Below are 56,305 nucleotides of genomic sequence, written 5' to 3'. Positions count from 1 at the left end.
GATGTCACCTCGCGGCCGTGAGCCCGTGACCAGGTTTCATTCACGTCGTTCAACCGAAGACGTCGATACGATCTGTGAACACATGCGGACTCTCGGTGGTGGAAATGGACAGCGGACTCGACACGCGACGGATCGTGCACCCGACGGAACGAATCGTCACCGGGCGGCTGATCCGCCTGCTCGACGGCTACACCCGTGAGGTACGCGTCGGTCAGCCGGTGCTGGTGGCGGTGCTCGCCGCGGCGGCCTTCGCCCGGCTGCCCGCGCTGCTGCTGCGCTCGCTCTTCTCGTTCGGCGGTGGTGGCACCCGTCGTCGCTGGAAGGAGCTGAAGCAGGGCCCGGAATACCTGGTCACGCCGGTGCGGCTCCGCAACACCGCCGGCCAGCTCTGCGAGGTGGAGCTGCACGGGCACCTGCCGCAGAGCGCCCTGCACCCGGCCGACCAGGTGCAGCTCACCCTGCGCCCGCAACGCGACCCGGAGTTGCCGCCCCGGATCGAGCGGATCGTCAACCTCACCACCGGGCAGTTGCTGACCCCGCGTACGGCGACGCTCTGGTCGCATCTCGGGCCGCCACTGCTGTTGCAGGCGTTCCTGGGCACACTGCTGCTGGCCGGCATAGCGGCCTGCTCCGCGCTGACCTGACCGGCCCCCGGCGGGTCGGCGGGTCGGCGGGGCAGTTCAGCGGGGTGCGCGGGCGGTTCGGCGGCTCAGCCGACCGGGGCGGGCTCGCGGGCCGGTTGCCGGTCGACGCCGAGCATGCCCCGGCGGCGGGCCCAGCGCTCGAAGACCAGGGTGGCGAACGGCGGCACCGCGCTGGCCAGGGCCACCGCCGTGGCCAGCAGGCTCCACCGGTGCAGCCGGGCCACTGCCAGCACCAGCAGGACGTACGCGACGAACAGGCCGCCGTGGATCGGACCAAAGATCTTGACGCCCAGCTCGTTGTCCGGCGGACCGTACTTGACCAGCATGCCGACCAGCAGGGCCAGCCAGGAGCAGGCCTCGGCGATCGCCGCCGCGACGAACAGCCGGGTCACCTTCTCGCGCATCCGCACGCCACCACCTCTCGGGGCGCAATGCTATCGGTCCGCTCTGGCTGGGCTAACAGGGCTGGCAGTTGGGTAGGAAAGGGTCCTCGGGTCTTCCCCCGCCCGCCGACAACGTGCGAGGTTAGGGGGACCAGCGGTGACAGGGTGGTGACCATGGGCGAGGACGTCGGCGTACGAACCTTCAGTCGAGAGGACCGAGCCCGATACCGCGACAAGGTCCGCCGCTGCCTGGATGTCTTCGCCGAGATGCTGCGCGAGTCGCGCTTCGACCTCGACCGGCCGATGACCGGCGTGGAGATCGAGCTGAACCTGGTCGACGAGACGTCGAATCCGACGATGCGCAACGCCGACGTGCTGGCGGCCATCGCCGACGAGAGCTTCCAGACCGAGCTGGGCCAGTTCAACGTCGAGATCAACGTGCCGCCGCGCCGGCTGACCGGCACCGGCACCGCCGACTTCGAGGAGTACGTGCGGGCCAGCCTCAACGCCGCCGAGGTGAAGGCCCGGGCGATCGGCGCGCACATGGTCATGATCGGCATCCTGCCGACGCTGCGCCCCGAGCACCTGACCGCCGAGACGCTGTCGGCCAACCCCCGCTACAAGTTGCTCAACGAGCAGATCTTCGCGGCTCGCGGTGAGGATCTGCCGATCGCCATCAGCGGGGTGGAACGGTTGGCGGTCACCGCCGACACAATCACCCCGGAGGCGGCCTGCACCAGCACCCAGTTCCATCTCCAGGTCAGCCCGGCCCAGTTCGCCGACTACTGGAACGCCGCCCAGGCAGTGGCCGGCATCCAGGTCGCGGTCGGCGCGAACTCGCCGCTGTTCTTCGGCCGGGAGCTGTGGCGCGAGACCCGCATCCCGCTGTTCCAGCAGGCCACCGACACCCGGTCGGAGGAGATCAAAGCCCAGGGGGTACGCCCCCGGGTCTGGTTCGGCGAACGCTGGATCACCAGCGTGTTCGACCTGTTCGAGGAGAACGTGCGCTACTTCCCGGCGCTACTGCCGGTCTGCGACCCGGAGGACCCGGCGCAGGCCCTCGCGGCCGGCGAGGTGCCCAAGCTGGCCGAGCTGCGCCTGCACAACGGCACCGTGTACCGGTGGAACCGCCCGGTGTACGACGTGTCGCGGGGCCGGCCGCACCTGCGGGTGGAGAATCGGGTGCTTCCCGCCGGCCCGACCGTGCTGGACACCATCGCCAACGGCGCCTTCTACTTCGGTTTGGTGCGCGCCCTCGCCGAGTCGGACCGGCCACTGTGGTCGCAGATGTCGTTCAGCGCCGCCGAGGAGAACTTCACCAGCTGCGCCCGGCACGGCATCGACGCGCAGGTCTTCTGGCCCGGTCTCGGTTACCTGCCCGTCAGCGAGTTGGTGTTGCGCCGGTTGCTGCCGATGGCGCATCACGGTCTGGACCGGTGGGGCCTCGACCCGGCCGAGCGTGACCGGTTGCTCGGCGTCATCGAGCAGCGCTGCCTGACTGGCCGCAACGGCGCGACCTGGCAGGTGGAGACGCTGCACCGGTTGGAGTCGACCGACCACCTGGACCGGCCGGAGGCGCTGCGCGAGGTGGTCAGACACTACGTCGACCTGATGCACAGCAACCGGCCGGTGCACGAGTGGCCGATCCCGTGAGCACATCGGACGGACGGCCCGATCAGCGCGGGGCTCAGCCTCGCGGGGTGGGCACACCGAAGAGGTCGATGATGCCGCCGGGAAGCTGGGCGAGCAGGTCGTGTCGCTCGTCGTCGTTGAGCGCCTCGGCGACGGTACGCAGCACCGCCTGGGCGTGTTGACGCACCTGGTCCGCGTTCGCGACCTGCTCGCGATCCCCGACGTTCTTGAGGAACTCGCCGACGTCCCACCGGCGGCCCTGCGGGTTGCGGGTGACGGACCCGTTCAGCCGGTCCGGTAGCTGCGCCGCCAGGTTGTCCGCCTCCTGTCCGGCGAGCCGTTCACCGAGCACCGACAGGACGGCCTGTATGGACCGCACGGCCTCGTTCTCACCGAGGCCCGCGCGCTGTCGTACCGTGGCGATCATCTGCTCGTACTCCATGCCCCGCTCCTTCGGTCTCGTCGGCATGCCGTCAGGCGTGCCTGTTGACGAACGGGGCGAGTTCCCAGGCTCCCCGGCGGCAAACGGGGTCACGGGCGGATTCGGACTCCCCGCCATCGGCGGGCGGAGCCTCACAAAACATCCCAGTCACGGTCCCTTGTGGACCCCCACACCGATCGACGGCTGTCGTAGGCTGTGGCAGCTCGCACACATCGTCTGATCACGATGAGGGGACGCCGGTGGCCACTTCTGAAACAGACCCAGCCACGATCGAGGGGCCCGCGCGAGTGCCCCTGTCCCGTCGGAACATGCTGCGGATGGGAGCGGCGGCGGCCGGTGGCGCGGTGCTCGTCGGCTCGGCGCAGGCCGCGTCCGCGCAGGCCGCGCCGGTCGGTCCGAAGCGCGTCGTGCGGGCACCGGCGCTGGCACCCGGTGACCGGGTCCGGGTGGTCTCGCCCGGCAGCACGCCCGACCCCACGAACATGGCTCGCGGCATCGAGATCCTGCGGAGCTGGGGCCTTGAGGTCGAGCTGGGCAAGCACGTCTTCACCAAGTACGGCTATCTGGCCGGCACCGACGCGCAGCGGCTGGCCGACCTGAACGCCGCGCTCACCGACCCGGGCATCCGGGCCGTGTTCGCCGCGCGGGGTGGTTACGGCACGCAGCGGATCGTCGACCAGATCGACGTGTCCGTTCTGCGCCGCGACCCTCGGGTGGTCGTCGGTTTCAGCGACATCACCAGCATCCACGGCAAGCTCTGGCGCGAGACGGGCCTGGTCACCTTCTACGGCCCCATGGTCAACTGGAGTGACGCCCGCACCGGCCCCGAGTCGGCCGAGGCGCTCCGCAGGGCGGTGATGACCACCGCACCGGTCACCATCTCTCGGGACCCGGCCGAGACAGCCGCTTCCGTCGTGGTGCCGGGGCGGGCATCGGGGCCGCTGCTCGGCGGTTGCCTGACGCTGATCTCCACCTCGCTCGGCGCGGAGGACTCTCCGAAATTCGACGGCGCGATCCTCTTCTTCGAGGACGTGGACGAGGCTCCGTACAGCATCGACAGCATGCTGACCGAGCTGCGCCGGGTGGGCGTGCTGCGCAGGGTCGCCGGCGTGGTCATCGGCCAGATCACCAACAGTGTCGCCGAACCGGGCGAGTGGGATGCGGCAGCGGTGCTCAAGGACCGCCTGTACGACCTCGGCGTGCCGGTCCTGGGCGGGCTACGGCTGGGGCACGGCAACGGGCAGCTCACCGTTCCGCTGGGCTCGCGCGCCACGATCGACGCCGCGGCAGGGACCCTGACGGTGGAGCCGGGGGTCCGTCCGCGCCAGGCCTAGGGCTCAGACCTGCGGCGTCTGGTTCCAAGGGGACGGGTCGTCGCGCAACCGGCTGTACAGATAGCCGTCGCGCCACTGGCCGGCCCGAAACTCGCTGGCCCGCACGACACCCTCGAGCTGGAAGCCGGCCTTCTCCAACGCTCGTTGCTCGGCGACGTTCTCCGGGTGCGTACCGGCCTGGATGCGCTGGGCCGGGCTGTGGTGGAAGAGGTAGTCGCAAAGCAACGCCTGGGCGCGCCAGCCGATGCCTCTCCCCCGCCACTGCGGCAGCAGGACGATGCCGATCTCCCAGTACGACGCCCGTCCGGCGTAACGCCCGGCGGTGTAGCTGACGATGCCGGCGGCAGCCTGCTCCTGCTCCTGCTCGACCTCCACGACGAGCCGTCCGTCGTCCTCGCCGAGGTAGCCGTCGACGGCGAACCGCCGTGCCGGCGCCCCGGCGTCGCTGAAGCCGGCCCAGTCCAGACCGATCAGGCCCGGCTCGGTGCGGAGCCGGCGGAAGATCGCCAGGTCGGGCTCGGCAACCGGCCGTAGCCGGACAGTGAGATCGGCCGAGACAGACATCGACATATCGCCACTTTCCATGGCGACACGCTAGCTCACGCGGGGCCGAGTGCGGGTTCTGCGCCGTGCCCGCGCAGAGCGACCGGCGTTGATAGCCGAGGCCATGGTCGGCTCCTTTGGAGCTGAATCGTTGACGACATCAGCTCCAAAGGCAGCGCGAGGAACTCCCCCGCCCGGCGGACCTGGCCGCCGGGTCAGACCTTGAGCAGCACCTTCGTGCAGTCGTCCTGTTTCTTCTGGAAGATCTTGTAGCCCTTCGGTGCGTCACGCAGCGGCATCCGGTGGCTGACGATGAAGCTCGGGTCGATCTCGCCGCGCTGGATGCGCTCCAGGAGCGGCCGGGTGTAGCGCTGGACGTGGCACTGACCGGTCCGCATGATCAGCGAGCGGTTCATGAACGCGCCCATCGGGAACTTGTCGACGAAACCGCCGTACGCGCCGACGACCGAGACCACCCCGCCGGAGCGGCAGGCGAGGATCGCCTGCCGGAGCGCGAACGGTCGTTCCGTCTCGACACGCGCGGCCTGTTTGGCCCGGTCGTACGCGTACATGGCGGCGTTGCCGTGGTGGCCCTCCAGGCCCACCGCGTCGATGCACGCGTCGGGGCCCCGGCCGGCGGTCATCTCGTTGAGGGTGTCCAGGACGTCGACTTCCTCGTAGTTGATCGTCTCCGCGTCGATGTGCTCCTCGGCCAGCCGCAGCCGGTACGGGAACCGGTCGATGACGATCACCCGCTCCGCGCCGAGCAGTCGGGCGCTGGCCGCGGCGAGCAGCCCGACCGGCCCGGCGCCCCAGACGGCGATGACCTGCCCGGGTTTGATGTCGCACATCTCGGCGCCCATGTAGCCGGTCGGGAACACGTCGGCCAGCATGACCGCCTGGTCGTCGCTGATCTCGTCGGGCACCTTGACCGGGCCGACGTCGGCGAACGGCACCCGGGCGTACTCGGCCTGGCCACCGGCGTAGCCGCCGAGCAGGTGCGAGTAGCCGAAGATGCCGGCCGGCGAGTGCCCCATGATCTTCTCGGCGATGCCGGCGTTCGGGTTGGAGTTCTCGCAGACCGAGTAGAGGCCGCGCTGGCAGGACGAGCAGTGCCCGCAGGCGATCGGGAAGGGCACCACCACCCGGTCGCCGGGGGCGAGGTTGCGGACCTGGGGGCCCACCTCCACCACCTCGCCCATGAACTCGTGGCCGAGGATGTCGCCCTTGCGCATCGCGGGGATGTAGCCGTGGTAGAGGTGCAGGTCGGAGCCGCAGATCGCGGTGGTGCTGATCCGGACGATCGCGTCCCGGGCGTTCATGATCTTCGGGTCGGGTACGTCGATGACCTTGACGCTGTCGGTGCCCATCCAGGCGGTGGCCTTCATCAGCGGTCCCTTTCGGAGAGCTCGGGCGGTCAGCGGCGGGACGCGGGCAGCGGCTGGGCGGGTCGCTGCATGGCCTGTTGGCGTACGGAGATGCCGTTGGGGCTGCCCTCGGAGCGGACGACCTCGCCGGTCTCCAGCACCTGCTTGAACCGGCGCAGGTCGTCGCGGACCTGCTGCTCGGGTTCCTCGCCGAAGAGCTTCGCCACCGCTCGGCCGAGCGCGCCGGCCGGTGGCGCGTAGCGCAGCTCCACCCGCACCTCGGTCCCCCGGTCGCCGGGCGCGGGCACGAACCTGACCCGGCCGGCGTTGGGCACCCGGGTTCCTGGCAGCGACCGCCAGGTGATCGACTTGTTCGGCTGGTCGTCGATGATCTCGGCGTCCCACTCGACGCGGTGCCCGGCCGGACCACGGGCGATCCAGTGCGAACGGCGCAAATCGTCGGCGCGGACGGACTCCAGGTGTGCCATGAACCGGGGCAGGTTCTCCATGTCCCGCCAGAACCGGTACGCCTCGGCGGGCGACCGGTTCACCGTCACCGCGATCTCCATCCGGATCACCCGCGCGCGGGCCCGTCGCGCCTGGCCGATGCGGATGGCGGCGAGCGCATCGACGGTGGTGATGCCGGCGATGGCGAGGGTGGTCAGCGCGACCCGGCGGCGGCGTTCACCGCCACGGTCGGCGAGGGCCCGCCCGAGCAGGGTGAGGTCCATGGCATCGCCGGCCACCCGGCTCCAGGCCCAGCCGGCCGGCCGGCGACCGCTGAGCAGGCCGGCGGCGCTGCCCAACTCCCGCAGACCGATGGCCGGGAGCACGGACCGCGCGGCCGGGGAGTCGTCCACCCCGGTCAGTCGCGCGACGGGTCCGGGGGCGACGAGGGCGCCTACCCCCAGGGCCAGGCTCAGCAGGCCGAGCGCGCTCGGCAGCGTCGCCGGCACCGGCCCGTCCAGCTCCGGCAGGAGCACAGTGTCGACACGACTCATGTCCGGTTCCTTCCGGTGGGCGTCGCCGCCGGTCCGCTGGCGGGAGCGGCGGGGGTCCCGCCCCCGTGACGCTATGCGGTACCCGTGACCTCTGCGCCACATTCGGGCATATCGCGGCATTCGCGGCGCACGGGCGAGTTGCGCGCCTCGCCCAGTCAGCATCACGACATTGACCGAAATGGATTAGACACTGACCGTTACCGTCTGCTCACCGTCGCCGCGACACCGGAGGGACCACGCCAGTGAGCCGCACACTCCTGCGCCACCTGACCGCCACCATCGCCGTCGCCCTGCTCGTCGTCGAAGCCGCCGCGCCGGCCGCCGCGCGTACCCCCGGGTCGTCCGCGCCCGGCGCCGTCCGCACCGTCGTGCGCGACGCGGCGACCGGCGCGCCGGTCCCCCGGGCCTGCGCCGCGCTGGTCCCGGTGGACGCCGCGGCGTTGGCGGCGGTCACCCTCGGCGAGGACCAACTCGGACGGTACGGGGGGTGCGCCGACGAGCAGGGTGTGCTGGTGACCGGGGACGTCGCCCCGGGGAGGTACCGGCTGCTGGTGCGCCCCTACGACACGACGATGCACGGCTGGCAGTGGGTGGGCCGGCACGGCGGCACCGGCGACCGTGAGCGGGCACAGGTGGTCCAGGTCCGGGCCGGCGCGGTGACCGACGCGCCGACCATCCGGCTCGACCCGCCGGGCACCATCGTCGGAGTGGTGACCAACGCGGCGACCGGCGCACCGGTCAACCGCGCACTGGTCATGGTCGTGCCATACGTGCCGCATCCCAAGTACGACGACCACGGCCCGACCACCGACGAGGACGGCCGCTACACGATCACCGGCCTCGGGCCGTACCACTGGCCCGTGCAGTTCGCCGCCGCCGGGCTGGCGACAGTGTGGTCCGGTGGGGTGGGCGGTCGGCAGCAGGCACGGCCGGTGCGGGTCCGCGCGCACCAGACGGCGAACCTGAACCAGGCGCTGCCCGCCGGCATAGCGCTGGGCGGAGCGGTAGTGGTCGACGAGCTGGCCACCTACGCCCAGGTGATCGCGTTCGACGCGGCGACCGGGGACCTGGCCGGCGTGGCGGACGCGGGCAGCGGTTACGCCCTGCGCCTGCTCCCCGGGCAGCGGGTGAAGCTGCGCTGCGACTGCGCGTACGCCCCGCCGGTGTGGCACCGCGACGCCGCCGGCTTCGACGCCGCGACCCCCGTGCGGGTCCGCCGGACGCCGGTCGTGGTGGACTTCAACCTCGACTGACCCGGATTCTGGCCGGCTGCCGGAACCTTCTCCCGGGCCCGTGGGTGGGAGTGGTGGAGAAGGGGGGTGACGGTGTCCGACGGCGATCCGATCTCCGAGCTCTACGCCAGCTGTTTCCGACGCCTCGTCGTTCAGCTGTACGCGGTGACCGGTGACCTGACCGAGGCGCAGGAGGCGGTCCAGGAGGCGTTCACGCGAGCACTGATGGCGCCAGGGCGGTTCGCCGAGCTGGAGAACCCGGAGGCCTGGTTGCGTCGCGTCGCGGTGAACTGGGCCCGCAGCCGGTACCGCCGCCGTCGGGTGCTCGACGGGCTGCTGCGCCGCATCGGTCCACCGCCGGCCGTCGCCGACCACTCCCCGGAGCACCTCGCCCTGCTCTCCGCGCTGCGAGTGCTGCCCGAGGGGCAGCGACATGCGCTGGCCCTGCACTACCTCGTCGACCTGCCGGTGGACGAGGTCGCCGCGACGCTGGGCGTGTCGTCGGGGACGGTGAAGTCCCGGTTGTCGCGGGGCCGGGTCGCTCTGGCGGCGTTGCTCGCCGACACTGACGCCACGGAAACCGGGAGGATCGATGTCCGGTCGTGAGTTCTCCGGGTTCGACGTCGACACCGTCACCGAGGCCGTGTCGCAGCCACCCCTCGACGAGCTGCGCACCACTGCCCGATCCCGTCGGCGCCGGTCGGTCGCGACGGTGACCACCGCACTGGTCGTCCTGGCCGGGCTGACGGTCGTACCGCTGGTGGTCGAGCCGGACCGGGGCACGCCGGCCGACCCGCCGACACCGTCAGGTGCGCAGTTCAGCGAATTCACGCTGACCGGGCCCGACTCCGGGGTCGACGTGCGGCAGGACGGCTGTGTCGTGCGCTTCTCGTACACCGGCGACGACGGCCGCAGTTGGTCGGACTGGGACGCGGCGCGCTTCGAGGGCACCCGGTGTGCGGCCGACACCGCCGCAGCGACGCCGAGCAGCAGCATGGACTTCTCCGTGCTCGGTGAGCGGTCGTACCTGGTCACCGACTACGGCCTGGCCCACCTCTCCACCGACTACGGCCGCACCTGGCGGGACGCGGATTCCGCGATCGTCGCCGTGCCCACCTTCCCGGCGACGGCCCGACCTGTCTCCTGCGGATTCGGCTGTGATGCGGTGTCGGAGCCGCTGGCGGTGGACCCGTCGAGCGGAACGGTGTACCGCCTCACCACCCCGGCGCCCACGGTACTTTCGCTGTTCAGCCTCTACCCGGCAGCGGACGGCAGCATCTGGGCCACGTACCAGACAGGCGGCTCCCAGGGGGCGACCGTCGCCCGTAGCGCCGACCGAGGGGCGACCTGGACCACCTGGAAGGTGGGCGCCGACGCGGTGATCATCACGGCGGTCGGGCTCGACGATCGGGAAGGGTACGCGCTGATTCAGTCGACGACGACGGCTGGCGGGGTGCGGCTGCTGCGTACCACCGACGGTGCGAAGACCTGGACGGACACCGGCGCCGAGTTGCCGGCGCAGCTGCACTACGACCTCACTGTGGGGTCGGACGGCTCCCTGCTGGCCATCATTCCCGGGGAAGGCGTCGAACCCAACCGCCGTGCGCAGCTGCTGGTCAGCCGGGACGATGGACGAAACTTCACTGTTTCCCGGGAGTACGGCCGGGTCGTCGGTTCGGTCAGTGTCGCGCCTGGCTACGCCTGGCTCTTCGGGCGTGACGACGGGTCGACGGGCGAGCCGGACCACGTCCTCGTCACCACCGACGCGACCACCTGGACCCGCTTCTCGCTCGCACCCTAACAAGGGGCACCACCGGCGTTAGGAGTGCGCGGCAGCGGGTAGCCGGCATTCGCTCTGACCAGCGTCCGGGGAGGTGGGATGTCGGAGACCAGCGCCTTCTTCGAGCGGTTGACGGTCGCTGGCCAGGATCCGCGGTTCAGCAAGGTCTGTGGCAGGGTGCGATTCGACATCGGCGACGACGGCAACCTGGAGCAGTGGCTGCTGGACATCGATCATGGCCGGATGCGGGTGACCCGAAGCGGTGCCCCCGCCACCACTGTGATCCGGGTGTCCGCGCAGCTCGCGGACGCGATGGCGCGGGGCGAGGTGAACGGGCTCGCGGCGATCACCCGGGGCGAGATCATGGTCGACGGCGATCTCGCCCTGGCGTTGCGCCTCGGGCGACTGTTTCCGCGAGAGCCCGGGCGGCTTCAGCGCGAGGATCCCGACAGTGGGACGTGACCGATGAGGGACATCGCGGGCACCGTGGCGTGCATCGACGGGAACACCTTCATGGTGTCCGACGCCAGCGGCGACGTGCAGTCGTCCCCGAGCACCCCGGTCGGCCTCTTCGCCGCTGACACACGCTTCCTGTCCCGCTGGAGGCTCACCGTCAACGGCGAGTGCTTGACAGCGCTGTCGGTGGACGACAGCCAGTACTTCGAGGTCACGTTCTTCGCGGTGCCGGGCGCGGCGGTGGACTACGTGGAGGCCGACGTGTCGGCCATTCGTCGCAGGCGCATCGGCCCGGACCTCACCGAGTCGCTGACGATCTTCAATTACGGCGAGCGGGACATGACGCTCGACGTGCGTCTGGAGGTGGCCGCCGACTTCGCCGACATCTTCGAGATCAAGTTCGACTCCGGCGCCAAGAGCGGCGCGTATTACACGCACGTCGGCCCGAACGAGTTGCGCCTGGGCTACCGGCGCGGCACCTACCGCCGTGAGGTCGTCGTGTCGGCGAGTGAGCCCGCGGAGTTCGATCCGGGCGGCCTCCGGTTCACGGTCCGGCTGCGCCCCGAGCAGCAGTGGTCGACCCGGTTGCAGGCCGTCATGCTGGCGTTGCGTCCGGACGGCGTCGACCTGCGCGCCGCCCTGCGCGCCCAACGGCCGGACGAATCCACCCTGCCTGCCAGCGTGCGGGCCTGGGTCGCGGCGGCCCCGACCCTGGACACCGAAAGCGTCGGCCTCCAGCAGGTCTACCACCGCAGCCTGGTGGACCTGGCGGCGGTGCGCTTCGCCCCGCTCTCGCTCGGCGGCGCGAGCGTACCCGCGGCCGGGTTGCCCTGGTTCATGACCCTGTTCGGCCGCGACAGCCTGTTGACCTGCCTGCAGACCCTGCCCGTCACCCCGTCGCTGACCCCACCGACGCTGCGCATCCTCGCGTCGCTGCAGGGCGTCCGGACCGACGATGTCCTGGAGGAGGACCCGGGCCGGATCCTGCACGAGCTGCGCTACGGGGAGTCGGCCGCGTTCGAGGAACAGCCGCACTCGCCCTACTACGGCACGGTGGACGCCACACCGCTGTTCGTGGTGCTGCTCGACGAGTACGAGCGGTGGAGCGGCGACACCGCGCTGGTGATGGAGCTGGAGCAGGAAGCCCGCGCGGCCCTGGCCTGGATCGATTTGTACGCGGACCTCACCTCCACCGGCTACGTCTGGTACCAGCGACGCAACCGCGTCACCGGCCTGGACAACCAGTGCTGGAAGGACTCCTGGGACAGCATCTCCTATGCCGACGGTCGACTGCCGGGCTTCCCGAGGGCCACCTGCGAAACCCAGGGGTACGCCTACGACGCGAAGATCCGGGGGGCACGACTGGCCCGCACCTTCTGGGGCGACACTGCCTACGCCGAGCGGCTGGAGAGCGAGGCGGCGGCCCTGTACGACCGGTTCAACCGGGACTTCTGGCTTGAGGACCGCGGCTTCTACGCCCTCGCGCTCGACCACGACGGCACCCCCGTGGACGGCCTGTCGTCCAACATCGGGCACCTGTTGTGGAGCGGCATCGTGCCACCGGAGCGGGCTGCCCGGGTGGTCGAGCACCTGATGAGTCCCGCGCTCTTCTCCGGTTGGGGTGTGCGGACGTTCGCCGAGGGGCAACGCCGCTACAACCCGCTCGGCTACCACAACGGCACGGTCTGGCCGTTCGACAACTCGTTCATCGCCTGGGGTCTGCGCCGTTACGGGTTCGGCAACGAGGCGGCCCGCATCGCCGAGGGCATCCTCTCCGCCGCCACCTACTTCGAGGGTCGTCTGCCCGAGGCGTTCGGCGGGTTCGACCGGGACACCACCCGGTTCCCGATCCGGTATCCGACCGCGGGCAGCCCGCAGGCGTGGTCCAGTGGGGCCTGCATGCTGCTGCTCCGCACCATGCTCGGGATCAACCCGCACGACGACCACCTGGCCGTGGACCCGGCGCTGCCGTCCGCGTTCGGGCGGATCGCGCTGCTGGACATCCCCGGCCGTTGGGGCGAGCGCGACGCGTTCGCCCGCCAACGCCCGGACAGCGGCAGCGGCAGCGGCAGCGGCAGCGGCAGCGGCAGCGGCAGCGGCACGGTCAGCTGACGTACTCGCGGCTGTAGCCCATCGGAACCCCCGACCGTCGGCGGAGCCGGAGCTTGGCATTCTGCCCGACGCCGAGGAGCGACGGCGTCCGCGCGCACCCCCTTCAGGATTCAGCCGTCGGCGGCCCGGCGGCCCGAAAGGTGCGCCGGTACGCGTCCGGGGGCACGCCGACGGTGCGGTGGAAGTGTCGACGCAGTGTCGCGGCGGTGCCCATGCCGGCTGCCTCGGCGACGGCGTCGATGCTGTCGTCGGTGTTCTCCAGCAGCTCCTGGGCACGGCGGATCCGCTGCGTCGACAGCCACAGCAGTGGGGTGGTGCCGGTGGCCGCCCGGAAGTGGCGGGCCAGGTTGCGTGAGCTCATGTTCGCCTGCCGGGCCAGGTCCTCGACGGTCAGCGGCCGGTCCAGGCGGGCCAGGGCCCAGGGCAACAGGGTGGCCAGCGGGTGGTCGTCACGGGCGGGCACCGGGGTGGTGACGTACTGGGCCTGACCACCGGCGCGGTGCGGCGGCACGACCAGGCGGCGGGCCACGGCGTTGGCGACGATCGAGCCGTGGTCGCGGCGGATCAGGTGCAGGCACAGGTCGATCGCGGCGGCCTTGCCGGCGGAGGCGAGCACGGTGCCGTTGTCGACGTAGAGCACGTCCGGGTCGACGCGGACCCGGGGATAGCGGGCGGCCAGCGCCTCGGTGTGGGCCCAGTGGGTGGTGGCCCGCTGCCCGTCGAGCACCCCGGCGGCGGCCAGCATGAACGCGCCGGTGCACAGCGAGACCATCCGGGCGCCCGCCAAGTGGGCCGCGCGGACCGCGTCGAGCAGGTCGGGGGGTACGTCCGCGTCGACGTCCTCGACCGACGGGATGATCACGGTGTCGGCGCGGGCGAGGCGGTCCAGCCCGTCGTCGGGCTCCAGCAGGAAGCGGCCGACCCGGACCGGGCGGGGGCCGCAGATCGCCACGTCGTACCAGGGGTCGGCCAGGCCGGAAGGGTCGTGGGCGAAGACCTCGCAGGCAAGGGCCAGCTCGAAGTGCAGCATCCCGTCGGTGGCGGCGATCGCGACAAGGGTCATGTCCGAAACTGTACGGGGGTTGGCGTTCCCGACACTGGCTGGTCGCCGCCCGCTGCGCGAGGCTGGACCCAGACGATCTTCCGAGGGGGCAGCGATGGGTTACAACGTGGCGGTGTTCGGGGCGTACGGGCACACCGGACGGTTCGTGATGGCGGAGCTGCGTGAGCGCGGATTCGGGGCCCTGCCGGTGGGCCGTGACCCGCGCCGGCTGGCGGCGTTCGGGCCCGGCTACCGGGTGGCGTCGGCCGACGATCCGGCCTCGCTCGACGCGGCGCTGGCCGGTGTGGACGCGGTCATCAACTGCGCGGGTCCGTTCGCGTCGACCGCCGCCGGTGTGATCGAGGCCGCGCTGCGCGCCGGGATCCCGTACGTGGACGTGGCGGCCGAGATCGAGGCCAACCTCGACACGTTCACCCACTTCACTGAGCGCGCCCGGGCCGCCGGTGTCGCGGTGGTCCCGGCGATGGCCTTCTTCGGCGGGCTCGGTGACCTGCTCGCGACGACGGCGATGGGCGACTGGACGTCGGCCGACGAGGCGCACGTCGCGTACGGACTGAGTAGCTGGCACCCGACGGCCGGGACGGTCGCCGCGGGCGTCGTCTCCCGCGAGCGCCGCGCCGGCCGCCGGGTCCGCTACACCGGCAGCCGGTTGGAGTACCACTCCGGTGGGGAGCTGCCGAGGGTGAACTGGGACTTCCCCGCGCCGCTGGGTCGCCGCAGCGTCCTCGGGGAGTTCAGCATGGCCGACGTCGTCACCATCCCCCGTCATCTGGTCATCCCCGAGGTCCGCACCTACATGACCGTCGACGCCGCCAGCGACCTGACCGCCGCGGCGGCACCGGTCGCGGTCGACGGGCGGGGCCGGTCCGCGCAGACGTTCACTGTCGACGTCATAGTGCGTCGCGGCGACGAGCGCCGCCGTGTCGTGGCCAGTGGCCGGGACATCTACGCCGTCAGCGCGCCTCTGGCCGTGGAAGCGGTCGGGCGCGTCCTCGATGGTCGGACGAGGACCAGCGGCGTCGCCTCCGCCGGCGAGATGTTCGACGCGCCCGACTTCCTGCGCGCGCTGTCGCCGGCCATCCGCGTCGAACCGGTCAGCGGCTGAGATCGAGAATTGGCCCACAATTTGTTACTCAAAATTCGTAATCATCGCACCATAACCCGGCGGCAGGACTTAAAGGAAAATTAAGGCTGCACGAGCGAAAAATTGTCATCCGGAGCCGTCGCGCCGGCTGCCAGGGCGCTTGTCAACCGGCCTCCTTAATTCTTTTCCCGCGAGTTGATGCAGGCCCCTGACGTGCACATACTCCTTCCAACAGAGCTTCACCGTCGACTCGAAGGAAACCACTGGTAATGCGGACTCCCCCCGCGCACGTCGCACCGCCGGATCGGGCACGAAAGCGTCGTCGCCTCACTCGCATCACGCTCGCCTCCGCGGTGGCCGCCGCGCTGGCCGGCAGCGGCATCTACATCGCCGGCGCCCAGGCCGAAGAGGTCGCCGTGCCCGGCCGGGTGCAGGCAGAGGCCTTCGCAGCGCAGTCCGGGGCGCAGACCGAGGGCACCGGCGACGCCGACGGCGGCCGTAACGTTGGCTGGCTGGCCAGCGGCGACTGGCTGCGCTTCGACGGCGTGTCGGTGACGGGCGTCGACCTGACGGCCCGGGTCGCCTCGCACAACGCCGCCGGCGGCACCGTCGAGTTGCGCCTCGGCGCGCAGGACGGTCCACTGCTGGCCGGCTTCCCGATCGCGCAGACCGGCGGTTGGCAGAAGTGGACGACCGTCACCGCGAAGGCGTCAGCTGTGCCGTCCGGTGCGCAGACCGTCTTCGCGGTCATGAAGAGCGCCTCGAAGTCGGACTTCGTGAACCTGAACTGGTTCACGTTCGGCCCCGCGAAGGGCACGTCGCCCAGCGCGTCGGCCACGCCGAGCACATCGGCCGCCCCTTCGGCCACGCCGAGTTCCACCGCGTCAGCGTCCGCGTCCCCGTCGACGTCCGTCCCGCCGAGCCCGCCGGCCGGCGGCTGGGTGCCCGTCGACCAGGCACAGTGGAGCAAGGAACTGGCCGCCTTCAACGCCATGGAGCCGAAGGCGGTGCCGCCGGGCACCACCCGGGTGCCGGAATTCCACACCGACTGCGGTGTCGCGAACTCGGCCTCGGACGATCCGATCGTCCTGCCTGGTCTCGCTGGCGCCTCGCACATGCACACCTTCTTCGGCCCGAAGATCGACGCCTTCACCACGACGGACAAATTGTTCGACGCGGCGAACACCTGCAACGCCCCCGGGGACAAGAGCGCCTACTGGACCCCGGAGCTGCGCAAGGACGGCAAGGCGGTGCCGATCAAGAGCATGCGCATCTACTACGGCTCGCGGGTCAAGGACCCGTCGACCGTCAAGCCCTTCCCGCCGGGACTGAGGGTGGTCGAAGGTGACGCCAAGCGGCAGGTGGACACCCCGAAGAACGCCGGTAGCAACCAGTTCTGGTGCGCGGGTAGCGCCGAGATCGGCCGCAGCGCCGACGGCAACTGGCCGAAGTGCGCCCCCGGCGGCAACCTGATCTTCCAGCTCGTGTTCAAGGACTGCTGGGACGGCAAGAACATCGACTCACCCGATCACAAGTCGCACATGGGCGACCCGGTGAACGGCGTCTGCACCGGCAAGTACCCGGTTGCCGTTCCGGATCTCTCCTTCATGGTCAACTACGAGTCGCTGGGCGGTGACGGCCTCAGCCTCTCCTCCGGCAAGCCGTCATCCATGCACGGCGACTTCATGAACGCCTGGGAACCGGAGCGTCTCGGCGACCTGGTGAAGTCCTGCCTCAACCAGAACGCCAAGTGCGGGGTCGACACGACGTTCGCCGGCGGCTGACCACCGCCCGCATTGCGACGGCCCCCACGCTGCGGCGTGGGGGCCGTCCGTCACCGCACCCGGTGCGACCCGGTCACGAGGGTCAGATGACCAGCGTGAATCCCGCCGCCTTGCACGCGGCGGAGATGTCCTTGCCGGCCTTCTCGAAGGCCGGGTTGTCAGCGGCGGTCGCCGGGTCCGCCGCAGCCGCGGCCTTGGCCGCCTCCGCGCCGAACGCCCGCAGAGCCGTGGCCACCTTGCCGTCGCCGGTCGAGGCGACCGCGGCGATCTTCTTGTCCAGGTCGTTCAGGATCTTCTGGTAGTCCGCCGGGGAGTCCTGGCCGGTCGTGGCGACCTTCACCAGCTCGGCCTTCATCTCGTCGCTGACCTTCTTCGCCGCCTCGCAGAGTTCCTTGTCGCTCGCGGCGCCCGCCGCGGCTGACGGGGCCGCCGTGGCGGCCGCGGAGGTGGCCACCGCGGACGGGGCTGCGGAGGTGGCAGCGGGCGTGGTGGATCCGGCGGTCGTCGCCTTGTCGGCGTCGCCACAGGCGGCGAGGGTCGTCGAAACGGCAAGGATCAACATGGCGGAAGCAAGACGGGAAGATTTCACGGACGCGGACGATAGCCGAAGTCCAAACGATGATCAATTCGCTCGGCGGTCCGCCACTCCGTGTGCTGTCGGCGGCGATGTCACCGTCGCCCACTGGTCACCACCCGGTAACCACCAATGTGGACGGAAGCTGGTAGGAAGAGGCGGTTGCCTCACCTCAGGGAGATGACCGTGGCACGTTCCCACCTGTCCCGTCGTTCGCTGCTGACCGCCGGTGGCGCCGCCGCCGTGGCGCTCGGCGCGGCCGCAGCCAGCCCGTCCGCCGCCTCCGCCGCGCCAGCGGAAAGCCCGGTCGACACGCCGACGGAGGCGCTGCGTCGGCTACAGGCCGGCAACCGGCGGTTCACCTCCGGTCACGGCCGGCACCCGCACCAGGGCCTGTCCGACCTGCACCGGCTCGCCGCCGGCCAGCACCCGTTCGCCATCACGGTCGGCTGCGCGGACTCCCGGGTGGCCCCCGAGGTGCTCTTCGACCAGGGGCTGGGTGACCTGTTCGACAACCGGGTGGCCGGCAACATCGTCGACGACCTGCTGCTCGGCAGCGTCGAGTTCGCAGTGGAGGAGTTCGGCAGCCTGCTGATCGTCGTCCTCGGCCACGAACGCTGCGGCGCGATCACCGCCACCATCGACGCCATCCACAGCGGCGGTACGGCGCCCGGGCACATCGGCACCATCGTGGACGCCCTGCGCCCGATCGTCGAGCCGGTGCTGAACCAGCCCGGCGACCCCGTGGAGAACGGGGTGCGCGCCAACATCGCCGCCCAGGTGGAGGCGCTCAGCGCACGCAGCACCATCATCGCCGAGAAGGTGCACGAGGGCGCGCTGCGGGTGGTGGGTGCCCGCTACGACCTGGACAACGGGCGGGTTTCCCTGGTCGCCTGAAACCGTCACCCGATCCTGGGCCACGCGGACGGCGACGCTGGTCGGTCATCCACTGCCGCCGACCAGCGCCGCCGGTCGCGTCGCGGCCGACGGGTACGGCGGTAGTAGGACCATCCGGCCAGTGGCAACGCGATCGTCCAGGCCAACAGGAGTGGGAGACCGATCAGGACGCCGGTCGGGGTGAAGATGTCCTGCTCGCCGGGCTCCCTCAGGTCCGCCGCGAACTGCCAGGGCAGGGTCGCCGAGTAGCCGATCATCAGGGCGGATCCCAGCACGGTTGGCGTCAGCGGCAACCACTGTGGCACCCGACGTCCGCGCAGCCACGGTACCCACTGGGGGAAGACCACGCCCCAGTCCTTGATGAGCCCCAGCGCCAGTACGCCGCCGAGCCCGGCGAGGACGCACAGCAGGCCCAGGTAGAACGCGCCGGGCGGCAGGCCCAGGAAACCGTCGACCGGGTGGTCCCCTACCCCGGGCCCGCGACCGTGGTACCACTCGCGGAACGGACCGGGATGGGCGAACAGCGGGATGCCGAGGATCCATGGCACGTGCAGTGGGATGAAGCCCAGTACGGGGGCCATCCACGCCACGTGCCCGGCTCGGCGGGCCCAGGACGGCGGCGGTGGGGCGGGCATGGCGTTCGTGTGCGGTGTTCGAGTCACGGCGTCGTCTCCATCAGCGGCGGGCGTTGGCACATCCGAGATCACCGTCGCCGAACGGCGCGGCGAGCGGATCGCCGCGCGGAGGGACTCGTCTCCCCCGCCGTAGGGATGGCGCCTTTTCGTCACGACGGTGCGTGTGACGAAAGCACTTCCCGGCAGCGGGCCGCGCTCCGGAGGCTGGACACCATGAATGTGACCCGGCTCGACCCACCGGGCGACGGCCACCCACAGCCCTCGCCCGGGGACACCCTCGCCCGCATCACCGTCGTGGACGCACTGCGCGGATGCGCGCTGCTGTTCATCCTGCTGGTGAACATCGCGTTCTTCAGCTCCGGCTACGACTTCCACCTGGTCGACGACCCGACGCACGGCGCGGCGGACGTGCTGATCGCCGGCGCGGTGGAGCTGTTCTTCGCGATGAAGGCCTACCTGCTGTTCGCCTTCCTGTTCGGTTACAGCTTCACCCTGCAACTCGACTCCGCGGCTCGACGCGGAGCGGCGTTCCGCCCGGCGTTCCTGCGCCGGCTCTCCGGGTTGTTCGTTCTCGGCGTGCTGCACGCGGTGTTGCTGTTCCACGGCGACATCCTCACCACGTACGCGCTGCTCGGTCTCGTGCTCCTCGCGGTCCGGCGGATCGAGCCCCGCACCGCGCTGATCGCGTCGGCAACCATCATCGGCGGCATCGCCGTGGTGGTCGGGGTCGCCGCGGTCCTCGGCGCCACACTGGTTCCGGACGAGGCCGCCGCGCTCGGCGCCGGTGCGCGTTCCACGCTGGCTCTGGGCGGCGGCTTCGACGATGTCGTCCTGGAGCATCTTCGGTCGATGCCGGCGATGATCGGTGGCCTCGCCGTGCAGGGGCCGCTGGCGTTCGCGGCGTTCCTCGTCGGCCTCGCCGCCGGCAAGCAGCGGCTCCTCGCCACCCTGCCCGCCCATCACGACCTGCTGCGCCGGTGCGAGAAGGTGGGGTACCCGATCGGTCTGGCCGGCGCGGTCGTGTTCGCGGTCGGTGGTTCCACCGCGAACCTGACCGGACTGATGGTCAGCATCGTCACCGCGCCGTTCCTGGCCGCCGCCTACGCCGCGACCCTGCTGCGCCTGTTCACGCGGCGGCCGCGCCTCGCGGACGCGTTCGCGCCCGCCGGGCGGATGGCCCTGACCAACTACCTGGCCCAGTCGCTGGTCTGCGTGCTCGTCTTCACCGGCCTCGGGTGGGGCCTGGTCGGCCGCACCTCGCCGGCACAGACACTGCTGATCGCACTGGTGATCTTCGCGGGGCAGCTGGTGGTCAGCGCGTGGTGGCTACGGCGGTTCCGGTACGGCCCCGTCGAATGGGCGCTGCGCGCCTGGACCCACCGGGCGCGCCGCCCCAACTAGGGTGCTGACATGGTCGATCGGCACCAGGTGATGAACTTCCGGGTCCGGGCCCAGCAGCTCGACCGCGACGAGGGCACAATCGCCGACACCGCCGTCCTGGACCTCGGGGTGCAGAACACCGGTCCGGACGGCGCGCGGTGGGCGCTGGCGGTACGCGGGGTCGACGTGACCGCGTTGTCCGACACCGATCTGGTCCTGCTGTGGACGGTGCGGGGCGCTCCCCACCTCTACCGCCGGGCCGACGTTGCGAAGGTGGCGGCGGCGGTCGAACCCAACTCCTCGGCCGACGCGGGCAAGCGCATCTACGACGCCGCGAAACCGTTGAGGGCCGCCGGCATCGACACCCTCGCGGCCCTGGACGAGATCGCCGACCGGATGCGTGCCATCGTCAGCACGCCCACGGTCAAGGGGGACGTCTCCGGCCGCCTGGCCACCATGCTGCCCGAGCCCTATCTGCGGTTCTGCCGGCCCTGCGACGCCACGCACCTCTACGAGATGCCGTTCCGGCTCGCCGCCGTACGGGCCGGAGTGGAGCTGCAGCTCGACACCTCACCCCCGGTCCTGCGGCGCATCACCGGGTTCAGGAAGGCAGCCACGGCGGGTGACCGCTTCGACCTCATCCGCGCCTATCTTCGCCTGCTCGGTCCGGCCACCCCGAAACAGGTCGCCGACTACCTCGACTCCCCCGTGAAGGACGTGAAGGCGCACTGGCCCGACGACGTGATCGAGGTGACGGTCGACCGTGAGGTGCGCTCACTACTGGCCGCCGACGAGGAGGCGCTGGAGTCCGCCGACGGCACTGTCACCCGGCTGCTCGGCCCGTTCGATCTGTTCCTCCAGGCCAAGGACCGGGCGACGCTGGTGCCGGACGCCACCCACGCCAAGGAGCTGTGGCCGGTGTTGGGTCGCCCCGGCGCCGTCCTGGTCGACGGCGAGCTGGTGGGCACCTGGCGGCCCCGCAAGTCCGGCAGGACGTTCACCGTCGCCGTCCAGCCGTGGCAGCGACTGTCGGACGCCACGCGCAGGGCCATCACCGCGCAGGCCGAACGCCTCGCCGCGTACCGCTCCGTCTCCCTCAGCGGCGTCGACTTCGGCAGCTAGTCGGCTACTCGCTCCACCGTCCACGCGATGGCGGGCGAGTGCACCCGAGCGCAGACGGGCTCACCGGCGGCGTCGGTCAACCCGACCCGGCCGACCAGCGTCCCGTTGCCCTCGTGGGCAGCGCGCAGCAGCTCGGTCGGCACGTCGGTGAACATCAACTTCGCTCGTCGGAACATGGCGAAGCCGTCAGGGGTCACCGCGCCCCAGCTCAGATAGAGAAACCGCGCCCCGGGGCGGCCGTGCACCCAGGGGCCACCGACGTCGAGCGCACCGTCGACCTCACGGCTGGACACCTCGAAGGACCAGGTGGCGCTGGCCGCGTCGGCCGGGACCTGATCGACCACCTCGGCCTTGCGCTGAACCCCGACGTGTACGTTGCCCCGCCGCAGCGCGTCGGCCTCCGCACCGGGACGCTGACCTGGGAGATCGCTGCCGTCGATCCGGATCCGCATGGCACCGACTCTAGTTAGTCGGCCGGTTGCCCGGCGGTGTCGTCCTCGCCGTACTCGCCGCGGATGGGCAGGTAGTAGGCGGGCAGGAACCCGGCGATGATGGCGACGCCGGCGATCGGCACGAACGCGCCGACGAGGATGCCGGAGCCGATCCAGACCAGCGCGAGCGCGAACCGGCGACCGATGGCCCGCGCACCGATGGGACCGAGGCCGGGGTCCAGCAGTCTGGCCCGCCGAAGGTGCGCCCACACGATGTTGAAGAGAGCCGCCGCCGTCCACAGTGTGCCGCCGTAGACGACGACCGACGCGCGCAGCCCCTGCTCCGCGCGCAACGCGTCGGCGAGCAGCGACGTGGAGAACGGCAGGAACGCGATGACCATCAGGAGCAACGTGTTGAGGAACAGGACCCCTCGGTCGACGTGCCGGACGCGGTCGAACATGACGTGGTGATTCACCCACACCTGCCCGATGAGCAGGAAGCTCAACGCGTAGGCCAGGTACGACGGCCACAGCGCACCGAGCCCCTGAACGAGGCGCTCGAAGTCGTCGGGCGGTTGGATCTCCAGCACGAGGAGCGTCACGGCGATCGCGAAGACACCGTCGCTGAAGGCCAGCAACCGGCCCGGACTACGGGTGAGCCGTAAAGTTTCCCTTTTGGGAGGCACGTAGCGAATTATGCAATAAATCAGCTTCCGTCATTGACGGAGCGACGCCAGAACTGGCGTGGCGCAAAACCTTCACGTCGCAGCCAGTGCTCGGTGTAGACGATCCGCTCCGCCTCGACGACCACGAGTGTGTCCTCGGGTGGCTCGGACAGCGCCCGCCCCTGCTCGGCGTGCTCGTTCTCCCACCGAACCGCTTCCCAGTAGTGCGCGCGGTCCGGATGCTGCGGCGCAAGCACTCTGGCCGTCCCGAACAGTTGGGCGCCGCGACTGCTGGCCAACCCGACCAGCGGCGCGAAGATGCCGATGGACACGCGCGGGTCGGCGGCGATGTTGCGGATCTTCGGAGACCGTGGCGCGGCGGTGAAGAGCACCGCGAAGCCGAGCGGGTAGTACCGCACCGGGGTGGCCAACGGCCCGTCCGGCCCTGTGGTCGCGAGCACGCACATGTTCTGCGACGACAACAGGTTGAGCAGGCGCTCCTCAAGCCGTTCACGATCGAGCCGCTTGGCTGGTGTGGGCTCCGACAGCCAGGGATTCGTCAACGGCATACGACGTCCTCGATCATGGCGAGCACCTTAACCCGCGTGACCCGCCGTCAAGATCGGCAGGTCACGCCGTACGCCGTTCTGCGCAGGTAGGTCTCGGCCAACTGGCGAAGGTGTGTTCCTCCAGCAGGGCGATGCTCCCGGGCGTGTGGCCGACAGCAGTTCGTTGACGTGCGGTTCCGAGACCCGGACGACGTCGCCGTCCACCTCGACCCGCGTGTACCAGTCGACCATGACCGAGAGTGTGCCAGCGCGGAGATGCCTCTTCTATCCCTGACCGACGGCCTGAGCGATGGCGAGGGTGTGCTGGTACTCGCGCCAGTGGGCCAGTTTGCCGCCCCGGGTCCGCAGCACCCCGATGAACGGCGCCGAGGCGGTCAGCCCGGTCGCCGTGTGGGTGCCAACCAGTTCGTATTCGACCACGATCACCTCGGGATCAGCGGTCTCGTGCAGGACCACGTTGCGACAGTCGTCGAACCGGACCGGGAACATCGCCCTGCCGGCCTGCGTGTGTTCAAGGACCTGCTGCTTCCCTTCGATACGGGTAGGGCGGCCGGGTGCGGCAAACGGCGTCTCGAGCACCACGTCGTCGGCGAGCGAGTCGGCCTCGTAGGTGGGCAGGTTCGCGAGCCACCGGGCGCGCATGCTGTCGAAGATCTCGCTTGGTGTCACGTCGTCCTCCTGGATAATGAGTCATGACTCGACTTATCCGTACGAGAATAATGAGTGGAGACTCACTTTGATAGAGGGTTCGCCGCTTCGTGCCGACGCGCAGCGCAACCGGGCGCGCATCCTCGACGCCGCCGAGGCGATCTTCGCCGAGTTCGGTACCCGTGCGTCCACCGAGGAGGTGGCCCGCAGGGCCGGCGTTGCCATCGGTACGGTCTTTCGGCACTTCCCCACCAAGGACGACCTGCTCGCCGCGATCATGAAGCGACTGCTCGCGCAACTCGTCGAGGAGGCCGCAAAACATGACCTCTTCACGTTCTTCACCCACCTGGTGGCGCAGGCCGCCGCGAAGAAGACCGTCGTCGACCTGCTCGCCGGGTCCGGGGTGGACATCCGGCTTCCCGACGCGGTGAGTCACCTGGAGGAGGCGGTGGGCAGGCTGCTGGAGCGGGCGCGAGCCGCCGGAGCCGTCGCCGACTCGGTACGGCTACCCGAGACGATGGCGCTCCTTACCAGCCTGTGCCAGGGCGCTCTGCACGGTGGGTGGGACCAGCAGTTGCAAGCCCGAACACTCACGGTCGTCTTCGCCGGCCTGGAGCGCGACTGACCACAGCAGGCGGGGCCAGCACCGCTCCGGCACGAGGGCCGGGAACGCCCGAACCGCCAATCCCGACGAGTACGACATGAAAGACTCGCCCGGCTGGCGGAAGGGGCGGGGGTGCAACCAACCTGGCTCGTGGCGCTCTCCTGGGCTTCGCTCGCGGTCGGCGTCGTCAGCTTCACGGTAGTGCTGGCCGACACCTATCTGCGCGGGCACCGTCAGCCGGTCCGGGTCATGGAGATCGTCTGGTTGGTGACCGTCCTCTACATCGGCCCGGCCGCCGTCCGCCTCTACTGGAACTGGGGCCGGCCCGAGGCGTTCTCTCGACGGCGGCAGGAGGGGCAACCGCAACGGCCCCGTCGGGGCATCGTCGTGACCCACGTGTCCCGCTGTGGCGCGCACTGCGCTCTCGGGTTCATCGTCGCCGAGGTCGCCCTGTACGCCGTGAGATCCGACCCGGCCGAGGACCCGCTGTGGGTCGACTACGCCAGCGACTACCTGATGGCGGTGACGATCGCCGTGCTCTTCCGGTACTTCGCCGGGCCGGGTCGCAGCCTCGGAAAGGTCTGGCACGCGCTGTCGAACGTCGGCAGGATCGAGCTGCTGACCATCACCGCGTTCGAGGTGGCGCTGTTCGCGTGGCTGACGCTCGCCCATCGGGTGGTCCTGCCGGAGCCACCCCTGCGACCCGACAGCGCCACGTTCTGGTTCGCCGGTCAGCTCGGGCTGATAGCTGGCTTCATAGCGGCCTGGCCCACCGCCTCCTGGCAGCTCGACCGAGGGCTGAAAATCGAGCAGCGCCGACTTTCCTACGACTGAGCGGGGGTCCGATCCTACGACTGGGAGGGAGCCCGGTCGGTCGCCGCCAAAAACAAACGGCAAGGAGACCACTCTCCCTGCCACTTCTAACGTATACCGCACCTGGGGGCTTGCGGCAAGACCCCGGTCGTGGCGCAGAATCGGCGGCCGGACCAGCACAAACGAGGTAACGGGGGCGCGACGTGGGTGTGTTGTCGATGGACGGGGACCGCAGCGACCGGGCACCACTGTTGGATCTTCGAGAGGTCGACGAGACGCAGGTGTCGGTGGTTGGCGGCAAGGCCGCGCACCTGGGCGCGCTGTCCCGGATCGACGGCATCCGGGTGCCGGCGGGGTTCTGCGTGACGACGGCGGCCTTCCGGAAGGTCATGGCGCAGACGCCGTCGATCGACGATCGGCTCGATCAGCTGTCGCGGTTGAGCCCGGACGACCGGGAGGCGATCAGCACGCTCAGCGCGGAGATCCGCCGCAGCGTCGAGGAGACACCGGTTCCGGGCGACCTGGCCGCCGCGATCACCGGCGCGCTCGCCCGGTTCGGCGAGCAGGCCGCCTACGCCGTACGGTCCAGCGCGACGGCGGAGGACACGCCCACCGCGTCCTTCGCCGGCCAGCAGGACACCTACCTGAACGTGGTGGGGCCGGAGGCGGTCCTGCGGCACGTCAGCCGGTGCTGGGCGTCACTGTTCACCGAGCGGGCCGTCATCTACCGCCTGCGCAACGGCATCGACCACCGCACCGTTCAGATGGCTGTCGTCGTACAGCGGATGGTTCTTCCGGATGCCTCCGGCATCCTGTTCACGGCGGACCCGGTGACGGGCAACCGGAAGGTCGCGACAGTCGACGCCAGCTTCGGCCTCGGCGAGGCCCTGGTGTCCGGTCTGGTGAACCCGGACGTCTTCACGGTGCGCGACGGCGAGGTGGTCGCCAGCACGGTCGCCGCGAAGGAGCGTGCCGTCACCGCGCTGCCCGGCGGCGGAACGCGGGAATTGGAGATCGACCCCCAACGGCAGGAGCAGCCGGCGCTGACGCAGGCTCAGGCGCTGCGCCTGGTGCGGCTCGGGCGACGGATCGAGGCGCACTTCGGCCGCCCGCAGGACATCGAATGGTGCCTGGTCGACGACGACTTCCAGATCGTGCAGAGCCGGCCGATCACGACGCTGTTCCCCGTCCCGGCGGCCGACGACCAGGAGAACCACGTCTACCTCTCGGTCGGTCACCAGCAGATGATGACCGACGCCATGCGGCCGTTGGGGCTCTCCATGTGGCAGCTGACCGCCATGGCCCGGATGGTGGCGGCCGGCGGGAGGTTGTTCGTCGACGCCACCCGGCTGTTGGCCTCCCCCACCAGCCGCGCCGGCTTCCTCAAGATGGCGGGGCGCGACGATCCGCTGATGCGCGACGCGTTGGAGACCCTGCTCGACCGCCGGGACTTCGTTGCGACTCTGCCGGACCAGGCCGGCCCGGGTGGGCCGACGACCGGTGGCCCGTCCACCTCGGGCGAGGCCGACCCGACGATCGTGACCGAGCTGATCGAGCGCAGCGAGGCGTCCATCGCCGCCCTGCGACGCGACATCGCGACGGTGACCGGTACGGCGCTGTTCGACTTCCTGCATGAGGCGTTCCAGGAGCACAAGCGGGTCCTCAGTGATCCGTTGAACATGCGGGCGATCATGGCGGGCATGGAGGCCACCTGGTGGCTCAACGACCGGCTGCACGAGTGGCTGGGCGAGAAGAACGCCGCGGACACCCTCACCCTCTCCGCCCCCGGCAACGTCACGTCGGAGATGGGGCTGGCGCTGCTCGACGTCGCCGACGTGATCCGCCCGTATCCGGAGGTGGTGGCGTTCCTTCAGGACGTCGCGCACGACGACTTCCTCGACGAGCTGCCGAAGGTCGCGGGCGGGGCCGAGGCGCGCGCCGCCATCGAGGCGTACCTCGATCGGTACGGAATGCGCTGCGTCGGCGAGATCGACATCACCAGGCCACGGTGGAGCGAACGCCCCGCCACGCTCGTGCCCGTACTCCTCGACAACGTCAAGCTCTTCGAGCCGGGCGCGGCCCGGCGGCGCTTCGAGCAGGGCCAACAGCGGGCGCGGCAGCAGGCGCACGAGGTGTTGACGCGCCTGCGGGCGCTGCCGGACGGGCAGCAGAAGGCCGACGAGACCGCGCGGATGATCGACCGGGTGCGGGCCTTCATCGGCTATCGGGAGTACCCGAAGTACGACATCGTCAGCCGCTACTTCCTGTACAAGCAGGCACTGCTGGCGGAGGCCGAGCGGCTGGTGCACGCCGGGGTGCTCGCCGAGCCGGAGGACGTCTTCTACCTCACGTTCCAGGAGTTCCACGAGGTGGTCCGCACACACCGGGTGGACGCCGCGCTGATCCGGCAGCGTCGCGACGAGTTCCGGGCGCAGCAGGCGCTCACCCCGCCCCGGGTGCTGACCTCCGACGGCGAGGTCATCACCGGCGCGTACCGACGCGACGACCTGCCGGCCGGTGCCCTGGCCGGTGTGCCGGTGTCCGCCGGGACTGTCGAGGGACGTGCCCGCGTCATCCTGGACATGGCGCAGGCCGACCTCGAAGCGGGTGACATCCTCGTCACGGCCCACACGGACCCGAGCTGGACGCCGCTGTTCGTCGGCATCGCCGGCCTGGTCACGGAGGTGGGCGGGTTGATGACGCACGGCGCGGTGATCGCGAGGGAGTATGGCCTGCCGGCTGTCGTCAGCGTGCTCGACGCCACCCGGCTGATTCGCGATGGGCAGCGGATCCGCGTGCACGGCAGTGACGGGTACGTCGAGATCCTGCCCTGACCGACGGCACCCGCAGGAGGAGTGACATGGCGTTCCCGGTCCGGCGTCTGGCGACAGTGGTGGCCACGGCGGTGACAGTGGTGTCGCTGGCGGGGTGCGGCGGCGGCAACCGCGACTCCACCGAGGCGCGGACGACGCCGAGCCCGGAGGTGACCCTCGCACCGTCGCCGGCCGCCGATCAGGAGTTCCCTCGGCTGGAGGAGCAGTTCGGGGCGCGGCTGGGGATCTACGCCGTCGACACGGGCACCGGTCGCACCGTGGAGTACCGCGCCGACGAGCGGTTCGCGTACGCCTCGACGTGGAAGGCCCTCGCTGCCGCCCAGGTGCTCGACGGCACCACCGACGCCCAGTTGGACCGGGTGGTGCGGTACCCGGCTCGGGACCTGGTGGCGCACTCCCCTGTCACCGAGAAGCACGTCGGCGAGGGCATGAGCCTGCGCGCCCTCGCCGACGCCGCCGTGCGCTACAGCGACAACACGGCCGGCAACCTGCTGCTGCGCCACCTCGGCGGGCCGGCGGGGTTCGAGTCGAAGCTGCGCGCGCTCGGCGACACGGTCACCGAGGCGGCCCGCTACGAGACCGCGCTGAACGAGGGAACACCGGGCGACAAGCGGGACACCAGCACCGCGCGGGCCCTGGCCGGCGACCTGCGGGCGTACACAGTGGGGGTTGCTTTGGAACCGGCGGACCGCGACGTGCTGCGCGGCTGGCTGCGGGGCAACACCACCGGCACGGCGCTGGTCCGCGCCGGGGTGCCGGCCGGCTGGGTGGTCGGGGACAAGACCGGGACCGGCGGGTACGGCACCCGCAACGACATAGCGGTGATCTGGCCGCCCGACCGGACCCCGATCGTGCTGGCGGTGCTGTCCAGTCGCGACACGAAGGACGCCACCCCCGACGACGCGCTCATCGCCCAGGCCACCCGGGTGGTCGTCGCCCAGCTGTGAACGCCAGGAGGCAACACCGCCGATGTTAGGTTCGCCGACATGACTGCGCAGATCACTGCCGCGCATTTCCACGCGGCCGACGGGGTCGAGGACTGGCGCTCCCTCTACCACCTGGTCTCGGCCCACTTCCCGACCGGCTCACTGGCCGAGGGCATCGCGCTCGTCGACGAGATCGGCCGGCTCACCGACGAGACCCAGCAGCAGTACCTCAGCGTCGACCTGCGCGCCACCGGCGTGTCAGTGAGCCTGGCTCGGCGCGACATCGCGTTGGCGCGGCGGGTCTCGGCCGCCGCCAAGGAGCTGGACATCCGCGCCGATCCGACCGCCGTCCAACTCGTCAACATCACCCTCGACGCACTCGCCAGCGCGGACGTTCTGCCGTTCTGGCGGGCGCTGCTCGGCTACCGCCAGATCGGCGAGGACCACCTGTTCGATCCGTTACGGCGCGGCCCGGGCTTCGGGTTGCAGCACATGGCCGAGGCGCGCCCACACCGCAACCGCATGCACCTCGACATAGCTGTCCCGCACGATCAGGCGGAGGCTCGCATCGCCGCTGCCCTGGCCGCCGGCGGCCGCCTGGTGTCCGACGCGCACGCGCCCATGTGGTGGGTCCTGGCCGACGCCGAGGGCAACGAGGCCTGCGTCGCCACCTGGGTCGGCCGCGACTAACAGGACCCGAACTAAGCGCGGGCAGTCGCCCGGGCCACGCGCCCACCCTTTGGCGCGGTCACGCCGCGACGGCTGCCCGGCCCAGCGGGAACCGTACGCCGGTGAGGTCTTCCGAAACAGCCCAGAGGCGTTGCTGCACGCTCACGTCGTAGGAGTCGGGGCTGGAAGTGACAAGCCTCGGGTAGCCGCGCGTCTCACCGAGGCCGTCGGGGCCGTAGTACTGCCCGCCGAGGACGGACGGGTCGGTGGCGGCCCGCAGGATGGGCAGCGCGCCGGCCGACGGGGACTGGGTGATCGCCGGAGCGAGCCAGGTGATCGGTCCGCGGACGAGCGCCGGGGAGTTGCGCATCAGCTCGGTGTTGGAGACGCCGGGGTGTGCGGCCACCGCGACGGTGGTGCCGTGCGCGGTGAGCCGGCGCTGCAACTCGTAGGTGAACATCAGGTTGGCGAGCTTCGACTGGCCGTAGGCGACGACCCGGCTGTAGGAACGCTCGAACTGAAGGTCGTCGAAGTGGATGGCGGCGCGGATGCGGTGGCCGACGCTGCTGACCGTGACCACTCGCGAGCCGGGCACGGGCAGCAGCAGGTCGAGCACCAGGCCGGTGAACGCGAAGTGGCCCAGGTGGTTGGTGCCGAACTGCATCTCGAAGCCGTCGCGGGTGCTCTGCTTCGGGGTGTACATCACGCCGGCGTTGTTGATCAGCAGGTCGATCCGCGGGTGGGTGGCGCGCAGGCCCGCCGCGGCACCGCGCACCGACTCCAGCGAGGTCAGGTCCAGTTCCCGTACGGAGACATCGCCGTTGATGCGGGCGGCGGCCGCCTTGCCCTTCTCCGTGTCGCGTACGGCCAGCACGACCGACGCCCCGCGCTCGGCGAGCCGCCGGGCGGTCTCGAAGCCCAGCCCGGTGTTGGCGCCGGTGACCACGGCCACCCGGCCGTCCTGGCGCGGAATCTGCTGCTCGGTCCACTTCATTTCAGGCTCCTTAGGTACCGCCGGTAACTTATGCCTGAACGGTAATGTACCGCCGGTACGCTGTCAAGGGACCGCCGGTACCTAAGATAGGGTTGGTGTCATGACGTTCCAGCGGGCGCGCAGCGAGGAGCAGCGTGAGGTCCGGCGCCGGGCCATCCTGGAGACGACCTCGGCGATGCTCGACGAGATGCCGGTGGCCGAGGTGACCCTGAACGAGCTGAGCCGGCGGGTCGGCCTGGCCAAGACGGCGGTGCTGCGCTATTTCGAGTCCCGCGAGGCGATCCTGCTCGACCTGCTGGACGACCGGACGGCGACCTGGCTGGCCGAGCTGGAGCAGGAGCTGGCCGACGGTGTCGACGTGAGCCGGCCGGCGATGGAACGGGTGGAGCAGACGGCCGACGTGCTCAGCCGTTCGCTCGCCGCCCAGACGGTGCTCTGCGATCTGTTCGGCGCGCAGGGCGGGGTGCTCGAACACAACGTCTCGGTCGAGGTGGCCCGCCGGCACAAGCGGGCCGCACTGGGCAAGCTGGCGGTGATGGCCGGCCTCGTCCGGCGGCACCTGCCCGAAGCCGGCGACAACGCCGAGCTGTTCTGCCTGAACGCTTTGATCATGGCCGGCGCGCTGTCCGCCTACACCTCGCCGCCGCCGAGCCTGCTCGCCGTCTACGAGTCCGAGCCGGCGCTCGCGGTCCACCACGTCGACCTACGGACAGCCCTGCGGGTCGCCATCATCACGTCGCTCGTGGGCATGCTGCCGCGCTCCTGAGTCGCTGCGCGGAATTCGCTGGTCTTGACGCTGTTCGCGGTCTAGCGTTCCCAGCCGTGCTCTCACACGAAGAGGTAGTCGGACAGGCCCTGGATCGGATCAGGGCGGGCTACGTCTTTCCCGAGAAGGTCGCTGATATCGACGCCGCGATCCGACATCGTCTCGCGGCGGGCGAGTACGACGGCCTGGACGGGCCGGCGCTCTGCGAGACGGTCACCGCTCATCTTCAGCAGGTGTGCCCGGACAAGCATCTGCGGCTGTTGTGGTCGGACCAGCCGCAGTCGCTTGATCCAGCGGACGAGGACGGCGGGCGGGCGGCGTTCCTCGCGCTGCTCAGGGCGGAGAACCAGGGCATCCGCAGGGTCGAGCACCTGGACGGCAACGTCGGGTTCATCGACGTGCGGCGCATCGCGTACGCCGACGAGGGCGCTGCCGCGATCGGCGCGGCCATGCAACTGGTCGCCCTCAGCTCCGCGCTCATCCTGGACCTGCGCGCCTGCTCCGGCGGAACACCGGAGGGAGCCGCGATGTGGTGCAGCTACTTCTTCCGCGACGACCAGGTGCACCTCAACGACTTCTACGAGCGGTCCACCGGCGCCACCCGCCAGTTCTGGACGACCGCGCACCTTCCCGCGCCGCGCTACGCCGACCGCCCGGTGTACGTGCTGACCAGCGCGACGACGTTCTCCGGGGGCGAGGACGTGGCGTACACCCTTCAGGCGCACGGCCGGGGCGTCGTCGTCGGTGAGACGACACGCGGCGGCGCGCATCCCACCGCCCGCCACCCGGTCACCGAACACATCCTCGTGACCGTGCCGACCGCCCGCACCATCAACAGCGTCACCGGCACCAACTGGGAGGGCGTCGGAGTGATCCCCGACGTTCCCGTCCCGGCGGACCAGGCACTCGACACCGCACTCAAGGCCATCGCCGGCGCATAGGCGCGGCTGCCGTTCGCGCGAACCGTGGGACTCGGGTCGACCCGAGCCCCACGTTCGTGGGTGAAACCGAACTGTCTGCCGTGTCATCGAAGCCGGCGACAGGCAGCTAACCAACGTCCACTGTCGCGCGCCGTCGTACGGCCGCCCGTTGCTGCCGTACGGACCGTAGGCCCACGTAGGCGACCGCACCGGAGGCCAGGTACAGCAGAGCCTGCACGTTGAGCACGAGTACGACGCTGAGCACGTCGCCAAGCAGGCCGGCGGCGGCCATGCCCAGCCCCTGCGACGCGTTGTAGATCGCGTAGTAGACGCCGAAGGCTCGACCCAACTCGGTGTCGGGCACGCTCTGTTGGATCTGCGCGAAAGCCCCGCTGGCGTACGCGATGCCCGGCGCGCCGACCAGGATGAACAACCCGATGTACCACTCCGGTTGACGGGTGACCGCCGGCCCGTTCCAGATGACGAGGCTGATCAGTGCGAAGGTGGTCGCCCCGAGGCTCATCAGCAGACGGGGGCTGAGCCGGGCGCCAAGCATGCCGACGATGAGCCCACCCGCGACCCCACCGATCGCCTGGACGCCGCGCAGCACACCGGTCAGGGTGCCGTCGGCGTGCAGGGCGCGGCTGACGAAGACCACGAAGAGCACCACGAACAGGCCCTGCGCGATGCCGCCCAACGCCACACTCACGATCGTCACCCGCACGGCGCGGTTGCGCAGCATCGCCGTGAGGCCGTGTCGCCACGCGGTGAGGAACGATGACGTGCGGTCCGGGGTCGCCGGATCCGCGGTGGTGTGGTGGGCGGCCCGGCGGGCGGCGGCGATCAGTGCTGCCGTGATCACGAAGGCCACGGCTGCGCCGACGGCCAGGTAGCGGGTGCCGTCGCGCGTGATGGCGAACCCACCCAGCGAACCTCCGACGAGACGTCCGACGCTGATGTTGAGCGCCACCACGCTGTTGGCGCGCACCAGGTGCGCGGGCTCGACGAGGCGTGGCAGCGCGGCGTTGCGGGCGGAGTCGAACGTCAGGGTCAGCACCGCCTGCGCGCCGGCTACCAGCGAGATGATCCACAGATGGTGGTCGGATTGACCGAGCAGCGGGATCACCACCGCTGCCTGCAACACGGCGACGCAGCTCATCAACCGGAACTTGTCGAAACGATCGGCGAGAGCACCGGCGAACGATCCGACCGTGATCCCGCACAGCAGCTCGACGAGGAAGACGGCGGAGGTGGTGAGCGCCGAGCCGGTCACCCCGAACACGTAGATCGGCAGCCCGGTGAGCAGCAGCCAGCTCGCCACGCTGGAGAAGAGCCCGGCAACCCAGACGAGGGCGAAGCTGCGGTGTCGCAGCAGCGCCACCATCTCAGATCAACTCGGGCGTGGGGTACGCCTGCAGGTTGAGACTGACCGGCCGGGCGCCGCTGGGGGGCGCGGCGCGCAACGGGCGCAGGTACGGCCGGATGACGGCGTCCAGGGTCAGCGTGAGGTGCCGCAGCTCCTCCGGGGTGAGCGCGAGCGTGTAGTTGTGGAAGGTGACGCTCTCCTGCCACTCGTCGGTCAGCCTGTGCTGTTGCTGCTGGTAGCGCTGCAACGACCGAAACACCTCGTCGACCCCCAGGGCGGTAAGCGCGTCGTTGATCTGCCGGCCCTCGGCGTCATCGGGATCCGGCAGAAATTCGAACCCGGTCGCGGCGGCGCGCCACGGTCGGTCACGCTGATTGGCCCCGTCGGCGTTGGCCCGCTCGATGAGGCCGTGCCGGGCCAGTTGACGCAGGTGGTAGCTGCAGTTCGCGCCGGTGTCGTCCAGGGCCTCGGCGCACTGCGCGGCGGTTCTCGGGCCGGCGGCCAGCAGGTAGCGCAGCAGCCGCAGGCGCAGCGGATGCGCGAGCGCGCGCAGCTTGGTCGCGTCCTGGACGCGCACCCGGCGCTCCGGCTCGTTCGGCTCCATCAGCACCCCTTAACGAAAGACTCCTTTCGGTTATACCTCCTGCCAGTCCGATTTCGCAACAAGTCTTTCGTATCTGAGCGGCCGGAGAACGGCCTGGGTGACCATTTGCTTCGCTCGAAGGCAACGCCCTTCGGCCGCGGCGGGACCGTGCCGGGGTCCCGCCGCGGTGTCGCGTTCCCGCCGGGCTGCACGCCGGCCGGGACCACCCTCGTCAGGCAGTCGCCATTCCTCGGACGGCCAGCTCGCTGAGCGACGCGACGCCAGTGTCGCCGAGCGCCTTCCGAGCCACTGCGGGCTCGCTCAGCTCGAACACCTCGACGAGGAGGGTCGGCGATCCGGACCGGCGGCGGATCCCGTCGATCTCCTGCCGGTCAGGGTTGAACGGCAACGCCGGCCACTGTTTCGCGGTCTCCTGCCAGTCGGTTGAGATGGTCGCGACCAGGCCGTCGAGCAGGGTCGCGTAGTCCTCCGGGCTGATCGCCCGACCCAACCCGTACCGCTCGCGCAGGGCGAGAATCTCGGCCGGGACCTCCTCGGAGGAGTAGCTGTTGTTGATTCCGAGCCACCAGTGGGCGAAGTAGGTGCCCTGGTAGCCCTGGGCCAGGTAGCGCGACCCGTCGCGGTGCACCTCGATGATGAAGTTGTGCACCTGCGGAAACTGGCAGTCGAGCAGCAGGACGGTAGCGTCGCTGGCCGGCGTGGCGAGGAGCGCCTTCTTGAGCGCCTCGCCGCCGCCAGCCCCATAGGTATCGTGCGACAGTCGGGCCGGCTTGCCGCCCGCGGTGCGCAACTGCTCGCGAATCTGGAACGCCGCCAGTCCGCAGTTGGCCCACCTGCGGCTCTCGTCGCGCAACGCGATCTGCGGGTCGCCGGTCTTGCCCGTACTCCCCACCGCCGCGTTGAGCTTCACCAGGTCGACACCGTCAGTGGGCTGGTCACGACGCCGCTGACTGCTCTCGGTGGCACGCGCGGCATCGCGCTGCGCGTAGCCGGTCGCGGCGGTGACGGCTTCGGCCCACGTACCGAAGCTCTGATCGGGCTTCAGCGCACTCTCCGACCAGTTGATCAACGCACCGACCACCTCACCGCGCAGGTCGGCGGGCATGAGCGGTTGGATCCTGGTCAGGATGTCGACGCACGCCTTCTCGTCGGTCTCCAGGTTGGGGATCTGACCGTTCGGTGGGTAGGCGTCCTTCTCCTCCGCGATGATCAGCATCCGAACCTCCACTGTCCACTGTGTACCGACTGCCCCCACGGCGAGCCGGATTCCAGATTGGACCCTGAGTGAACGAGCGAACACACAACGTCGGACTTCCGTCCCGGATCGCGGCGCTCAGCGCCCGGTCCGCGGGTACCGGAAGGCGCTCAGCAGGGCGGTGACCAAGCCAGCCACCAGCACGATCCTCACCATGTGGAACACCACCGCGTCGCCGGTGGAATCCGGCGGGAAGGCGTCCTTGACGAGCATGCCGACGCCCAGTCCCAGCCCCAGACAGGCATGCATCGCGGCCCGCAGGCGTGGCAGGGGCTGCGGGCGGCCGAAGATCCGGGGCGCGGCCACGCCCCCGCGGCTTCGGACGAGCAGCACGGCGGTCATGGCCAGGTTGGCCGCGGCGCACACGACGGCAAGGACCACGTCCAGGGGCTCCATGAGGCCAGACGCTAGCGCACCCATGCCCGCGAGTGCCGAGACCGGCTCGCGGAAACACTGTGGCGCGGCACCCTTTGCCCTAATCTAGGGCTGTCGATTGTTACCGCCAGCTCCGTTCGAGGAGAGGTGTCCCGATGGTGAACGTCGATAGCCGACCCCTTCCGCGCTTCCTCTCCATCCCGCTGGCCGTCGTGCTCGCCGCCGGCCTGTCCCTGGTCGGCGTGGCACCGGCGGCGGCCGGGCAGACCGGCCTGCGCGCTGCCGACCCGAGCGTGATCCGCGTCGGCGGCACCTACATCTCCGTGCAGTCGGTCAACGGCGGGATCGCCGTGCGGCAGGCGGCCTCCCCCGACGCGCTGGCCGCCGCGTCCGCGCGGCAGGTCTGGACGGACAGCCGCAACCTCGGTGAGGTCTGGGCCCCGGAGATCGTCACCGATGGCGGGCGCTACTACATCTACTTCTCGGCCGGGCGCGGCGCCGCCCACCGGATGTACGCGATCCACTCGGCGTCACCGGCCAGCGGTTACACGGCCGAACGGCAGCTCGCACTGCCCGACGGCAGGTGGGCCATCGACGGCAGCCTGTTCACCTTCAACGGCCAGCGGTGGTTCGTCTGGTCCGGTTGGGCCGGGGACACCAACATCGAGCAGAACATCTACCTCAGCCGGATGAGCGACCCCCTCACCCCGACCGGTGGCCGGTACGTCATCTCCCAGCCACGCGAGAGCTGGGAGCGCGTCGTCGGCAACCCGTTCATCAACGAGTCCCCCGAGGCGATCCGGGACCCCAACGGGCAGCTGCACATCGTCTACTCGGCCAACGGCAGTTGGAGCGACCAGTACTGCCTCGCCGACCTGCGGCTGCGCGCCGGCGGCGACCCGACGTACGTGTGGGACTGGTACAAGTCGAACGGCTGCCTGTTCGGCTCGAACCGGGCCACCATGATGGCCGGCTGGGACCCCACCCTGCACGTGAACGGACCTGGCCACCACAGCTTCGTGCTGCTCAACGGCGACATCGCGACGAGCCCGCCCGCCGGGCCGAGATTTCCGCTGATGTACCACGGGGTGCCCAAGGGCACCGCGTACTCCTGGGCGAACCGCTACTGGTACACCGGCACCTTCTGCTGGTGGGGCAACACCACCTACCGCCGTGCCAACGTGCCCGGCCCGACGGCCGACACCGGGTTCAGCATCAAGTTCTTCGAGTGATCCGGACGCGTGACCTGGCCCTTCGCCGACCGTTCCGGCCCGATTGGCGTGCATCGATGGCAATCGTCTAGCCTTGGCGTCTCTCCACAGTGGACGACGAAAGGCTTTACATGAAGCGCAAGACGATGACCGGCCTCATGACGGTGCTCACCATGATCGCGGCGATGCTGGTCGGCACCGGCAGCCCGGCGGCGGCGGCCTCCTCCGGCCCGTGGGTGATCCAGCCCTTCACGAACGACTACTGCCTGTCGCCGGAGGCCTTCTCGTCCTCGCTCAACATCGTGGTCGACCAGCACCTCTGCGAGGGCGGGCCGAACCGCAACTGGACCTTCACCACGACCAGCTCGGGCTACTACCACATCTCGTTCAACAACGGCGGACGGTGCATGGCCGTCCGCGGCGCGGTGACCACCGAACGGGCGAAGATCGCCACGCAGGTGTGCGGCGACGCCCGCCTCAACGACCAGTGGCTGCCGATCAAGCTCTTCACCTCCGGGAGCGCTGACTACTACCAGCTCAAGAACCGGGGCACCGGCAAGTGCATGGCGGTGGAGGCCAACTCGAGGTTGAACGGCGCCGACATGATGCAGTTCACCTGCTACACGACGTCGGAGAACCAGGCCTTCACCTGGGGCCTCTGGTAAGCAACGCTCTTCAGCCGCGGCGGGACCTCTCCGGGTCCCGCCGCGGTTCCGCGTTTCCGGCCGGTGTGCCGAAAGATCGACTCGGTTTCCGTGAAGTCGGGGTGTCCCCGCAGTCGGGACACCCCGACTTCCGTGAAGGCGAGTGGATCGTGGGCGGCGCGCGGGTGTCTGCGCGAGGAGCCTGCCCATCGCCGCATTTCAGTGGCGGCCCGCTGAGGCCGCCGAGTCACGATCGCGGCCGGAGATCACATCGGTCTCTGCCGTCTTTCCGTTCGTCACCCGTCGTAGCGCCCACTCGGCCGGCCCGTACCGGTAATGGCGCAGCCACCACGCGCTCACCGCGAGCTGCACCGCGTAGATCAGGAGTGCGAGCCCGGTCGTCCCCACCGGCGACACGCTCCCGGCCAGGCCAAGCCCGATCCCGCTGAAGATGAGCAGCCCGAGCAGCGATTGCCCCAGGTAGTTGGTGAGTGCGATCCGCCCCGCCGGTGCCAGGGCCGACCGCACGAACCCGAACGGCGGGCTGTGCATCATCCGCAGCAGCGTGGCCGCGTACGCAGCCGTCAGCAGCGGCGCGGTCGCCGCGCTCACGCCCACGGCCAGCGGCTGGCCGTTGCCGCCGCCGAGCGCGTACACCAGACCGCCCGCGATCCCCACGGGGAAGCCGACCCACTGGATCCGCCGCAGCACCGGCTCGTGACCGGTGACGCCGGCGAGGAGTCGCCGTCGGCCGGCGACCATGCCGAGCAGGAACATCGCCAGCGCCGTCGGCCCCTGGAACGTCGCGGACTGGAGCACCAGGAAGGGAAGCCCGGAGAGGTGGTGGCCAATGACGTCACCCCATCCGCCGAGCATCGCGGCCGTCGCCTTCTCGGCGTTGGCCAGCGCCTCGGCTCGGGTCGGCAGGAACGCGGAGGAGTTCGCGAGGAGGCCGCTGGCCAGGAGGCTCAGCAGCACGATCCCGTAGAGCACGCTTGCGACGCGCACCGCCGTCCGGTCGCGGACCCGGCGCATCCCGAGCAGGATCAGGCAGACCACCGCGTAGGTCATCAGGATGTCGCCGCCGTACAGGAGCGCGGTGTGCAGGGCGCCGAGGATGAAGAGGCCGGCGATCCGGCGCAGCATCCGCGGCCCGAACGCGGCCCCAGCGCGCCCAGCCGCCTCCATCTGCAGCGTGAAGCTGTATCCGAACAGGAACGAGAAGAGGATGTAGAACTTCATGTCGACGAGCACCGCGGACAGGAACCGCGTCGCGTCGTCGAGGACCGACGAGAACGCCGGGTCCGTGATCAGGTTGCCCGGGTAGCCGGAGGCCATGAAGGTGATGTTCACGACGAAGATCCCGAGCAGCGCGAACCCCCGCAGCGCGTCGATGTCGTGGAGGCGCTGGCCGGCGGGTGCCCGGCTCGCCGTGGCGCCAATCGTGCCCGCTGACACGTCCATATGCTTCTTCTTCCGTCCGGCCCGACGACAGCGTTTAATATACGGGAGATACTATCCATGGGACACAATGCGCCGTCAATGGCCGACGACGTGCCCGCCGACCTGGCGCGGCTCTGGCGACTGCCGACGTCCACACGCCGGGGCCGGCCCGCCGAACTCGACGTCGAGCGGGTCGTCGGCGCTGCGGTGGACCTGGCGGACCACGAGGGCCTGGACGGGGTGACCCTGCAGAAGGTCGCGCAGACTCTCGGCTTCACCAAGATGTCGCTGTATCGGCACGTGGGCTCGAAGGAGGAACTCGTCGAACTGATGACCGACCACGCCACCGGGTCCGCCCCCAGGTTGGACGTGGACGGCTGGCGTGACGGCGTGCATCGCTGGGCAGCGGCGATCCGGACCCGGTACGCCGAGCACCCGTGGCTCGTGGAGGTTCCGATCGCGGGCCCGCCCCGAGGGCCGAACGCCATCGGCTGGATGGACGCGTTCCTGCGGGTCCTGCACGACACTGGTCTGGATCCGAGGACGAAGGCAGGCATCCTCGTCGTCGTCAGCGGTTATGTGCGCAACGCGATCCTGCAGAGCCGCCAGATGGCGGCGGGCCGCAGTGGCACCGGGCTCAGCCAGTCGGACGTCGAGCAGAACTACGGCCTCGCCCTCGCCGCGCTCGTCCACCCGGAGCGCTTCCCCGAGGCTGCGCCACTGTTTGCGGCGGGCGCCTTCGAGAGCGAACCGGGAGAGGATCCAGAGGAGCAGGACTTCGTCTTCGGCCTCAACCTGATCCTCGACGGCGTCGAGGCGGCAATCGCGCGGCGCAACCGCTGAGCGTCACTGCTCACCGCTGTCCACACCCCTCGGCACGCTGCCGCTAACCGCCATACGCCCGGCTCACGCTGCCGCCGATCAGGATTCGCGCTTGGCCTTGGCGCGACGGGTCCGCCGACGAGGCTTGTCGTCGCCGCCGGCCAGCCGGGTGAAGGTGAGCATGTTCGCCAACGCCACGGCGATGATCGCGAGGCCGACCTGGATCGCGAGCACGACCCAGTCCCAGCGCAGCACCCACACCTGCACGTTGGCCCCGTCGTCGATGTTGAGCGCCCGGGCGACCACTGTGCCCAGCACCGCCGAGCCAACGCCGATGACGAACGTGGCGAAGACGCCGATCCGCTGCCTCCCCGGCAGGATGAGTCGTCCGAGCAGGCCGACGAGGGCACCGATGAGCACCGCGCCGAGATAACCACTTACCAGCATTGCTGTCTCTCCCCTCCAGCAGTGCCGAGATACATGCCCGGATCTCACGTTGCCGGAAACCCCGCCCGGATCAGGGCCGCGGGCATGTCACCCTGACCCACTACTCTGGCGGAGCTTTCACCCCTGAACGAAGGAAACTTATGGCCCGCCCCTACAAGCCCGGCCCGAAGCAGTTCGTCTTCGCTGGCGGTGACGGCAACGATCAACACGTCTCGGTGGGCGACCCGCAGGAGGCGTACGTTGCGTTCTCCGCGTTCTTCCGGGGCCGAGAGTCCGACACGTACACCATCACCGACGAGCCGGCGAGGCAGCGCCTGGTGCTCATGCCCAGCCTGGGGGTGATCTCCCGGATCACGGAGGCGGACCAGCCTCGGTCGGAACACCTCCGGGTCGACAGGCCCAACCGCTACCTGCCGAGCGCGATGCTGTTCTTCGAGAACGGATATGCCGGCCTCGACCACTTCGGCCAGTGGCTTGCCGACCTCTCCGACCTCGACGCGTCACCGGAGGCGCGCGGTGCCGCACGCGCCGCCACGATCACGACAGAGGCAGCGGCGATCGCAGAAGTGGGCCGGATCTGGGCGGATTCCGGCTACGTCGACCCGACCGACAGCTACTACATCTTCTTCGACTCGCAGGACATCGACGATGATCGGGCCGACCGAGCCGAACTGCTCCAGTTGATCGAGTTCCTCGGTCTCGAACGGGTCGACGCCCCGGCCGAGGCTGCCGGGGGCGAAGTCTGGGTGCGCTCCGACCCACGCCTCGACGCCCAATCTGAACAGTGGTCGTGACGAGATGACAGACATCGTTTTCACGCGACGCAGCGGCTGGATCCCGACCGTGATCCGCGAGGACGACGAGCTGAAGCTGATGCTCGGCGCCGGAGCCGACGCCAACCACGAGCCCCGCACGTTCACGATCCCGATCTCCGAAGCTCATTTCGCGGTGATCCGGGAAGACCTGGCCCGACACCTGCTGCTGTGGAGTGCGGTCCTACCGCTGTGCCATGCAGCGGGGACCCGGGGCCAGCTCGACGAGGACGCCGCCGTCGCACTCCTGGACCCGATCCTGCTCGCCCCGCCCGCAGACGTCGACGCGCTGTTTCGGCGCACCCCCTGGGACCGGAGCCGGCTCGTCGCCCACGGTGCCACCATCCGTCTCCTGGAGCACGGTCAGGTCTGCGAGGCTATGCGCACGGCGACGGAGGCGGCGAACGAGAAGCGCGCCCAGGAACATCACGCGGACCGCCGCCGCACCGAGCGGGGAGTGGTCCTCGGGCCACTCGACGCGCAGATCCTGCGCTACACGGGCCAGTACCTGCACGGCGCGACCATCCCACGGCGGAACCCCGATGCCGTCGACCCCGCGCTGCTGCCCCAGGTCATGCAGGTGATCGCCACCGCCGAGCAGGCGTGCGCCGGGATGCGGATCGGCCTCGACCCACGGCGGGGACACCGGGCCACGGACAAGCGCGACTGGAAGCGGATGGAGGCGACCGTCGACGCGGCCGTGCGGCGCGCGTACCCCGGGCTCGTCGATGACGCGGTGCGGACGGTGACTTTCCTGATGTGCTCGGAGGCCGCGGACCGCGCCAGGAGCACGCCGCCGGAGGACGACGACTCCGGTGCGAGTGTGACGAAGGCGGCCCTGACCTTCACCGACGACAAGGGCGGCGAGAAGAAGTGGCTACGGGACAGCCCTCGCAGCGCGTCCGCCGAGTTCTGGGAGTTCGTCGCCGACCGCTCGGCCGGGGACAACGAGGTGTTCACCATCGAGGACGAGGACATGGGCGAAGGGATCCAGCTGCAGTTCTACTCGGACTGCATCGCCCGGATCACGATGCTGCGGCAGGGCGAAGCCGGGTCAGACCCGGAGTACCGGGTCGAGTACAGCCTGGTCGACGGGATGAGTGGGTACCGGCACCTGGTGAGCCTGTTCGTCAGCGGCGGCTGCGCCGCACTCGACCAGCACAGTCCCTGGATGTCGGATGCCGCCGAATTTGAGCGCGCGCGTCGTCAGCGCAAAGCCCGGTAGTCCCACGCCCCTGGCGAGGTGCGTCACGATGCCTAACTGCCAGCTCGTCGGCGCGAGGGCGCAAGGGCCGGTGGCCGGCGGCCGTCAGCGGGTGAGGCCGACGAGCGTCGCCAGTCGCGCCACACCGGCCGGCGCCGGCTGCGCGCGGGCGACATCGGCGATCACGGTACGCGCCAACGGCCGGCACCGAACCTCAGCCGGCGCGACACTGTCCGCGTCGACAAGCGCCCTCGCCGCCCCGCGAACGTCACCCAGTTGCAGGTACGCCCGCGCGACGTCGACCAGGTACGCGCCCCGATACTCGGCCGGCAGTCGCCGCCACCCCTCCCGCCGCACCACGGCCGAGTGCCGTCGTAACGCCTCGGCAGCGTCCCCTCGTTGCGCCGACACGAGAACCCGGGCCAACTCGACGGCGACCGGACCGAAGCTGGTGCGGTGCGTGTCGTCGTACCCCCTCAGGCTGGCGGCGATCCCTGCGGCCCGGTCGATCAGCTCGTCGGCGCGGCGGTGCTCGCCGCACCCAGCGGAAGCCAGCGCGGCCTGCACCAGCAACGTCCCACCCACCGCCCACTCCCCCGCCGACCGCTGCCGCGCAGACCCACCCTCGCTCCGACCTCCGCCTCCGCCTCCGCCTCCGCCTCGGTGATCATGAGGTTGGCGGGCGGTTTGATCCTCGAAGGGCCCGCCAACCTCATGATCACGCGGGCAGGCTGAGGTGGGGATGAGGCGGTTGGTTGCGGCTTGGGCCGCTGTTAGGGCCAGGAGGTCGCGGTTGGAGGCGCGGAGCGCCTGGGTTACCGAGATGGTTGCGGTTGCCGCCAGGACCGGGTCGTCGCCGGCGAGGGACATGGCACGGTCGGCGGCCAGCCAGGCCAGGTCGGCCTCGCCGAGCTTCACCAGCAGCGACGAGGTGATCCGGTACGCCTGCACCAGCCGCCCCGCCGACCGCGCGCCCTGGGCGGCGTCGAGCAGACCCGGCACCACCCGCACCAACTGCCCGTAGTGCGCATGCTGGTAGGCCAACCAGGCGTGCCCGACCTGCCTTCTCAGCTCGTCCGTCTGCGGTGGAGCCTGCGGGATGTCGTAGCGGGCTAGCGCGGCCCGGATCTCGTCCACCCCGTCAGGCGTGCCCGCCGGGGTGCCCTGCGGCTGGCCGAGCAGCACCTCCGGGTCGACCCGCAGGACGTGGGCCAATTCCTGGATCACCGAGTACCGGTCCAGGGTGCGGGCACCCCGCTCGATCTTGTCCACCCAGCTCTTCGACCTGCGCAGCCGGTCGGCCAGCATCTGCTGCGTCATCTGCCGCCGCACGCGCCAGCTCGCCACGCGGCGGCCGATCGGGATGTCATCGCTGGTCACGCCGCCACCGCCGGTCCGGGACCGCGCGGGTCGTGTCATCTACGGGTACGCGCTCCGCCTCGGCCTGGGCCAGGAGGCGCTGCTTGGCAGCCTCCCGCTCGGCGGCTTCACCCTTGTTCTCCGAAGCGTTGTCGTCCTGGCCGCCCATCCCCGACTCATCCGATAAGCGCGCCGCCGTGCTCGGGATCGACCACCGCCGCGCCATGTCATCGGGACGCGCTTACGTCCCAAACCGGACAGTAGGGCGGACTAGTGATGTGGTGATTACTAGCAGTTATGCGGCCAGGTTGATGCCGATGCGCCCGGCGAGCAGGCGCAGGTCGTCGGGAATGGCCCGGCGCTGGGCGCGCTGCGCCAGGGTCACCACTGCGTCGCGGGCGAGCGGGTTGATGGCGAAGGGGATCGGTGCTGCCCGCTCGGCCTGCACGAACGCGGCCAGCGCCCCGACGTCGCTGCGTCCACCGTCAGCCAGGGCACGACCGAGGTCGAGCCAGTAGGACTGCTGGCGGATCGACGCCGCGAGCACCTGCGGCCGGACCGTCCGAGACAGTTCGATGACCCGGCCGGACGCGCCCTGCTCGGCCGCGATGGACATCTCCCAGAGCCCAACGTTGGTCGGCCCGAATCCACAGCCGTTGAAGCCAGCCCCATCGACCGGATCGCCAAGCGTTGCGGCCTCGCGGGCTGCCTCATCCAGGTGATCGCGAGCTGCGTCCAAACGGCCGCTCACGGTCGAGGTCAACGCGGCCGAGAGGTGGAGCTGCCCGAGCATCTGCCTCACCCGCACGTCGGCGGCGTCCGCTTGCAGCTCGGCCAAGGATCGGTCTGCGGCACGGGCGGCGACGGACGCGGACTCGATCGGCAGGCTCTGCGCGTATGCGAAACGAGAAGCCGCGATCCAGGCCGGGTCTGCGGCGTCCTCCGCGACCGTCCCGGCGAGCCGGGCGGCGTTGAGCGCCAGGTGGCGGTATCCGAGGTTCCGTAGGCAGGTGGCGGCTTGGTAGGCGACCTGGACGAGGACGGTGCCACCTACTGCGGCGGCTTCAAGCAGAAGGTTGGGCAGCATACGAGCCATGGCCGGGTAGTTGCACGAATTGCGAAGCTGCTCGGCGCGGGCGATCTCGGCCGCCAGGCGATGGCTCGTGTAGGTCGACGGGCGACGCTCGCCGTCCTCAATCTCGATCAGGGCCGACCAGATCGCGGGCACACATTCAGCGGCGCTCTCGCGGGCCGGATCACCGGACTCGGTGCCCTGACCGAGCAGGTCAGCCACCGTGACTTGGAGCGCGGCAGCAAGAGCGACCAGTGTGGAGCGGCGGTCGATAGTCTTGCGACCCGACTCAACCTGCGACACGTACGACTGGGTGACACCAGCGAGCCCCGCGAGGACGGCTTGGGTCATGCCGCCACGGCGCATCCGCCAGTAATGGATCCTGGCACCGATGGTGTCTGGTTTACTCACCATGTCATCGCCCTGTCCGAGGTAGAGAACTGGAATAGCGGCCAAAGGCCGCTATCGCAGGAAAGCCGGCAAAAGAAGTGGGCTACCGCCGATTATGTGCAATGAACAATGTCCACTCTTATATTCACTCCATCAATCGAAACCAATCGCGAACCGTCAAGCGTAGTCGAACTATTTCGTCCTCGGCCAACGGGCTACAGTGAGCAATCGGCCCTCGCAGAGTATTAAGATTGGCCATCACGCGTTCCAATGCCTTAGCACTTTTGAACAGGCTGCCAAATATATCCCAGTTACCCTTAATAATCTCACTCAGCTCGCCGAAAGTTGCAAAGTCAAGCTCTTCATCCGACCGCGGCGTGTAGCCGGTGTCAATCTCTCGCTGCCGCCTATTTTCGCAGTCATTCTTGACTTTCGGCGGCACCCTACCCCCTTGCCACCAAGACTCACCATCCGCAGCTTCAAACGTTTGTCCGACGAGGCTACGAATCGTCTTTTCCAAGGAGTAGAACATCTCGTAATGCGGTGCCATGGCAGCAGCCTCAGCCCGAATTGCCTGCTCGATCTGAGGGTAGTAATCGTGATCGCTCTCAGTCACGGCCGCAACCTGCCCTCTACCCAGATCCACCCCCAAATCAATCTCTACCTGATCAAGTTCGTGTTCAATTAATTGGGCCGTGAGGGCAAATACCTTCAGCGCCTCTGTCGAGTTCATATCGCTCTCTCTTAGGCTAGCAGGTGCTCACGAAGGCTCTTAAAAATCGCATTGAAAACGGCAACATCTGTGGTGTTCGGCAAGTGAAGATTGATTTCGTAGCCAAGACGCAACTGAGTGGCCGGCAGGTGGACCGGCCCACTGTTAGAATTGACGATCGGCACATCACTGCCACGATTTACTTGGTCAATCCCCTGATCTTCCGCCTCAGCAACAGGGTTTGCGTCGAAGTCAGCGAAACTTCTTAATGCCTTGAACGATGCCAACATCGCCTTGACAGTCGTCGACTCTGGCTCTAGGCCAGTGATCTGAACAATTAGGCCCTTAACGTCTCTGTCGGACGCCTCATGGACATACTCGTTGAGTTCGTAGAGGGCAGGGTAAGCGTTGCGCACTGCGACTGCTGCGGCTGCCCGACTGGCTACAGGGTTTCGGAATTGGCGATAGAGTTGCGTGGGCGCGCCGTCCGGCGCCAAGAAACCAGCGCGTTTTAGGTAAGGGATGACGGGACGGGCACCTCCACCGCTCAGACCAAGCTTTGTCGCCAGAAAGTCCTGGGTGAATCGGTCCGGAACCGAAGCTGCTCGAATCTTTTCAAGCACTTTTCCGATGTGACCGTAAGCGGACAAGTACGGGATCTTACCGCTAGACTCAGTTGCCAATGCGAGCCTCCGACATGCGGATAAAGCGACGCCAAGAGCGCTCCCGCCACGTGCGGAAGGTTCCCAGAGTACGCCGCGCCTTAATCGCTTGCAAGCAGCAGACCGCTCGTCACGAACCACTTCCCCACCAAGCCCGACCCCACTCAAGATCTAGTGGCGCAGTACGCAGCCTGTGAGGGATTGTCATGTTTCTGCTTCGCAGAGCGCTTCAGCTCCTGACGAGGAACCTTCGATGATCTCGGACAATTGTACGAACGGCGCCCGGTGACAACGGAATACGCGGCCTTGCTCACGATCCCAACGGTTGCCAACGGCAAGCCTCGGCCTTCCCGCAGATCAACTCGGCCCACCAATTGGGAGAGTCAGGCGGACCAGCACGGGTACGCTTCAAAGCGCCACGTTGTAGTTAGCTCGGGATCATCATGCCTATGCGGTGCCGCTCGGGTGCGTCAGCAAACGGAGCGTTCCTTAGCTCGACCATCCGGCGAACCGCCCGAAAGCGGACGAAGTACACCAATCTAGCCAGCTCTCCTTACCCCAGCCGCGCTTGCCGACCGGCGAGATCTACCGCCTAGTATGTGATCGCGCCGGCGCGAGATGGTTTTCGGCAGCGCGCAGCCCTTCCGCCATGTGGCTCCTCAGCCTGTTCCCGCCGCCGCCGTACCGACCCCGGTCACCGGTGTACCGCCATCTTGGGAGGACTGAAGTGGTACTCAATGACTCCGCCGAGGTGGCCTGGGCGAAGTTGCGCGCCACGCGGTGGAGCCCGCCCACGCCGGCGAAGCACAGTGCGGAACGAAGAGAGACATACACCTTCGCCCTAGAACAGGCAGAACAAATGTTCCGCGCCGCTGCGACCGTCGGGCCAGCGACGAAACCGCTCCTACTGTTCTATGGCTTGAGTCAGGCCGGCCGCGCCGTGGCTGCCGCCTCTTCAGAGCTTAAGCGCCCGGATGAGTGGCGGCTAGTTGGGCACGGAATCTCGCAGATTGATTTGACACAGCCGCTTCCTCAAATTGGTGTTTACGCTGGAATTAGAGGAAGCTTCGTCCGGCTGTCAGCTATCCTAGATTCACCTTTGTGGACCAAAGCGGAGGCGATTCCGCTCGCCGCACTTTGGGATCTCATCCCGGAGAACCGCCTGCACCCCATTGATAGCGACCACCGTAGCCGACGCACGCCACTTCTTCTCCTCGAACATCACTATAATGAATCACACCCGTTAGCAAGCGCAGACGTCGTCTACTTCCCCCCTTGGCTATTGAAGTCCGACCATCCGGGAGAGGAATTCGTCAACTACATGGCGGATTATCCAGACACACACTTCCACTCCTTTGTGCGAACAGGGGACGGGCCTGCGGCAGCTCCGGACTTTACCAGCCACCTCGACGGGTGGGGCGAGTTGATTATTAATTTTGAAATGCCTGATGGGCGGCCGGCAGGGCCGGAGCAACGCCAAGCACACTTGATGGCCACGACGCGTCGCTACAATGACTCCCTCTGGCTATTTCCCGCGCTCAAGCCCGCTATCCGGAGCATGCATCCATTGATGTCTTGGTGGGCGGTTCTGCATACCTTATCCATCTTGGCGCGCTACCAACCTGCCGAGTGGGCAAGAGAACTCGCTGTAGACCTTAGCAGCCACGCTGTTCCATCGAACGGCTATTGTCGGTTGCAATCGAAGTACTACCCCTGCTGATAACTCAAGCAATTGACGAGGTTAGCTAGGATAATACCAATAGGCCAAAACTCTCCTGCCGTTTCCGGTAACGCCGTATGCCGCCGGAAGAGGCTGCCGTTCGACCAGTCTACGACAGCCACCACGGGAGGCTCATGCCCTTGCGCTGTCGTGGCAGTTGCATCGCCTGGGTGTGGTGTTGCTTCTCGTAGTCCAATCCGTCTACGCTGCCACCACGATTCGGCCGACGAACGAGGCGGAGCACGAGGTGAAGCCAGCAGAAGTAGTGGGCATATTCGGATGGATCGGGTGGGTCATTGGTCTCGGCGCGGGCATACTCCAGATCTTGGCCTTCAACCGCGACAGACGCCTGGGTCCAGCGAAAGAGCAACTCTTCGAGGAGGCACTCCGGGATCGGAAGGGCAAGTATTCTGAAGAGCAAATTCTGGAACTTACGGAACTAGTTCGAATGTTGGAGAGGAGTGCGCGAAGCGAGATACCGCGACAGGCAAAGCGCGTGTTTCTTGAAAGTCAACTTGAGGCGATTCGCGATACGGTATTTACCGGCGTGAAGCAACATCAGCTAATTGTTGAGGAACTCAATCGCCTAGATGGCCAGTCGAAAGAAATACCTGCACAAATTGCGGCAGTTGTTGAAACTTCCATCGTGCCGCCTGCCATTGAGCGTCACCGTCAACAGCGACGACTTTATCTGGTCGTGGTGGTTCTAGTCGTTGTGGCTTTGTTCCCCAATGCCTGGGACTATCTTCAAGAAGCTGCGGTAGATGTCCTGGGTGATCAGCCTTGGCCGTTCGGACCGCAGAACACCTTGGACTTCTTCGCTGGGTGCGCCATTTCAGTCTGCATTGCCTTCGCCCTCCCGGATGCCTGGCTCAGAAGGTTCGTACGCACAAGGAGGCGTGTCGTACTAGCCGTGGCTATTCTTGGATGGTCTCTTGCGACTGCCGGCATTCTTTACATCGGGCTCAGCCTTGGCTTAGGTAACATTTCGTCTTACGAAGTTCAAGTGGGCATCCTCGCGGTGGTTTTGATCGGCGCGGCGGCAAAGGCAACTTCTGTGCAGCGACACCGTCACGGATAGCTAGAGACCGAGCCCAGCTTCCGAAGTGTTTGTTGTGTCGGTTGCGCCGAAGCGAGACGTACACTCCTCACAGCGCCACGATCGCCGCAGTCTCCGCTGGCAGCTGGATCCGGTCCCGCATGACGGTGACGCCCTCCCCCGTAGCCAGCAGCACCCGCCGAGCCACCCCAGGCAGCGACACCCCCTGCCCCCGCCCAGCAAAGTTCGCCACCACAAGCGTGTCTCCCCGCCGCATCACCAGGAACTGGTCCCCGTGCTGCACAGACACCTCGTGCATCCGAGGATCCGACAGGTCCGGAGAAGACCGACGCAGAGCGATCAACCGCTGGTAGAACGACAGCATCGAAGCATGCTCAGGCTTGTCCAGCTCGGCCCAGTCCAACCGGGACCGTACGAACGTCTCCGGGTCCTGCGGGTCCGGCACGTCCCCCTCGGGCCACCCGTGCGACGCGAACTCCCGCCGCCGCCCGGTCCGCACCGCAGTAGCCAGCTCCGGCTCCGGGTGCGACGTGAAGAACTGCCACGGCGTGGAAGCAGCCCACTCCTCCCCCATGAACAGCATCGGAGTAAAGGGCGCCGCCAGCAGCAACGTAGCCCCAACCCGCAGCAGCGAAGGCGACAACGAGGCGGAGATCCGATCCCCGGTAGCCCGGTTGCCGATCTGATCATGGTTCTGTAGGTAGGCGACCAGCCGATGCCCAGGCACCCGCGAGTCCAGAGGTCGTCCGTGGTGCCGGTTCCGGAAGCTCGACCACGTCCCCGCGTGGAAGAACCCACCCGTCAGCACGTCCGACAACGTCTCCAGAGAGCCGAAGTCGCCGTAGTACCCCTGCCGCTCCCCCGTCAGCAACGTGTGCAGCGCGTGGTGGGCGTCGTCGTTCCACTGGGCGTGCAGCCCGAACCCACCGGCCTCCCGGGGCGTAATGAGCCGCGGGTCGTTGAGGTCCGATTCGGCGATCAGCGACAACGGCCGCCCGAGGTGCGTCGACAGCGACTCGACCTCGATGGCCAGCTCTTCGAGCAGCGGGATCGCCCGGGTGTCCGGCAGCGCGTGCACGGCGTCCAGGCGTAGGCCGTCGACGTGGTAGTCGCGCAGCCACATGAGCACGCTGTCGATGATGTAGCGGCGTACCTCGTCGGAGTGCGGGCCGTCCAGGTTGACCGAGCGGCCCCAACTGTTGCTCTGCTCGGCGAGGTACGGACCGAACTGCGGCGCGTAGGCCCCGGAGGGCCCGAAATGGTTGTAGACAACGTCGAGGATCACCCCCAACCCGCGAGCGTGTGCGGCGTCGACGAACCGTTTCAGGCCGTCGGGGCCGCCGTAGGGCTCGTGGGGGGCGTACCAGCAGACGCCGTCGTACCCCCAGTTGTGTTCGCCGTTGAAGGCGTTGATCGGGAGCAGCTCGATCAGGTCGACGCCCAGGGAGACAAGGTGGTCGAGGCGGTCGATGGCCGCGTCGAAGGTGCCGTCCGGGGTGAAGGTGCCGATGTGCATCTCGTAGAGGATGCTGCCGGGCAGCTGCCGGCCCGTCCACGCGCTGTCGGACCACGCGTAGGCAGCGTGGTCGTAGCGGCGGCTCGGCCCATGCACTCCCGCAGGTTGCCACGGGGACCGGGGGTCGGGCAGTGGAGTTTCGTCGTCGTTCAGCAGAAAGGAGTAGTCGGGGCCGGCATCGGGCACGTCGACCTGCCACCAGCCGTCTGCGGCGGTGTGCATCTCATGGTCGGTGTCGCCGGCCAGGCGCAGCCGCACCCGGGTGGCGTCCGGTGCCCAGACGGAGAATTCGGTCATGAAACGGCCTCCTCGGCAGCGGTGGGAGGAGCCAGCAGAGCGACGGGGTAATCGGCCAGGAGGGTGTCCAGCGGCGTCTCTCCGCCACTGTAGACCCGCCCGGTGAACAGGTCCTTCATCTCGTGAACGGGAAGTGACAGGGCTGTGTCACACCACCCGCCGACACGTGCCAACCGGAGCGGCAGTCGGGTCGCCACGGCGATCACGCCGCCTCGGTCGAAGGCCACCGCGTGCCGGCTCACCGGCCCCTGCGCCGGGAGCGGCCGGTAGGTGGTGAACAGCTCCGGGTGCGCGCGGCGCAACCGCAGGGTCCGCGACACGACGAGCAGCTTCGCCGCTCCGTCGGTGTCGACCGGGGGACGCCAGCCGCCGTCGATGCGTGCCAGCATCTCTCGGCGTACGTCGAAGTCGACAGGGCGGCGGTTGTCGGGGTCGACCAGGGAGTTGTCCCACAGCTCGGTGCCCTGGTAGGTGTCCGGCACACCGGGCATGGTGAGCTGCACGAGCTTCTGCCCCAGCGAGTTGGACCAGCCGGCCGGGGTGATCGCGGCGGCGAGTTCAGTCAGCTCGTCGTGCAGGCTCGGGTCGTCGTACATCCTGTCGACCACGTCGTGCAGCGCCTGCTCGAAGGCCGGGTCCGGTTCCGCCCAACTGGTCGAGGCCCCGGCCTCCCGGGCGGCCTTCTCCACGTACGCGTGCAGCCGCTCGCGTTCGATCGGCCACGCGCCCACGGCGGTCTGCCAGAGCAGGTGGGCGAACGCCGGGTCGGGCAGCGGCGCGTACTCCATCCAGCTCTTGACCTGCTCCGCCCAGCGGCCCGGCAGTTCGCTGAGCACGGCGAGGCGGGCGCGGACGTCCTCACCACGTTTGGTGTCGTGGGTGGAGAGGGTGGTCATGCTGGCCGGCCAGCGGACCTGTTGGGCGGTGGCGAAGCGGTGGAACTCCGCGGGTGGCACGCCGAAGCGGACCGGGCTGTCACCGACCTCGTTGAGCGCCACGAACCGGGTCCACCGGTAGAAGGCGGTGTCCTCCACGCCCTTGGCCATCACGGCGCCGGTGAGCTGCGGGAACCGCATGCCCAGCTCGTCGTCGGGGTTGCGCAGCCGGCGGGTGACCGCGTCCAGGGCGCCGGCCAGGTCGGGGCGGCGGCGGCCGGCCTCGGAGCGGGCGGCGGCGAGCAGCCGGGCGCCGTGCGGCGGGTAGCCGCGGTAGACGGCGAACGCGGCGGCCAGCTCGGCGAGCGCCGCGCGGGCCTGCTCGGTCGGTACCTCGGGGGCGAGGGCGGCCAGCCGGGTCAGCTCGGCGGCGAGCAGCCGGGTGGCGGCGGCCAGTTTGGTGGCGTGGGTCAGGTCCTCCCAGGAGGTGTGCCGGCCGGTCACGTGAGTGTCCAGCACTGTGAAGTCGCCCTCGGCGTCGATGTCGATGAAGAGCCCACCGGCCATGGCCAGGGCGTCGTAGCCGGTGGTGCCGTCCACCGGCCAGTCCGGCAGCTCCTCGCCGTACTCCAGGATCTTCTCCACCACGAGCCAGGCGTCCGGTGCGGCCTCCCGCAGGCGGGCCAGGTAGCCGGCCGGGTCGCGCAGGCCGTCGGGGTGGTCGACGCGGATGCCGTCGACCTCCCCGGCGGCGGCCCAGCGCAGGACCAGCTCGTGGGTGGCGGCGAAGACCGCCGGGTCCTCCACGCGCAGGCCCGCCAGGCCCGCGATGGCGAAGAACCGGCGGTACGTCAGCTCGGCGTCACCGCGCCGCCAGGAGATCAGCTCGTAGTGCTGCCGGTCGTGGACCTCACGGGCGGTGCCGTCGCCGGTGCCGTCGGCGACCGGGAAGCGGTGCTCGTGGTAGCGCAGCTCCCCGTCGACGAGCTTGAGGTCGTCCAGGGCGGCCGCGTCGTCGGCGAGCACCGGCAACAGCAGCCGGCCCCGGTCCCAGTCGATGTCGAACCAGTCGGCGTACGACGAGTCGCGCCCCCGGCGCAGCACGTCCCACCAGGCCGGGTTGGCGGCCGGGACGGCGACCCCGGCGTGGTTGGGCACGATGTCGACGACCAGGCCGAGCCCTCTGTCACGCAGGGCGGCCAGCAGCCGCTGCCGGGCGGCCTCCCCGCCCAGTTCCGGGCTGACCGCCCGGTGGTCGACCACGTCGTAGCCGTGCTGCGAACCGGGGGTGGCGGTCAGCAGCGGGGCGCTGTAGAGGTGGCTGACGCCGAGGTCGTCCAGGTAGTCCACGATCGCGGCGGTGGCGTCGAGGTCGAAGCCGGGGCGTACCTGGATCCGGTAGGTGGCCTTGGGAGGGGTGGCCGGCATGTCAGATCATCCTCTCCAGCACGACGAGGGACCGGTCCGGCACCCGGATGGTGCCGCCCGCGCTGATCACCGTGGCGTCGTCCGGCTCGGGTTCGGCGGTGCTGATCACCCGTTCCCACTTCTGGCCGTACTCACTGCCGGGCATGGTGAAGTCCAGTGGCGCGTCGTGGGCGTTGAAGCACAGCAGGAACGACGCGTCGTGGTGTTTCTGGCCGTACTGGCCGCGCTCGCGGATGCCCTCACCGTTGACGAACAGCGCCACCGAACGGCCGAAGTCGTTGCCCCAGTCATCAGCGGTCATCTCCCGCCCGTCCGGGGTGTGCCAGGCCAGGTCGGGCAGCGGCTCGTCGATGCCGCGCCCGTTCACCGGCAGGCCGGTGAAGAAGCGGCGACGCCGGAACACCTGGTGACGTTTGCGGAACGCGGTGAGCGTCTGCACGAACTCCAGGAGCTGCTCGTCGACGTTGTCCCAGTCGACCCAGGCCAACTCGCTGTCCTGGCAGTACACGTTGTTGTTGCCGTGCTGGGTGCGACCCAGCTCGTCGCCGTGGCCGATCATCGGCACGCCCTGCGACAGCATGAGTGTGGCCAGGAAGTTGCGCCGCTGCTTCGCCCGCAGCGCGAGGACCGCCTCGTCGTCGGTGTCGCCCTCGACCCCGCAGTTCCAGGAGCGGTTGTGGCTCTCGCCGTCCCGGTTGTCCTCGCCGTTGGCCTCGTTGTGCTTGTCGTTGTACGACACCAGGTCGTTGAGGGTGAACCCGTCGTGCACGGTGACGAAGTTGATGCTGTGGAACGGTCGGCGGCCGTCGTCCTGGTAGAGGTCGGCGGAGCCGGAGATGCGGGACGCGAACTCGGCGAGGGTGGCCGGCTCACCGCGCCAGAAGTCCCGCACGGTGTCGCGGTACTTGCCGTTCCACTCCGTCCACAGTGGTGGGAAGTTGCCCACCTGGTAGCCGCCGGGGCCGACGTCCCACGGTTCGGCGATCAACTTGACCTGGCTGACCACCGGGTCCTGCTGCACCACCTCGAAGAAGGTGGAGAGCCGGTCCACCTCGTAGAACTCGCGGGCCAGGGTGGCGGCCAGGTCGAACCGGAAGCCGTCGACGTGCATCTCGGTCACCCAGTACCGCAACGAATCCATGATCAGTTGCAGCGAGTGCGGGCTGCGTACGTTGAGGCTGTTGCCGGTGCCGGTGTAGTCGACGAAGTAGCGCCGGTCCTCCTCGCTGAGCCGGTAGTAGCTCGGCGCGTCCACGCCCTTGAAGCTCAACGTCGGCCCGAGGTGGTTGCCCTCGGCGGTGTGGTTGTAGACCACGTCGAGGATGACCTCGATGCCGGCCGCGTGCAACGCCTTGACCATGCCCCGGAACTCCTGCACCTGCTGGCCGAGGCGGCCCAGCGCGGAGTAGCCGTGGTGCGGGGCGAAGAAACCGATGGTGTTGTAACCCCAGTAGTTGCGCAGCCCCAGGTCGTTCAACCGGTGGTCGTGGATGAACTGGTGCACCGGCATCAGCTCGATCGCCGTCACCCCGAGCCGGGTCAGATAGTCGATCATTGGCGGGGAGGCGATGCCCGCGTACGTGCCGCGCAGCTCCTCCGGGATGTCCGGGTGCCGCATGGTCAGCCCACGGACGTGGGCCTCGTAGATCACCGAGTGGTGGTAAGGGGTGCGCGGCGGCTTGTCGTTGCCCCAGTCGAAGTACGGGTTGACCACCACCGACTTCGGCATGAACGGCGCCGAGTCGGTCTCGTTCATCCGCTCCGGCTCGTCCATGTCATAGTCGTAGACCGCCGGGTCCCACTGGACGTCACCGTCGATGGCCTTGGCGTACGGGTCGATCAGCAGCTTGTGCGGGTTGCAGCGCAGCCCGTTCGCCGGGTCGTACGGGCCGTACACCCGGTAGCCGTAGCGCTGCCCCGGCTCGATGCCCGGCAGGTACGCGTGCCACACGTACGCGTCCACCTCGCGCAGCTCGACGCGGCGCTCCGCGCCGGTGTCCCACTCGTCGAAGAGGCACAGCTCGATCCGCTCGGCCACCTCGGAGAAGATGGCGAAGTTGGTGCCCATCCCGTCGTAGGTGGCGCCCAGGGGATACCGCTCGCCCGGCCAGACCTGCATGTCGCTCCTTCAACCCATGGTGATGTGCGCACCGGCCGAGACCGCCCGCACGCAAGCAGGTAGTGCCCCCGGCCCGGGCGCGCCAATCCATCCTTCCAGGCGCTGCCCGGAAACCACCCGTCTGAGCGTGCAACACCACTCAGGTGTCCTCCGTCACGATGACCCTTTTCGAGGTGCGTTCTCGAGCCGGATGGACTTTCCTTGATCGGGGACAAGCGTTCGCGCGTGCCCGCCAGGCCCTCGGCCACCCCTTACACCTCTCGCTCCGCCGCCACCGACGCCGGCGCGCACCACCATGCACGGACGGAGATTGATGTGACGACCCTGCGGGTCGACGAGCAGCTCGCTGCCACCAAGGACCGGGCCCACCGGCCCACCCTGACCTCCCGGCCCCAGCTCCCGACCCAGCCCGGTCTTCCCGCGCCGTCCGGCCTGTCCGCGCAGCCCGGCGCGGTCGTGCCGGCGCAGCCCGGCCCCGGGTTGCCCCCGCAGACCCGTCGCATCCTCATGCTGTCCTGGGAGTACCCGCCGGTGCTCGTCGGCGGCCTCGGCCGACACGTGCACGCCCTCTCCGTCGCCCTCGCCGCCGCAGGCCACGAAGTCACCGT

At 69.3% G+C, this 56,305-nt stretch carries 55 protein-coding genes; 28 read left to right on the top strand and 27 right to left on the bottom strand.

The genetic code is table 11. The features are described from left to right. Positions 1-95 precede the first annotated feature (95 nt). On the top strand, positions 96-644 hold the full coding sequence (locus AB0B68_RS06115) for a hypothetical protein (RefSeq protein ID WP_357206973.1): 549 nt from the start codon (positions 96-98) through the stop codon (positions 642-644). A 65-nt stretch (positions 645-709) separates the two neighbouring features. Here AB0B68_RS06115 and AB0B68_RS06110 read toward each other — a convergent pair whose 3' ends face one another. Continuing rightward, on the bottom strand, positions 710-1,048 hold the full coding sequence (locus tag AB0B68_RS06110; protein ID WP_355008027.1) for a DUF3817 domain-containing protein: 339 nt from the start codon (positions 1,046-1,048) through the stop codon (positions 710-712). A 153-nt stretch (positions 1,049-1,201) separates the two neighbouring features. On the opposite strand from AB0B68_RS06110, the gene AB0B68_RS06105 reads away from it, so the two are divergent. After that, positions 1,202-2,680, top strand: a complete 1,479-nt coding sequence (locus AB0B68_RS06105) for a glutamate--cysteine ligase (RefSeq protein ID WP_357206975.1) — start codon at positions 1,202-1,204, stop codon at positions 2,678-2,680. 34 nt (positions 2,681-2,714) lie between these two features. On the opposite strand, the gene AB0B68_RS06100 is transcribed toward AB0B68_RS06105, so the two are convergent. After that, on the bottom strand, positions 2,715-3,101 hold the full coding sequence (locus AB0B68_RS06100) for a DUF2267 domain-containing protein (protein WP_357258125.1): 387 nt from the start codon (positions 3,099-3,101) through the stop codon (positions 2,715-2,717). A gap of 308 nt (positions 3,102-3,409) precedes the next feature. Between AB0B68_RS06100 and AB0B68_RS06095 the strand changes: the two genes are divergently transcribed. Next, the gene (locus AB0B68_RS06095; RefSeq protein WP_357258123.1) at positions 3,410-4,435 is read left to right on the top strand and encodes an LD-carboxypeptidase; all 1,026 of its coding nucleotides are present in this window, start codon (positions 3,410-3,412) and stop codon (positions 4,433-4,435) included. A gap of 3 nt (positions 4,436-4,438) precedes the next feature. On the opposite strand, the gene AB0B68_RS06090 is transcribed toward AB0B68_RS06095, so the two are convergent. The 3 genes from AB0B68_RS06090 to AB0B68_RS06080 form a co-directional block, all read right to left on the bottom strand. After that, positions 4,439-5,020 (bottom strand): GNAT family protein, encoded by a 582-nt coding sequence (locus tag AB0B68_RS06090; protein ID WP_357202193.1) that lies wholly within the window; start codon positions 5,018-5,020, stop codon positions 4,439-4,441. Positions 5,021-5,193: 173 nt separating this feature from the next. Further along, entirely contained in the window at positions 5,194-6,366 is a 1,173-nt protein-coding gene (locus AB0B68_RS06085; RefSeq protein ID WP_145787991.1) for a zinc-dependent alcohol dehydrogenase, read from the bottom strand. A gap of 29 nt (positions 6,367-6,395) precedes the next feature. Continuing rightward, on the bottom strand, positions 6,396-7,346 hold the full coding sequence (locus AB0B68_RS06080; protein WP_357258121.1) for an SRPBCC family protein: 951 nt from the start codon (positions 7,344-7,346) through the stop codon (positions 6,396-6,398). A gap of 242 nt (positions 7,347-7,588) precedes the next feature. On the opposite strand from AB0B68_RS06080, the gene AB0B68_RS06075 reads away from it, so the two are divergent. The 5 genes from AB0B68_RS06075 (at position 7,589) to AB0B68_RS06055 (ending at position 12,926) form a co-directional block, all read left to right on the top strand. Continuing rightward, complete coding sequence (locus tag AB0B68_RS06075; RefSeq protein WP_357202186.1) at positions 7,589-8,599, top strand: carboxypeptidase regulatory-like domain-containing protein; 1,011 nt, start codon at positions 7,589-7,591, stop codon at positions 8,597-8,599. A 66-nt stretch (positions 8,600-8,665) separates the two neighbouring features. Next, positions 8,666-9,184, top strand: coding sequence for a sigma-70 family RNA polymerase sigma factor (locus AB0B68_RS06070; protein WP_357202183.1), 519 nt, complete (start codon positions 8,666-8,668; stop codon positions 9,182-9,184). Further along, entirely contained in the window at positions 9,171-10,379 is a 1,209-nt protein-coding gene (locus AB0B68_RS06065; protein WP_357258119.1) for a hypothetical protein, read from the top strand. The genes AB0B68_RS06070 and AB0B68_RS06065 overlap by 14 nt, the downstream gene beginning before the upstream one ends. Positions 10,380-10,457: 78 nt before the next feature. Then, positions 10,458-10,820 (top strand): SCP2 sterol-binding domain-containing protein, encoded by a 363-nt coding sequence (locus tag AB0B68_RS06060; RefSeq protein ID WP_357202177.1) that lies wholly within the window; start codon positions 10,458-10,460, stop codon positions 10,818-10,820. A gap of 12 nt (positions 10,821-10,832) precedes the next feature. Continuing rightward, positions 10,833-12,926, top strand: coding sequence for a glycogen debranching N-terminal domain-containing protein (locus AB0B68_RS06055; protein WP_357258283.1), 2,094 nt, complete (start codon positions 10,833-10,835; stop codon positions 12,924-12,926). A 103-nt stretch (positions 12,927-13,029) separates the two neighbouring features. On the opposite strand, the gene AB0B68_RS06050 is transcribed toward AB0B68_RS06055, so the two are convergent. Beyond that, complete coding sequence (locus AB0B68_RS06050; protein ID WP_357258116.1) at positions 13,030-13,989, bottom strand: helix-turn-helix domain-containing protein; 960 nt, start codon at positions 13,987-13,989, stop codon at positions 13,030-13,032. Between the two features lie 94 nt (positions 13,990-14,083). On the opposite strand from AB0B68_RS06050, the gene AB0B68_RS06045 reads away from it, so the two are divergent. Both AB0B68_RS06045 and AB0B68_RS06040 read left to right on the top strand, forming a co-directional pair. Beyond that, on the top strand, positions 14,084-15,094 hold the full coding sequence (locus AB0B68_RS06045) for a saccharopine dehydrogenase NADP-binding domain-containing protein (RefSeq protein ID WP_357202171.1): 1,011 nt from the start codon (positions 14,084-14,086) through the stop codon (positions 15,092-15,094). A 248-nt stretch (positions 15,095-15,342) separates the two neighbouring features. Further along, the gene (locus tag AB0B68_RS06040) at positions 15,343-16,857 is read left to right on the top strand and encodes a DUF1996 domain-containing protein (protein ID WP_357258114.1); all 1,515 of its coding nucleotides are present in this window, start codon (positions 15,343-15,345) and stop codon (positions 16,855-16,857) included. Positions 16,858-16,939: 82 nt separating this feature from the next. Here the strand turns inward: AB0B68_RS06040 and AB0B68_RS06035 are convergent, their stop codons facing one another. Further along, positions 16,940-17,446, bottom strand: coding sequence for a hypothetical protein (locus tag AB0B68_RS06035; protein ID WP_357258112.1), 507 nt, complete (start codon positions 17,444-17,446; stop codon positions 16,940-16,942). A 171-nt stretch (positions 17,447-17,617) separates the two neighbouring features. On the opposite strand from AB0B68_RS06035, the gene AB0B68_RS06030 reads away from it, so the two are divergent. Beyond that, a complete protein-coding gene (locus AB0B68_RS06030; protein WP_357258110.1) occupies positions 17,618-18,328 on the top strand; it encodes a carbonic anhydrase in 711 nt (236 codons plus the stop codon). A 5-nt stretch (positions 18,329-18,333) separates the two neighbouring features. Here the strand turns inward: AB0B68_RS06030 and AB0B68_RS06025 are convergent, their stop codons facing one another. After that, on the bottom strand, positions 18,334-18,990 hold the full coding sequence (locus tag AB0B68_RS06025; RefSeq protein ID WP_357258108.1) for a hypothetical protein: 657 nt from the start codon (positions 18,988-18,990) through the stop codon (positions 18,334-18,336). Between the two features lie 186 nt (positions 18,991-19,176). Between AB0B68_RS06025 and AB0B68_RS06020 the strand changes: the two genes are divergently transcribed. Both AB0B68_RS06020 and AB0B68_RS06015 read left to right on the top strand, forming a co-directional pair. Next, the gene (locus tag AB0B68_RS06020; protein ID WP_357258106.1) at positions 19,177-20,364 is read left to right on the top strand and encodes a DUF418 domain-containing protein; all 1,188 of its coding nucleotides are present in this window, start codon (positions 19,177-19,179) and stop codon (positions 20,362-20,364) included. 9 nt (positions 20,365-20,373) lie between these two features. After that, complete coding sequence (locus AB0B68_RS06015) at positions 20,374-21,465, top strand: winged helix DNA-binding domain-containing protein (RefSeq protein WP_357202152.1); 1,092 nt, start codon at positions 20,374-20,376, stop codon at positions 21,463-21,465. Here AB0B68_RS06015 and AB0B68_RS06010 read toward each other — a convergent pair. The 4 genes from AB0B68_RS06010 to AB0B68_RS05995 all read right to left on the bottom strand — a co-directional run bounded on the left by AB0B68_RS06010 (position 21,462) and on the right by AB0B68_RS05995 (position 23,799). Continuing rightward, positions 21,462-21,917 (bottom strand): DUF5990 family protein, encoded by a 456-nt coding sequence (locus tag AB0B68_RS06010; RefSeq protein WP_357202149.1) that lies wholly within the window; start codon positions 21,915-21,917, stop codon positions 21,462-21,464. The two genes, AB0B68_RS06015 and AB0B68_RS06010, sit on opposite strands and share 4 nt — an antisense overlap. A gap of 14 nt (positions 21,918-21,931) precedes the next feature. Continuing rightward, positions 21,932-22,534: a TMEM175 family protein gene (locus AB0B68_RS06005; protein ID WP_357202146.1), complete on the bottom strand. Its 603-nt coding sequence runs from the start codon at positions 22,532-22,534 to the stop codon at positions 21,932-21,934. A gap of 68 nt (positions 22,535-22,602) precedes the next feature. Further along, positions 22,603-23,130: a pyridoxamine 5'-phosphate oxidase family protein gene (locus AB0B68_RS06000; protein ID WP_357202144.1), complete on the bottom strand. Its 528-nt coding sequence runs from the start codon at positions 23,128-23,130 to the stop codon at positions 22,603-22,605. A 264-nt stretch (positions 23,131-23,394) separates the two neighbouring features. Beyond that, entirely contained in the window at positions 23,395-23,799 is a 405-nt protein-coding gene (locus AB0B68_RS05995; RefSeq protein WP_357202141.1) for a nuclear transport factor 2 family protein, read from the bottom strand. Between the two features lie 67 nt (positions 23,800-23,866). On the opposite strand from AB0B68_RS05995, the gene AB0B68_RS05990 reads away from it, so the two are divergent. From AB0B68_RS05990 to AB0B68_RS05970, 5 genes are all read left to right on the top strand, one after another. Further along, positions 23,867-24,403 carry a helix-turn-helix domain-containing protein gene (locus AB0B68_RS05990; protein WP_357202138.1) on the top strand — a complete coding sequence of 179 codons (537 nt, stop codon included), beginning with the start codon at positions 23,867-23,869 and terminating at the stop codon, positions 24,401-24,403. 111 nt (positions 24,404-24,514) lie between these two features. Continuing rightward, positions 24,515-25,216, top strand: coding sequence for a DUF4396 domain-containing protein (locus tag AB0B68_RS05985; protein WP_357258104.1), 702 nt, complete (start codon positions 24,515-24,517; stop codon positions 25,214-25,216). A 197-nt stretch (positions 25,217-25,413) separates the two neighbouring features. After that, positions 25,414-28,029, top strand: coding sequence for a rifamycin-inactivating phosphotransferase (rph, locus tag AB0B68_RS05980; protein WP_357258102.1), 2,616 nt, complete (start codon positions 25,414-25,416; stop codon positions 28,027-28,029). Between the two features lie 26 nt (positions 28,030-28,055). Further along, positions 28,056-28,976 (top strand): class A beta-lactamase, encoded by a 921-nt coding sequence (gene bla, locus AB0B68_RS05975; RefSeq protein WP_357258100.1) that lies wholly within the window; start codon positions 28,056-28,058, stop codon positions 28,974-28,976. A gap of 39 nt (positions 28,977-29,015) precedes the next feature. Next, complete coding sequence (locus AB0B68_RS05970) at positions 29,016-29,645, top strand: VOC family protein (protein WP_357207992.1); 630 nt, start codon at positions 29,016-29,018, stop codon at positions 29,643-29,645. A gap of 58 nt (positions 29,646-29,703) precedes the next feature. On the opposite strand, the gene AB0B68_RS05965 is transcribed toward AB0B68_RS05970, so the two are convergent. After that, entirely contained in the window at positions 29,704-30,618 is a 915-nt protein-coding gene (locus tag AB0B68_RS05965; RefSeq protein WP_357258098.1) for an SDR family NAD(P)-dependent oxidoreductase, read from the bottom strand. A 100-nt stretch (positions 30,619-30,718) separates the two neighbouring features. On the opposite strand from AB0B68_RS05965, the gene AB0B68_RS05960 reads away from it, so the two are divergent. Together AB0B68_RS05960 and AB0B68_RS05955 are read left to right on the top strand one after the other, a co-directional pair. Further along, on the top strand, positions 30,719-31,384 hold the full coding sequence (locus AB0B68_RS05960) for a TetR family transcriptional regulator (protein WP_357207986.1): 666 nt from the start codon (positions 30,719-30,721) through the stop codon (positions 31,382-31,384). 56 nt (positions 31,385-31,440) lie between these two features. Further along, entirely contained in the window at positions 31,441-32,325 is an 885-nt protein-coding gene (locus AB0B68_RS05955) for a S41 family peptidase (RefSeq protein ID WP_357258096.1), read from the top strand. A gap of 106 nt (positions 32,326-32,431) precedes the next feature. On the opposite strand, the gene AB0B68_RS05950 is transcribed toward AB0B68_RS05955, so the two are convergent. The 4 genes from AB0B68_RS05950 to AB0B68_RS05935 form a co-directional block, all read right to left on the bottom strand. Next, complete coding sequence (locus AB0B68_RS05950; RefSeq protein WP_357258094.1) at positions 32,432-33,688, bottom strand: MFS transporter; 1,257 nt, start codon at positions 33,686-33,688, stop codon at positions 32,432-32,434. A 1-nt stretch (position 33,689) separates the two neighbouring features. After that, entirely contained in the window at positions 33,690-34,274 is a 585-nt protein-coding gene (locus tag AB0B68_RS05945) for a winged helix-turn-helix domain-containing protein (RefSeq protein WP_357258091.1), read from the bottom strand. 211 nt (positions 34,275-34,485) lie between these two features. Next, complete coding sequence (locus AB0B68_RS05940) at positions 34,486-35,490, bottom strand: hypothetical protein (RefSeq protein WP_357258089.1); 1,005 nt, start codon at positions 35,488-35,490, stop codon at positions 34,486-34,488. A gap of 117 nt (positions 35,491-35,607) precedes the next feature. Next, positions 35,608-35,925, bottom strand: a complete 318-nt coding sequence (locus AB0B68_RS05935) for a hypothetical protein (RefSeq protein ID WP_357258087.1) — start codon at positions 35,923-35,925, stop codon at positions 35,608-35,610. A gap of 134 nt (positions 35,926-36,059) precedes the next feature. On the opposite strand from AB0B68_RS05935, the gene AB0B68_RS05930 reads away from it, so the two are divergent. Further along, a complete protein-coding gene (locus AB0B68_RS05930) occupies positions 36,060-37,136 on the top strand; it encodes a glycoside hydrolase family 43 protein (protein WP_357258085.1) in 1,077 nt (358 codons plus the stop codon). A gap of 110 nt (positions 37,137-37,246) precedes the next feature. Beyond that, the gene (locus AB0B68_RS05925) at positions 37,247-37,780 is read left to right on the top strand and encodes an RICIN domain-containing protein (protein ID WP_357208329.1); all 534 of its coding nucleotides are present in this window, start codon (positions 37,247-37,249) and stop codon (positions 37,778-37,780) included. A gap of 198 nt (positions 37,781-37,978) precedes the next feature. Here AB0B68_RS05925 and AB0B68_RS05920 read toward each other — a convergent pair whose 3' ends face one another. Further along, the gene (locus AB0B68_RS05920; protein WP_357258082.1) at positions 37,979-39,223 is read right to left on the bottom strand and encodes a DUF418 domain-containing protein; all 1,245 of its coding nucleotides are present in this window, start codon (positions 39,221-39,223) and stop codon (positions 37,979-37,981) included. A gap of 78 nt (positions 39,224-39,301) precedes the next feature. On the opposite strand from AB0B68_RS05920, the gene AB0B68_RS05915 reads away from it, so the two are divergent. After that, positions 39,302-40,045: a TetR/AcrR family transcriptional regulator gene (locus tag AB0B68_RS05915; protein ID WP_357205766.1), complete on the top strand. Its 744-nt coding sequence runs from the start codon at positions 39,302-39,304 to the stop codon at positions 40,043-40,045. Positions 40,046-40,123: 78 nt separating this feature from the next. Here AB0B68_RS05915 and AB0B68_RS05910 read toward each other — a convergent pair whose 3' ends face one another. Next, positions 40,124-40,471 (bottom strand): GlsB/YeaQ/YmgE family stress response membrane protein, encoded by a 348-nt coding sequence (locus AB0B68_RS05910; protein WP_357205764.1) that lies wholly within the window; start codon positions 40,469-40,471, stop codon positions 40,124-40,126. A gap of 140 nt (positions 40,472-40,611) precedes the next feature. On the opposite strand from AB0B68_RS05910, the gene AB0B68_RS05905 reads away from it, so the two are divergent. Continuing rightward, the gene (locus AB0B68_RS05905) at positions 40,612-41,265 is read left to right on the top strand and encodes a hypothetical protein (RefSeq protein ID WP_357258080.1); all 654 of its coding nucleotides are present in this window, start codon (positions 40,612-40,614) and stop codon (positions 41,263-41,265) included. A 4-nt stretch (positions 41,266-41,269) separates the two neighbouring features. Continuing rightward, positions 41,270-42,508 (top strand): DUF6357 family protein, encoded by a 1,239-nt coding sequence (locus AB0B68_RS05900; protein ID WP_357258078.1) that lies wholly within the window; start codon positions 41,270-41,272, stop codon positions 42,506-42,508. 84 nt (positions 42,509-42,592) lie between these two features. Here the strand turns inward: AB0B68_RS05900 and AB0B68_RS05895 are convergent, their stop codons facing one another. The 5 genes from AB0B68_RS05895 to AB0B68_RS05875 all read right to left on the bottom strand — a co-directional run bounded on the left by AB0B68_RS05895 (position 42,593) and on the right by AB0B68_RS05875 (position 46,670). Then, a complete protein-coding gene (locus AB0B68_RS05895) occupies positions 42,593-43,867 on the bottom strand; it encodes a helix-turn-helix domain-containing protein (protein WP_357258076.1) in 1,275 nt (424 codons plus the stop codon). After that, the gene (locus AB0B68_RS05890) at positions 43,854-44,015 is read right to left on the bottom strand and encodes a hypothetical protein (RefSeq protein ID WP_357258074.1); all 162 of its coding nucleotides are present in this window, start codon (positions 44,013-44,015) and stop codon (positions 43,854-43,856) included. Before AB0B68_RS05890 ends, AB0B68_RS05895 begins: the two co-directional genes overlap by 14 nt. Before the next feature lie 126 nt (positions 44,016-44,141). Then, a complete protein-coding gene (locus AB0B68_RS05885) occupies positions 44,142-45,332 on the bottom strand; it encodes a helix-turn-helix domain-containing protein (protein WP_357258072.1) in 1,191 nt (396 codons plus the stop codon). Between the two features lie 121 nt (positions 45,333-45,453). Beyond that, positions 45,454-46,041, bottom strand: a complete 588-nt coding sequence (locus AB0B68_RS05880; RefSeq protein WP_357258070.1) for a Swt1 family HEPN domain-containing protein — start codon at positions 46,039-46,041, stop codon at positions 45,454-45,456. 11 nt (positions 46,042-46,052) lie between these two features. After that, on the bottom strand, positions 46,053-46,670 hold the full coding sequence (locus tag AB0B68_RS05875) for a DUF5343 domain-containing protein (RefSeq protein WP_357258068.1): 618 nt from the start codon (positions 46,668-46,670) through the stop codon (positions 46,053-46,055). A gap of 739 nt (positions 46,671-47,409) precedes the next feature. Between AB0B68_RS05875 and AB0B68_RS05870 the strand changes: the two genes are divergently transcribed. Further along, entirely contained in the window at positions 47,410-48,402 is a 993-nt protein-coding gene (locus tag AB0B68_RS05870) for a YaaC family protein (protein WP_357258066.1), read from the top strand. A 247-nt stretch (positions 48,403-48,649) separates the two neighbouring features. Continuing rightward, positions 48,650-49,483, top strand: coding sequence for a hypothetical protein (locus tag AB0B68_RS05865; protein WP_357258063.1), 834 nt, complete (start codon positions 48,650-48,652; stop codon positions 49,481-49,483). Between the two features lie 67 nt (positions 49,484-49,550). Here AB0B68_RS05865 and treZ read toward each other — a convergent pair whose 3' ends face one another. From treZ to glgX, 3 genes are read right to left on the bottom strand one after another with little or no spacing between them, the layout of a single operon-like run. Beyond that, positions 49,551-51,275, bottom strand: a complete 1,725-nt coding sequence (treZ, locus tag AB0B68_RS05860; RefSeq protein ID WP_357258061.1) for a malto-oligosyltrehalose trehalohydrolase — start codon at positions 51,273-51,275, stop codon at positions 49,551-49,553. Then, positions 51,272-53,578, bottom strand: coding sequence for a malto-oligosyltrehalose synthase (gene treY, locus AB0B68_RS05855; protein ID WP_357258059.1), 2,307 nt, complete (start codon positions 53,576-53,578; stop codon positions 51,272-51,274). Before treY ends, treZ begins: the two co-directional genes overlap by 4 nt. Position 53,579: 1 nt before the next feature. Continuing rightward, the gene (gene glgX / locus AB0B68_RS05850; RefSeq protein ID WP_357258057.1) at positions 53,580-55,697 is read right to left on the bottom strand and encodes a glycogen debranching protein GlgX; all 2,118 of its coding nucleotides are present in this window, start codon (positions 55,695-55,697) and stop codon (positions 53,580-53,582) included. 315 nt (positions 55,698-56,012) lie between these two features. Between glgX and AB0B68_RS05845 the strand changes: the two genes are divergently transcribed. Next, positions 56,013-56,305, top strand: a 293-nt coding sequence (locus AB0B68_RS05845) for a glycogen/starch synthase (protein ID WP_357258055.1), incomplete at its 3' end; no start/stop codon positions are given.

It is taken from the genome of Micromonospora sp. NPDC049049 (assembly GCF_040649115.1).
GTDB lineage: Bacteria > Actinomycetota > Actinomycetes > Mycobacteriales > Micromonosporaceae > Micromonospora.
Note: the sequence above shows the minus strand (reverse complement) of the source record. Positions and strands in the feature narration are given on the sequence as shown.

Coding starts and splice junctions, on each gene's coding strand:
- AB0B68_RS05930 (WP_357258085.1), top strand. CDS start 36,060: ATGGTGAACGTCGATAGCCGACCCCTTCCGCGCTTCCTCTCCATCCCG.
- AB0B68_RS05900 (WP_357258078.1), top strand. CDS start 41,270: ATGACAGACATCGTTTTCACGCGACGCAGCGGCTGGATCCCGACCGTG.
- bla (WP_357258100.1), top strand. CDS start 28,056: ATGGCGTTCCCGGTCCGGCGTCTGGCGACAGTGGTGGCCACGGCGGTG.
- AB0B68_RS06000 (WP_357202144.1), bottom strand. CDS start 23,130: ATGCCGTTGACGAATCCCTGGCTGTCGGAGCCCACACCAGCCAAGCGG.
- glgX (WP_357258057.1), bottom strand. CDS start 55,697: ATGCAGGTCTGGCCGGGCGAGCGGTATCCCCTGGGCGCCACCTACGAC.
- AB0B68_RS06015 (WP_357202152.1), top strand. CDS start 20,374: ATGGTCGATCGGCACCAGGTGATGAACTTCCGGGTCCGGGCCCAGCAG.
- AB0B68_RS06110 (WP_355008027.1), bottom strand. CDS start 1,048: ATGCGCGAGAAGGTGACCCGGCTGTTCGTCGCGGCGGCGATCGCCGAG.
- AB0B68_RS06045 (WP_357202171.1), top strand. CDS start 14,084: ATGGGTTACAACGTGGCGGTGTTCGGGGCGTACGGGCACACCGGACGG.
- treY (WP_357258059.1), bottom strand. CDS start 53,578: ATGCCGGCCACCCCTCCCAAGGCCACCTACCGGATCCAGGTACGCCCC.
- AB0B68_RS05950 (WP_357258094.1), bottom strand. CDS start 33,688: ATGGTGGCGCTGCTGCGACACCGCAGCTTCGCCCTCGTCTGGGTTGCC.
- AB0B68_RS05940 (WP_357258089.1), bottom strand. CDS start 35,490: ATGCTGATCATCGCGGAGGAGAAGGACGCCTACCCACCGAACGGTCAG.
- AB0B68_RS05970 (WP_357207992.1), top strand. CDS start 29,016: ATGACTGCGCAGATCACTGCCGCGCATTTCCACGCGGCCGACGGGGTC.
- AB0B68_RS06080 (WP_357258121.1), bottom strand. CDS start 7,346: ATGAGTCGTGTCGACACTGTGCTCCTGCCGGAGCTGGACGGGCCGGTG.
- AB0B68_RS06090 (WP_357202193.1), bottom strand. CDS start 5,020: ATGGAAAGTGGCGATATGTCGATGTCTGTCTCGGCCGATCTCACTGTC.
- AB0B68_RS05935 (WP_357258087.1), bottom strand. CDS start 35,925: ATGGAGCCCCTGGACGTGGTCCTTGCCGTCGTGTGCGCCGCGGCCAAC.
- AB0B68_RS06060 (WP_357202177.1), top strand. CDS start 10,458: ATGTCGGAGACCAGCGCCTTCTTCGAGCGGTTGACGGTCGCTGGCCAG.
- AB0B68_RS05905 (WP_357258080.1), top strand. CDS start 40,612: ATGGCCCGCCCCTACAAGCCCGGCCCGAAGCAGTTCGTCTTCGCTGGC.
- AB0B68_RS06105 (WP_357206975.1), top strand. CDS start 1,202: ATGGGCGAGGACGTCGGCGTACGAACCTTCAGTCGAGAGGACCGAGCC.
- AB0B68_RS05925 (WP_357208329.1), top strand. CDS start 37,247: ATGAAGCGCAAGACGATGACCGGCCTCATGACGGTGCTCACCATGATC.
- AB0B68_RS05910 (WP_357205764.1), bottom strand. CDS start 40,471: ATGCTGGTAAGTGGTTATCTCGGCGCGGTGCTCATCGGTGCCCTCGTC.
- treZ (WP_357258061.1), bottom strand. CDS start 51,275: ATGACCGAATTCTCCGTCTGGGCACCGGACGCCACCCGGGTGCGGCTG.
- AB0B68_RS05945 (WP_357258091.1), bottom strand. CDS start 34,274: ATGGAGCCGAACGAGCCGGAGCGCCGGGTGCGCGTCCAGGACGCGACC.
- AB0B68_RS06065 (WP_357258119.1), top strand. CDS start 9,171: ATGTCCGGTCGTGAGTTCTCCGGGTTCGACGTCGACACCGTCACCGAG.
- AB0B68_RS05880 (WP_357258070.1), bottom strand. CDS start 46,041: ATGAACTCGACAGAGGCGCTGAAGGTATTTGCCCTCACGGCCCAATTA.
- AB0B68_RS05960 (WP_357207986.1), top strand. CDS start 30,719: ATGACGTTCCAGCGGGCGCGCAGCGAGGAGCAGCGTGAGGTCCGGCGC.
- AB0B68_RS05885 (WP_357258072.1), bottom strand. CDS start 45,332: ATGGTGAGTAAACCAGACACCATCGGTGCCAGGATCCATTACTGGCGG.
- AB0B68_RS06010 (WP_357202149.1), bottom strand. CDS start 21,917: ATGCGGATCCGGATCGACGGCAGCGATCTCCCAGGTCAGCGTCCCGGT.
- AB0B68_RS06040 (WP_357258114.1), top strand. CDS start 15,343: ATGCGGACTCCCCCCGCGCACGTCGCACCGCCGGATCGGGCACGAAAG.
- AB0B68_RS05915 (WP_357205766.1), top strand. CDS start 39,302: ATGGCCGACGACGTGCCCGCCGACCTGGCGCGGCTCTGGCGACTGCCG.
- AB0B68_RS06095 (WP_357258123.1), top strand. CDS start 3,410: ATGCTGCGGATGGGAGCGGCGGCGGCCGGTGGCGCGGTGCTCGTCGGC.
- AB0B68_RS06020 (WP_357258106.1), top strand. CDS start 19,177: ATGAATGTGACCCGGCTCGACCCACCGGGCGACGGCCACCCACAGCCC.
- AB0B68_RS05965 (WP_357258098.1), bottom strand. CDS start 30,618: ATGAAGTGGACCGAGCAGCAGATTCCGCGCCAGGACGGCCGGGTGGCC.
- AB0B68_RS06050 (WP_357258116.1), bottom strand. CDS start 13,989: ATGACCCTTGTCGCGATCGCCGCCACCGACGGGATGCTGCACTTCGAG.
- rph (WP_357258102.1), top strand. CDS start 25,414: ATGGACGGGGACCGCAGCGACCGGGCACCACTGTTGGATCTTCGAGAG.
- AB0B68_RS05890 (WP_357258074.1), bottom strand. CDS start 44,015: ATGGGCGGCCAGGACGACAACGCTTCGGAGAACAAGGGTGAAGCCGCC.
- AB0B68_RS05920 (WP_357258082.1), bottom strand. CDS start 39,223: ATGGACGTGTCAGCGGGCACGATTGGCGCCACGGCGAGCCGGGCACCC.
- AB0B68_RS06100 (WP_357258125.1), bottom strand. CDS start 3,101: ATGGAGTACGAGCAGATGATCGCCACGGTACGACAGCGCGCGGGCCTC.
- AB0B68_RS06085 (WP_145787991.1), bottom strand. CDS start 6,366: ATGAAGGCCACCGCCTGGATGGGCACCGACAGCGTCAAGGTCATCGAC.